The organism is Mycobacterium sp. P7213, from assembly GCF_900604305.1.
Classification (GTDB): Bacteria; Actinomycetota; Actinomycetes; order Mycobacteriales; family Mycobacteriaceae; genus Mycobacterium.
Window position 1 is genome coordinate 1 of sequence record NZ_UWOA01000034.1, and the last position, 50,997, is coordinate 50,997.

Below are 50,997 nucleotides of genomic sequence, written 5' to 3' on the forward strand. Positions count from 1 at the left end.
CAATGGTGGTGGTACCAACCCTTCCAACCCCAAGCACCACCGGCACCTAACTAGGTGGTGCCGTCAAACGCTCGACAGCCGCAGTGTGGTTTTGCCACGCGCTTAAATAGAGCCTATGCGGTCACACACTCTGACGGTGGTGCTCTGCGCGGTCCTGCTGCTGGCCCCTCCGGCCCGGGCCGAGGGTGCGTCCCCGTTGTCCGACCTGGTGGACGCGGCGGCCCAGCGGCTCCAGGTCGCCGACGACGTGGCGGCGATCAAATGGCAGACCGGCGGTGCCATCGAGGACCCGGCCCGGGTCGACCAGCAACTGGTGAAGCTGGCGACCGAGGCCGCCGGGAAAGACCTCGACCCCGACTATGTGCGGCGGATCTTCGCCGACCAGATCGCCGCGACCGAGGCCGCCGAGCACTACCGGTTCGCCCAGTGGAAGCTGGACCCGGCGGAGGCCCCGTCCACCGCTCCCGAGCTGGCGGCCTCACGGGCACGCATCGACGGCTTCAACCAGATCATGCTGGCCCAGATCGGCCGCCGATGGGAGCTGCTGCACTCACCCGATTGCGCCGGCCAACTCGACGAGGCAACCCGAACCGTCAGCGACGCACGACGGCTCGACGAGTTCTACCGGCGGGCGTTGTCCTCGGCGACACAGGGCTACTGCGCCCGCTAGTCGCCGGCGCTACCGGCCAGGCTTGCGTAGCCGCAACCGGGCCATCGACTGCCCACTGGGTCGACGGATGCCGCGCCGCACCCCCGGGCGACGGCCCGGCTGTGCCCGGCGAATCGCCCGCCGCGCGGCCCTGCGCTCCCGGGGCGCGTCCTCCCAGGCCTCCGGGTGTGCGGCGACCCAGCGCTGACTGCGGACCGAGAATGGGATGGTGCACAGGTACAGCCCGATCAGCACCAGCACCAGCACGTAGGGGAACAGGAAAGCCGCCGCGGCCACCAGCGCCAGCACCGCCAGCAGGACCGCGGCCAGGTGCGGCGGCACCGACACGGCGTGCATCTTGCGCATCGGGATTCGGCTGACCAGCAGCATCGAGGTGCCCACCACCCAGATGCAGGTGAACCACTGTGACGTCCACCAGCCGTCGCCGAACTGCAGCTTGGCGGCCAGCAGGCCCATCAGGGTGATGGCACCGGCCGGTGCGGGCATCCCGACGAAGAACTCCCGGGTGTAGGCCGGCAGGGTGGCGTCGTCGAGCAGCGTGTTGAACCGGGCCAGCCGCAGCACCACGCACACCGCATACAGCAGCACCACGATCCAGCCCGCCGGCTGTGTCGACAGCAGCGTCACATAGATCACCACCGCGGGCGCCACCCCGAAATCGACGGCGTCAGCAAGGGAGTCGATCTCGGCACCCATCCGCGACTCGGCGTCCAGGATGCGTGCCACCCGGCCGTCCAGACCGTCGAGGATGGCGGCGGCGGCGATCAGCGCCATCGCGAGATGCGGTTGGCCGTCCAGCGCGTACTTGATCGAGGTCAGGCCGGCGCAGATCGCCAGCACCGTCATGGAGCTGGGCAGGATGTGCAGACCCACCGTGCCCCGGCTGCGGGCCTGCTGGGCGGGAGTCGTCATGACAGGTCGGCTAGGACGGTCTCGCCGGCGACCATGCGCTGGCCGACGCCGACCAGCGGTCGCGTTCCGACCGGCAGGTAGACGTCGAGTCGCGAGCCGAAGCGGATCAGGCCGTAGGTATCGCCGATCGCCAGATGGTCACCGGGCCGGGCGTTGCACAGAATGCGCCGGGCGACCAGCCCGGCGACCTGCACGGCGATCACCTCGGCACCTTCGGCGGTACGGATCCGCACGCTGTTGCGCTCGTTGTCCTCGGCGGCTTCTGGGCGGTCCGCGGACCCGAACCGGCCGGCCCGGTGCACCACCTCGATGACCTCACCGCCGATCGGAGCCCGTTGCACATGGGCGTCGAAGACCGACATGAAGATGCTGACCCGCGGCAGCGGGGTGTCCGGCAGATCCAGCTCCGGTGGCGGGGGTGCCGAGTCGACCAGGCAGACCATGCCGTCGGCCGGGGCCACCACCACACCGGGGCGAGTCGGTGGCACCCGATGCGGATGCCGGAAGAACCCGGCGCAGGCTCCTGCGGCCAGCAACCCGGCGCCGCGCAGCCACCGCTGGTTGCGCCCCAGCAGCGCCACACCCAGCGCACTGCCGATGAACGGCAGCCCGGCGCTGTGCATCGGCGGCACCGTCGAGCGCACCAGCTCGATCAGGTGCCGAAGACCGCCGGGATCATCTGCTGCGCGGGGGCGTCTGGCCATTGGGACATCTTAGAAGCTGCGGGATCTATGCGGCGGTCCCAGCTTCGGCTCTCCTTCGTCGAGCCTCGCTGAACCGCCGGGATCTCTGCGGCGGTCCCAGCGTCGGCTCTCCTTCGTCGAGCCTCGCTGAACCGCCGGGATCTATGCGGCGGTCCCAGCGTCGGCTCTCCTGCCGGGCATCAGCCGGTCAGGTCCCAGACTTCCACCTCGGTGCCCACCGGCAGCTCGGTCACCTCGTCAGCGATGTCCAGGAGGCAGTTGGCCGACGCCAGGTAGCGCAGATGGTGCGAGGCCGGCGGCCCGTAGTTGGTGACGGTCCCGGTTTCGTAGTCGAGCAGCCCGCGCCGGAACTGCCGCTTGCCGGCTGGCGAGACCAGCTTCTCGCTCAGTACCGCGGTGCGGCGCGGGCGATCCGGCTTGGGCAGGTCCATCGCCCGGCGCAGCGCGGGCCGGACGAAGACCTCGAAGGACACCTGGGCGCTGACCGGGTTGCCCGGCAGCGTGATGATGGCCGCGGCGCCGACGCGGCCGATGCCCTGCGGCATCCCGGGCTGCATCGCCACCTTGACGAAGTGCACGCCCTGATCGCCGTCGCGCCCGAAGACGTCCTTGACCACCTCGTAGGCTCCCGCGCTGACCCCGCCGCTGGTGATCACCAGATCCACCGCCCCGTCACGTACGCCGTAGCGGTCGAGGACTTCGGTGAACGCTGCGGTGTCGTCGGCGACCGTCACGGCGGCCACCACCTCGGCGCCGGCGTCACGTACCGCGGCCGCCAGCATCACCCCGTTGGATTCATAGATCTGACCGGGCTCCAGCGGCGTGCCGGGTTCGATCAGTTCAGAACCGGTGGAGATCACCAGCACTCGCTGCCGGGGCCGCACCGTCAACTCGGCCAGACCCAGCGCCGAGGCCAGGCCGGCCGCCGGAGCACTGACGAGTTGGCCCGCCCAGAGCACGGTGGCGCCCTCGGCGACATCGCCGCCGGCCCGGCGGATGTGGCGGCCCTTGGCGGTGGCGGCGTTGATCTGGACCACGTCGGTGCCGCCGTCGGTGGCCTCGACCGGGATCACCCCGTCGGCGCCGCAGGGGATCGGTGCCCCGGTCATGATGCGGTGCGCGGTTCCCGGGGTGATCGTGGGGATATCGGTGCGTCCGGCCGGAATGTCCTCGGTGACGGGCAATCTCACCGGCGTTTCAGGTGTCGCCGTGGCGATGTCGTCGGCGAGCACGGCGTAGCCGTCCATCCCGGAGTTGTCGAAGACCGGCAGCGGGATCGGTGCGATCACGTCCGCGGCCAGTACCAGTCCTTCGGCGTCGGCCAGTGCGACCGTGACCGGTGGTCGGGCCTGGATCAGGTCGGTGACGGCCCGCTGGTGCTCTTCGACGGATCGCATCCCGACAGTCTGACTCAGACCGGGAAGGTGATTCCTGTCAGCTCCTGCGACACCGCCCACAACCGCTGCTGCAACTCGACGTCGTGCGCCTGCTTGCTGGCGTCCACCAGCTTGGGATATCCGCGCTGTTCACCGATGCCGCTCGGACCGAAGTACTGTCCGCCGGTCACCCCGGGGTCGGTGGCGGCACGCAGCGTGGGCAGCGCGCCTATCGCGGCGCTTTGCACGACCAGGGGCGTCAGTAAGCGGTCCGCGGGACGTAGCAACGGCGGCAGGTGCCGGGTCAGTTCGGTGTTGGCGGTGCCGGGGTGCGCGGCGACGGCGATGGTCGAGCGGCGTTTGGCGCCCAGGCGGCGCTGCAGTTCGTAGGTGAACATCAGATTGGCCAGCTTGGACTGCCCGTAGGCGGCGATCCGGTTGTAGCCGTGCTCCCACTGCAGGTCGTCGAAGGGGATCGCGGCCATGATCCGGTGCGCCATACTGCTGACGGTCACCACGCGGGACCCCTTCACCCGCAGCATCCGCGGCAGCAACAGGCCGGTCAGGGCGAAGTGCCCCAGATGGTTGACGCCGAACTGCAGCTCGAAGCCGTCGACGGTGCGCTGTTTGGGCGTGTACATGACGCCGGCGTTGTTGATCAGCAGATCGATGCGGGGGTGGGCGGTGCCCAAGGCCTCGGCGGCTTCGCGGACCGACGCCAGCGAACTGAGATCGAGTTCTTGGACCTCGACGCTTGCCTGCGGGTGCGCGTTGCGGATCCGTTTCGCCGCCGCGCTGCCCTTCTCGAGGTCGCGCACCGCCAGCACCACCAGCGCGCCGTGCCCGGCGAGTATCTCCGCGGTGTGATAGCCGATTCCCGTGTTGGAGCCGGTAATTACCGCGACACGGCCGGTTTGATCCGGCACATCTTCCGCAGCCCATCGGTCCCGGCTACTCATGCGACAACGATACTCAGGTGACGCATCGTGCGCCGGGTGGAATTTCGCCGGTCGTACGGTCGACGGTGCGGCGCAGCCTGCGTCCTGACATCCTCTCCTACATGGCGCAGCACGCAGACGGGTCTCCGGAGATCAGCCTGGTCGATCCCACCAATCCGCCCAGCTCCCGAGCGCCGTTGGTCTGGGCGCTGGTCGGCGCGGTGCCCTGGCTGTTTCTGGCGCTGCTGCAGGTGGGTTGGGCGATAGCCGACGAGCGGCTGGCCTGGCTGCACGGCGCCGCTATCGGGGTCACCGCCGTGGGGTTTCTGGTCTCGGCGGTGATCGCCCCGCTGTGGCGCTACCAAGTGCACCGGTGGGACGTCAGTGACCAGGCGGTCTACACCCGCACCGGGTGGTTGGTGCAGGAGCGCCGGATCGCGCCGATCTCGCGGGTGCAGACCGTCGACACCTACCGGGGTCCGCTGGACCGTCTGCTGGGGCTGGCCAATGTGCGGGTGACCACCGCGTCGTCGGCGGGCGCGGTGCACATCGTGGCGCTGGATGCCGCCGTGGCCGACCGGATCGTGGCGCAACTGACCGACATCGCTGCGCTGGGTGCCGAGGACGCCACGTAAGTAGTCGGCTACGCATCCGGGGTAGCTACGACGATCAAGCGGTCAGACCAGCACGCCATCGGGCGATCACCTGGCCGGCGAACTCAAGCATCTGGTCAAGGGTGGGGAACATGGCGAAGGCATCCACGATCGCCTCGTCAGCGCCGGACCCGGCGAGGCGCTCGAGCTTGCCGGCAACAGTCTCAACCGACGTGCCCGGTTCGAGGTTGATCCGCATGGCCGTCTTCAGCGCGTCCGGATCGCGGCCGGCTTCCTTGGCCGCACGGCGCGCAATCGACCACAGGTGGTCGGTGACCTCGTCTTGTAGTCCTTCGACCCCGAGCCAGCCGGTCCCGCTGCGGCCGACGCGTCGCATCGCGGCCTCGCTGGCCCCTCCGATCCAGATGGGCGGACCGCCGACTTGCACCGGGCGCAGGTCGGCATGGACCGGCGGCAGCGAGAAGAACTCGCTGTCCCACGACACCGGGGTGGTGGTCCACCACCGGTGCAGGAACGCCAGCAGGTCATCGAGCATCTGCCCGCGGCGGCGCCAGTTCGCACTGCGGGCGATGTCGTGTTCGTCCTTCATCCACCCGATGCCCACGCCCACGTCAAGGCGGCCTTCGCTGAGCACGTCCAGCGTGGTCAGCAGCCGGGCCAGGTGTGGCGGCTCGTAGTAGAACGTGCTGAGCGTGCTGGCGTTCAGCCGGATCCGACTGGTCGCCGTAGCGGCGACGGTCCACAGCAGCACCGGATCGAGGTAGCGGGTCATCTGCGGTGGGTACGGCTGCTCTTTACCGGGATAGGTGCTCTGCATAGCGACCGGGGTGACTAGGCGATCGCCGACCCACAGCGTGTCGTAGCCAAGGTCCTCGAGTCCGCGGCAGAACGCACTCAGACCAGCGGCGCTGCTGATAGCGGGCCCGACGATGGGAAGTGCAAAACCAAGTTTCATCGCGATTCCTTTCGGTGATCCATCAACCATTGCGGGGGCGCGGATCACCCGGCGCAATCCTCGCGTGGACGAGTGGCGCTGGGCTCAGGCGGCAGCGGTGGCGCCGAGGGCGAAGTCGAAGTTGCCCACTCCGTGACGGGCGAGGCCCATCATGACCAGGCCCGTTCCTTCCAGCCAGTGCGCCATGTTCAACCCGCCGACGTCCAGCGGGCGCAGCTTGAGGCTGGCGATGAACTCCGCCACGGCCGCCTTGGCGCGCGTGTCGTCGCCCGCGAGGAAGACGTCGAGCGGCCGGCCCTGGGCCAGCACCACACCGAAGATGGTGTTGAACGCCTTCACCACGCTGGCACTGGCCGGGGCGGCCTTGGCCACATCTTCCGCGACCGAGGTGCCCTCGGGGATGGCCAACCCGTCCGCCGCGGGGTTGAAGGGGTTGCTGATGTCGACGATGACCTTGCCTGCGAGGGCATCTCCGTACTGGGTGACGACCGGGACGACGTGGGCGTACAACAGGGCCACGATGACGATGTCACCGGCCGGTACGGCGCCGAAGTCTCCGGTCGTGGTGCCGCCGCCGAGAGTCCGGGCCAGGTCGGCGGCTTTGGTCTGGTCACGGCCGATGATCTCGACGGTGTTGCCGCCCGCTACCGCCAGCGTGCCGATGGCACGGGCCATGTTTCCGGTGCCGATGATGCTGATGCTGCTCATGAGGTGTCCCGTCTATACTGAGGCTCAAAAGGTTGACTATTCAACCTTAGGCTGGTTTGGATGATGCGTCAACAAATTGAGGAGGTGTGGAGGCCGATGGAACCGAACTGGCTGAACCCGCGCGAAGACCGCGCCTGGCGGGCCTTCGTGCACGCGCACCAACAGATCGAGGCCCACCTCAACCGGCGCCTGCAGAAGTCAGGCCTGTCCGGGGCCGACTACGAAGTTCTGGCGGTGCTTTCGGCTCTCGACGAGGACCGCATGCCTGCCCACGCACTGTGTAAAGCACTGAGCTGGGAGAAGAGTCGCCTCTCCCATCAGGTGCGTCGCATGCAGAAAGACGGGCTGATCAGCCGGGAACCCAACCCGGACGACGCTCGCAGCACCATGGTCTGCCTGTTGCCGGCCGGCCGCGACGCCATCGAGAAAGCGGCGCCCGGACACGTGGAGGATGTGCGCCGCAACTTCGTCGACCTGTTCACCGCGGCGGAACTCGACATGCTCGCCGCCCTCAACGAACGAGTCCTGCACCACTTGGCAGAAGGCGACACCGCCGACGACGGCGAGCTCTCCTAGCGATTCGCCCCGCCTGGCGGTCACTGGGCAACGCGTGCGGATACGGTTCCATGCAAGGCGCGGCGAGATGCCGTCGCGCAGGCGCATTTTGCCCAGGCACGGAGAAGGCTGATGAACAGCACACAGCGCGCTGGACAATGGCAACGGCTGAGCCCGCGGATGCTGCTGGTGCATCCGCTGCACGAAGTGCTGCGCGAACTGCCCCTGCTGATCGCGGTGGTGGTGTTCGGCTCAGCGACCGACAACCGCCCCTGGGTGCTGGCGGTGGTGTCGGTGATCGCCGTGGTGGGCGTGACGCGGTGGTTCACCACCACCTACCGCATCGAACCCGACCCCGACGCCGGCCGGGTCGAGCTGCGCTCCGGTCTGTTGCGCCGCAAGGTGCTTTCGGTGCCCCGCAACCGGATTCGCTCGGTGGAGACCGACGCCCGGCTGTTGCACCGCATGCTGGGCCTGACGGTGTTGCGGGTCAGTACGGGTCAGCATGCCGCCGCGGACGGCGCCTTCGAACTGAACGCGGTCGAGAGCAGCGAGGTTCCCCGGCTGCGCGCGACGTTGCTGTCCCACACCGGGCAAACCGGCGAAACGGCGACCGCATCGGTGCGGGCCCCGGCGACGGTGCTGGCGCGGTGGCGGCCGTCGTGGTTGCGCTACAGCCCGCTGAGTCTGTCCGGGCTGGTGATGGTCGGGGCCGCGGTGGGTGCGCTCTATCAGAGCGGAGTCTGGGCGGCGCTGGAGGATTCGCCGGTGAGCCGGTCCTGGCTTCAGGCTGCTGAACAGTTCGGCGTCCAGCAGAGCCTGACGCTGATCGCCGCCCTGCTGGTGGTGGTCTCCATGCTGTTGGCGGTGCTGCGCTCGCTGGTGACCTACGGAGGCCTGGTGTTGTCCCGTAGTTCCGGCGCCGGCGGGGACATCTTGGCGCTGAGCTATGGCCTGCTGCGGGTGCGCGAACACAGCTACGACATGCGCCGGTTGCGCGGTGGAACGCTGCGGCGCCCCCTGCTGGTGCGTCTGTTCGGCGGCGCGCGGCTGGATGCGGCGATGACCGGGGTCAACGGGGAAGGCGAGTCGTCGATCCTGCTGCCGCCCTGCCCGCGGGTTACCGCCGAAGAGGTCCTGACCGGGTTGGTCGCCGACCCACTCGTGGTCACCGGCCCGTTGCGCAAGCACGGCGCGGCGGCGACTCGCCGGCGCTGGACGCGGGCGCTGCTGTTGCCGGTGGCCGCCGGGGCCGGGCTGGGGATTGCGACGGCGTTCATTGCGCTGCCCCAGTGGTGCTGGCCGGCCTGGGGGGCGATGACGCTGGGCGCCGCATTGCTGGCCGTCGACCGAGTGCGCGCCTTGGGGCATCGCGTCGACGCGCACTGGCTCTCGGCGCGCACCGGCAGTTGGGAGCAGCGCCGCTACTGCATCGAAACCGCGGGCATTGTCGGCTGGACGGTGCATCAGAGCTGGTTTCAGCGCCGCGCCGGAGTAGCCACCCTGATCGCGGCCACCGCCGCGGGCGTCAAGGCCTATCGGGTGATCGACGTGCCGCAGGAGTGGGCGTGGTCGGTGGCCGCGCAGGCATCGCCCTGGGTTGCGCACAGCGCCTGGACTCGCTGAATCTCCGGCGCCGGCTACCCCACCCGTCGCGGGCTATGACTCGCGATGGAGCTGCCGAATCGCCACGATCCGCGCCCGCAGCTGATCCGACGTCGCGGCCGCCACCGGGGGACCGCCGCAGCGCCGGCGCAGCTCGTTGTGGATCCAGCCGTGCGGCTTGCCGAGCCGATGGTGGGCCGCCGACACCAGCGCGTTGAGCTCGTGACGCAGTGCCCGCAGTTGGCCGTGCGTGGTCGTCGGCGCCGGAGCCCCACCAGCGGCGGCCACTTTCGACCGGCGGTCCAACTGCTCTTCCTGGCGCTGCCGCAGCAGGTCGCGCATCTGGTTGGCGTCCAGCAGCCCGGGGATGCCAAGGTAGTCGGCCTCCTCCTCGCTGCCGGCCGGGGTCGCGGTGCCGAACGAGGCGCCGTCGAAGATCACCTGGTCCAGCTCGGCGTCGGCACCCAACGACTCGAACTTGTTGTCCATCTCGGAGGGTTCGTCGCGCCGGCGCTGCGCGTCCTCGAACTCGTCGCGTTCGGATTCCCGATGCGGCTTGCCCAACACGTGGTTGCGCTGCTGCTCCATCTCGCTGGCCAGGCCCAGCAGCGACGGCACCGACGGCAAGAAGATGCTGGCGGTCTCGCCGGGCCGCCGTGACCGCACGAACCGGCCGATCGCCTGCGCGAAGAACAACGGGGTGGCGGCACTGGTGGCGTAGACCCCGACGGCCAGCCGCGGCACGTCGACGCCCTCGGAGACCATCCGCACCGCCACCAGCCACGAGCTGGTGGCCGCGGAGAACTGTGCGATCTTGTCCGACGCGCTGGGATCGTCGGAGAGCACCACGGTGGGTTCCTCGCCGGTGTGCCGTTTCAGCAGCACCGCATAGGCGCGCGCGGCCTTCTGATCGGTGGCGATGATCATGCCGCCGGCATCGGCCATGCCGCCCTCGCGCAGCTGGCGCAGCCGGGTGTGCGCGGCGGTGATCACCGCCGGCATCCATTCCCCGGCCGGGTCCAGCGCGGTTCGCCACGCTCGGGCGGTGTGCTCGGCGGTCAGCGGCTCGCCGAGTCGGGCCGCGTGCTCCTCACCGGCGCTGTCGCGCCAGCGGGCCTCACCCGAATAGGCCATGAACACCACCGGGCGCACCACGCCGTCGGCCAGCGCGTCGGTGTAGCCGTAGCTGTCGTCGGCCACCGAGCGTAGGTGGCCGGCGCCGTCGGGCTCGTAGCTGACGAAGGGAATGGGGCTGTCGTCGCTGCGGAAGGGCGTTCCGGTCAGCGCCAGCCGGCGGGTGGCATCGTCGAACGCCTCGCGGATGCCGTCGCCCCAGCTTTTGGCGTCGCCGCCGTGGTGGATCTCGTCGAAGATCACCAGGGTTTTCGCGGCCTCGGTACGCACCCGGTGCCGGGTGGGGTGGCTGGCGACCTGTGCGTAGGTGACGACCACGCCGTGGTACTCGGAGCTGGTCTGCGAGTCGGAGTTGGAGAACCGTGGATCCAGTGCGATGCCGTGGGAAGCGGCGGCCGATGCCCACTGCACCTTGAGATGTTCGGTGGGCACCACGATGGTGATCCGCTCGACGGTGCGGTCGGCGAGCAGCTCGGCGACGATCCGCAGCGCGAACGTCGTCTTACCGGCGCCGGGGGTGGCCACCATCAGGAAATCTCGCGGCTTGGCGGTCAGATAGCGCACCAGAGCCCGGCGTTGCCAGCCCCGCAAAGCCCGGGTGCTGGGCGCTGCTTCAGCCCGCACCCGGTCTCCTATCTGATCGAGATGCAGTCTAGGGCAAGCCGATAGGATCGCTGGCGTGTCCACCCCGCGCGAGCCGGAATCCGTCCGTGTCGAGCGGCTCCGCGACGCGCAGGACAAGGCCGTCGAACTGTTCGACGTGATCGAGCGCCGCGGCATGGTCCGCCCCGGAGTCGGCGAGCGGCAGCTCTCCGATGAGATCCGCGACCTGGCCGCGGACATGTTCGGGGTGACGCGGCACTGGCATCGGCGGGTGGTGCGGGCCGGGGAGAACAGCCTGCTGCCGTTTCACGCCGACCCGCCCGACCGCGTCATGGCCGACGACGACATCGCCTACCTGGATCTGGGGCCGATCTTCGAAGAGTGGGAGGCCGACTTCGGTCGCACCTTCGTGCTCGGTGAGGATCCGGACAAGCTCGCGCTGCGTGACGCGCTGCCACGGGTGTGGAGCGCGGGTCGCGCCTTCTTCGACGCGCACGCCGACATCACGGGCGCGCAGCTGTTCGAACACGTCGTCGGCCTGGCCCAGGACGAGGGCTTCGAGTTCGGCGCCCCCATCGCCGGGCACCTGCTCGGGGAGTTTCCGCACAAGAAGATCTCCGGTGACGACGCGCGGTTCTACGTCGCGCCCGGATCCGACGAGCCGATGCGCCGGACCGACCCCACCGGCCGGGTCTGCCACTGGATCCTGGAGGTGCACCTGGTGAACCGGGCCCGCGGCTTCGGCGGCTTCTATGAGCAGCTGCTCGATCTCTAGCAACCTTGCACTCTCCATAGGCGAGTGCTAAAAATGACGTTGGCACTCGCGACCGGTGAGTGCTAGGTCGGGACGGTGAGGCACGGGGCCGCACCTGCGGAGCACACCCACAGCCGTCCGTCGCGGGCACTGCACCCGACCGACAAGACGTGCACCCCCTAACCGGAGGAATCACTTCGCAATGGCTAAGCAAATTGCGTATGACGAAGAGGCCCGTCGGGGCCTCGAGCGGGGCCTGAACGCCCTCGCCGACGCGGTCAAGGTGACGCTGGGCCCCAAGGGCCGCAACGTCGTCCTGGAGAAGAAGTGGGGCGCCCCCACGATCACCAACGATGGTGTGTCCATCGCCAAGGAGATCGAGCTGGAGGACCCCTACGAGAAGATCGGCGCCGAGCTCGTCAAAGAGGTCGCCAAGAAGACCGACGACGTCGCGGGTGACGGCACCACCACCGCCACCGTGCTGGCCCAGGCCCTGGTTAAGGAAGGCCTGCGCAACGTGGCCGCCGGCGCCAACCCGCTGGGTCTGAAGCGCGGCATCGAGAAGGCCGTCGAGAAGATCACCGAAGGTCTGCTCGCAACGGCCAAAGAGGTCGAGACCAAGGAGCAGATCGCGGCCACGGCCGGCATCTCCGCGGGCGACCAGACCATCGGTGACCTGATCGCCGAGGCCATGGACAAGGTCGGCAACGAGGGTGTCATCACCGTCGAGGAGTCCAACACCTTCGGCCTGCAGCTCGAGCTCACCGAGGGTATGCGCTTCGACAAGGGCTACATCTCGGGCTACTTCGTCACCGACGCCGAGCGTCAGGAAGCCGTCCTGGAGGACCCCTACATCCTGCTGGTCAGCTCCAAGATCTCGACCGTCAAGGACCTGCTGCCCTTGCTGGAGAAGGTCATCCAGTCCGGCAAGCCGTTGCTGATCATCGCCGAGGACGTCGAGGGCGAGGCCCTGTCCACCCTGGTGGTCAACAAGATCCGCGGCACCTTCAAGTCCGTTGCCGTCAAGGCCCCGGGCTTCGGTGACCGCCGCAAGGCGATGCTGCAGGACATGGCGATCCTCACCGGTGGCCAGGTCATCAGCGAAGAGGTCGGCCTGTCGCTGGAGACCGCCGACATCGCCCTGCTGGGCACCGCCCGCAAGGTCGTCATCACCAAGGACGAGACCACCATCGTCGAGGGCTCGGGTGACTCCGACGCCATCGCCGGCCGGGTGGCCCAGATCCGCGCCGAGATCGAGAACAGCGACTCCGACTACGACCGCGAGAAGCTGCAGGAGCGCCTGGCCAAGTTGGCCGGCGGTGTTGCGGTGATCAAGGCCGGGGCCGCCACCGAGGTGGAGCTCAAGGAGCGCAAGCACCGCATCGAGGACGCTGTGCGTAACGCCAAGGCCGCCGTGGAGGAGGGCATCGTCGCCGGTGGTGGCGTGGCCCTGCTGCAGGCCGCTCCGTCGCTCGACGAGCTCAAGCTCGACGGTGACGAGGCGACCGGTGCCAACATCGTGCGTGTCGCGCTGTCGGCTCCGCTGAAGCAGATCGCCTTCAACGCGGGCCTGGAGCCCGGCGTTGTCGCCGAGAAGGTCACCAACTCGCCGTCGGGCACCGGCCTCAACGCCGCCTCTGGCGAGTACGAGGACCTGCTCAAGGCCGGCGTTGCCGACCCGGTGAAGGTGACCCGCTCGGCGCTGCAGAACGCGGCTTCCATCGCGGCCCTGTTCCTGACCACCGAGGCCGTTGTCGCCGACAAGCCGGAGAAGGCGGCCGCACCCGCGGGCGACCCGACCGGTGGCATGGGCGGCATGGACTTCTAAGTCTGGTTGCACGAGAGGCCCGGCCTCCCTTCGGGGGCCGGGCCTTCGTCGTTTACGTTGACTCTGCTGCTACGGCGGGAAAGCGCCAGTGGGGCGCGCTCTGGGCGCGAAGTCAACGGCGGGAGGTGCCATGGAAGTCCTGCTGCTGGGCACCGGCAGCGCCGACGGCTGGCCCAACCCGTTCTGCCGCTGCGCCTCCTGCGCGACGGCGGCACACGTGCGCGGCCAGACCGCCGCACTGATCGATGACGTGCTGCTGCTGGACTGCGGCCCGGAAGCGCCGCGTGCCGCGCTGCGCCTGCGGCGCTCACTGGCGAAGGTCCGCCACATCCTTTTCACCCACGGCCACCCGGACCACGTCGGCCCGGCTGCCCTGCTGATGAGGCACTGGACCGGGGCCGTCGAACCACTGGACGTGGTCGGCCCACCCAGCGCCCTGCAGCAATGCGAGCACTGGGTGGGGCCCGACGATCCGGTGCGATTCATCACCGTGCAGCCCGGTGACCGGATCCGGCTCGGCGACTACGACGTGCGAGTTCTGGCTGCCGCCCACGGCGCCGACATCGGCAGCGACGCAGTGCTCTATGACCTGGAATCGGTTGGCGGCCGGATCTTCTGGGCCACCGATACCGGGCCGCTGCCCGAGGGGACGCACACTGCGGTGGCCGAGGCCGGCTACGACGCGGTGTTTTTGGAGGAGACGTTCGGGACCTACACCGGACACGGCACCGAGCACCACGACCTGTCGGCGTTCGCTGCGACCATCTCGCGGCTGCGCCGGTCGGGGGCCGTCACCGACAGCACCGATGTCGTCGCGGTACACCTGAGCCACCACAATCCTTCCGAGCCGGAATTGACTGCCGTACTGTCAGATTCAGGCGCCCGGCCGGGGCGTGACGGTGAGGTGGTGCGAGTGGGCGCAGCAGGCGGTCGCAGCACCCGCACGCTGGTGCTGGGCGGAGCACGCTCCGGCAAGTCGGCGCACGCCGAGGCGCTGCTGGCCGACGAGCCGGCGGTGACCTACCTGGCCACCGGCGGTGTGCGCGAAGGTGACCCGGAATGGGCCGAGCGGGTGCGGCTACACCGGTCGCGGCGGCCCGGTTGCTGGCGCACCGTCGAGACCACGGACGTCGCCGAGGAACTGCGGTCGGCCCCCAACGCGGTGCTGCTGGACTGCCTGGGCACCTGGCTCACCGCGAGGATGGACCTGCACCACGTGTGGGACGGCGGCGCGCTGGACGGTGTGCACGCCGATATGGACGAGCTGGTGGCGGCCTGGCAGGCCTGCCCGGCGCCGGTGGTGGCGGTGAGCAACGAGGTGGGCAGCGGGGTAGTGCCGGCCACCGCGTCGGGTCGGCTGTTCCGCGACCTGCTGGGAGTGCTCAACGCGCGGATCGCCGCGGCCTCCGACGAGGTCGTGCTGATGGTGGCCGGACGACCGCTCAGGCTCCCCGCGGACTGACTTTAAGGTCGACGCAATCGCTGTAACAGGGTGTCTCGCCCGGTGATTCGGGCGTGGCGACTCGGATCAGGACGGCACGGCTGGGCGAGATCGTCACGCTGGCCAGCTCACCGGCATCGGACACCTGGGCGGTGCCGTCGACGATGACGGTGTAGCCGCCCGGAACCGGCGGTGGCCACATCACGGTCACATCCGCGGTGCGCGCCAGGTTCGCCCGGCTGCGCCGCCCGCCCAGCGCACCGATGTGCACGGTGTCGCCCCGCAGTACCGGCATCACCGGCACCGGGTGCGGACGATTCTCGGCATCGACGGTGATCAGGTAGGCGTAGTCGCGGCCCGCGAGCTTCTCGGCGAGTCGATCGAAATCCACGGTAGCGCTCATGAATTCGAGCCTAAACCCCCAGGCTGTCAATCTGCCTTGAGTTGCACGCAGTCATGGGCGGTGCCGATCGCCTGCTGGGTTCCGGGTTCGAACACCGGCCGGTGCAGCAGGGCTTTGGTCGGCGTCACCAGCACCGGGGCGGCCGGATCCTCGGGAAGTTCGGCCTGGCCGTCGACGAGCAACGAGTATTCGCCGACGTCGCGGGCGGGCCAGACCAGGCTGACGGCGGTGCGGCTCGACAGGTTCGCCCGGCCGTGCGACCCCACCGGCCCGATGTTCAGCCGGGTGCCCTCGAAGGTGGGGGTGATCGCGGTGGTGCGGACGCGGTAGTCATCACCGACGGTGACCAAAAATGCGAACCGATAATCACGCAGCAGCTCGGCCAGGCGTGCGAGGTCGACGGGACGGGCCATGGCGTCCAGGATAGTGATCGCCGCACGAGACACGTCCCAGTGTCGTGGGCCAAGATGGTTCCTATGGAATTTCGCTACCTGGGCAACTCCGGCCTGCAGATCTCCGAGATCACCTACGGCAACTGGCTCACCCACGGTTCGCAGGTCGAGAACGACGTCGCCACCGCGTGCGTTCACGCCGCGCTGGATGCCGGCATCACCACCTTCGACACCGCCGATGTCTACGCGAACGGGCGAGCCGAGGAGGTGCTGGGCGCCGCGCTGAAGGGACGGCGGCGGGAATCGCTGGAGATCTTCAGCAAGGTCTACTGGCCGGTCGGCCAAGCTCCACTGGGCAAAAACGACACCGGCCTGTCCCGCAAGCACATGATGGAGGCCATCGACGGGTCGCTGCGCCGGCTGGGCACCGACTACGTCGACCTGTACCAAGCGCACCGGTATGACTCGTTCACCCCGCTGGAGGAGACCATGCAGGCCTTCGCCGACATCGTGCGGGCGGGCAAGGCGCTCTACATCGGGGTCAGCGAGTGGACCGCCGACCAGATTCGCCAGGCCCACGGGCTCGCCCGCCAGCTCGGCATCTCGCTGATCTCCAGCCAGCCGCAGTATTCGATGCTGTGGCGGATCATCGAGCCCGAGGTGGTCCCGGCCTGCCGGGAACTGGGCTTGAGCCAGATCGTCTGGTCGCCGATGGCCCAGGGCGTGCTGTCCGGCAAGTACCTGCCCGGTCAGCCGCCGCCGGCCGGCTCGCGTGCCACCGACGAGAAGGGCGGCGCGAACTTCATCAAACGCTTCATGACCGACGACGTGTTGACCCGGGTCCAGCAGTTGACGCCGATTGCCGCGGAGCTGGAGCTGACGACAGCGCAGTTGGCGATCGCCTGGGTGCTGCAGAACGACAACGTCGCCGCCGCGCTGGTCGGGGCGTCGCGCCCGGAACAGGTCACCGAGAACGTCAAGGCGTCCGGCGTGCGGATCCCCGATGAGCTGTTGGCCCGCATCGATGAGGTGCTGGGCGACGCGGTCACCAGTGACGCCGAACTGGTCGCTAAATCCACCCCGCCGAAACGCTTGCTCTAAGCCGTCATACCCGGCACAGGAGCTGGCTGTGCAGCAGTGCCAGCCAGCCGTCGGGGTGAGCGGCCCAGCTCCGCCATGCCTGCGAAATCGCCTGCAGCTTGGCCTGATCGGCGGCACCGCTGACCAGCAGTTGCTCGGCGATAGCCGACTGCAGGATCCGGTCGGCCCACATGCCGCCCCAGTGCTCCCGCTCGGCGGGTGTGCCGTAACACGTCGCGCTGGTTGTCGGGGTGATGTCGGTGAACCCGGCCGCGTGCGCCCAGGCCAGCAGATGCCGGCCCGCGTCGGGCTCGCCGCCGTTGGCTCGCGCGGCGTCACGGTACAGACGCAGCCAGTCGTCCAACTCTGCCGACGCCGGATACCAGGTGAACGCCGCGTAGTCACTGTCGCGCACGGCCACCACCCCGCCGGGCTTACACACCCGGCGCATCTCGGTCAACGCGGTCACCGGGTCGGCAACGTGCTGGAGCACCTGATGGGCGTGCACCACGTCAAAACTGTTGTCGCCGAACTGCAATGCATGCACGTCGGCCACCACAAAGTCGATATTGTGCCGATCTCGCTCGCGTGCGCAGTCGCGGGCCAGATCCAGTGCCTCGGGGACCGGCTCAATGGCGGTCACTCGGCCCGGTGCGACGAGGGCGGCCAGGTCCACGGTGATGGTTCCCGGCCCGCAGCCGACGTCGAGTAACTGCAAGCCCGGCGCCAGCGATCCCACCAGATAAGCCGCGGAGTTCTGTGCGGTACGGGAGCGGTGGGCACGCAATACCGATTCGTGGTGGCCGTGGGTGTATTTGGGCTCGGGAGGCTCGGTCACACCGTCAAACGGTACGCCCAGTGAGCTCCGCGGATGGTTGGGACGGCGCGGGCTGGCGACCGCGCACCAGCCTGCCGGGCCGGGCCGCGGTGGGCTTGCCGTTCTCGGCGATGATCTCGCCGGAGACGATCGTCGCGACGTAGCCGACGGCGGTCTGATCCAATCGACGTCCCCCGGCGGGGAGGTCATAGGTGACCACCGGCTTGTGCAGTCGCAGGTTCTGGTGGTCGATGACATTGAGATCGGCCTTGTAGCCCACCGCGATGCGGCCCCGGTCCTCGAGTCCGGCGATCCTTGCCGGTGTGGACGTCAGTTCGCGGATCGCCGCTTCGACGCTCAGTCGGCCCGTCGCGCGGTCCCGGGCCCAATGGGTCAGCACATAGGTGGGAAAACTGGAGTCGCAGATCATTCCGTAGTGCGCGCCGCCGTCTCCCAGGCCCAGCACGACGTCGTCGCGGCGCATCAGGGCGTTGACGGTGTCCAGCGAGTTATTTTCGAAATTGGCCAGCGCGTCGAGCAGGATCGCCTGCCCGTCGTCGTCGAGCAGCCGGTCATATGCCTCCTCGGCCGGGGAGACGCCGCGCGCTCTGGCTCGTGCCGCAATGCTCTTCGACGGATCTGGCTCGTAGTCCGGGTCATCGTCGAGCGGGAACGTCCAATCCCAGGATTGGGCCAAGTAGGCCAGCGGATTGGTCGGGACGATCGTGGGGTGGTCGGACAGAATCTGTTGCCGTACTTCGGGTTTGCGCATCTCAGCAACCCGCTCAGGCAGCGGTAGATCAGCGATTTTCTGGTAACTGGGGTAGAGCACGAAGGGGTGGATGCTCAGGTCCAGTCCGACCATCAGCCCGATCGGGCGGGGGAATATCTGCGCGGTGATTGCGGCGCCGGATCTATTGGCCTTCTCCACCATGGCCATGGCATCGCGCCAGAGCGGTGCGCCGGCGTTGCCGATCAGCAAACTGAACGTGACGGGCAGGCCCGCTTCGGTAGCCGCATCGAAAACCTGTTGCAGCACAGGCTGGTAGGTGCCTTCGGGGAGATCCGGGACGAACTGGATCAAACCGCCTCCGCCGTCGGCCAGGCCGCGGCTGATCGCGAGGATCTCGGCGTGGGAGGCGTCGTAACTGGGGATCTGGGTGCCGGTCGTAGTGCGGTGGGTCATCAGCCGTGAGGACGAGAAACCCAGTGCGCCAGCCTCGGCGGCCTCTTGGGCCAGCCGGCGCATCTGCGCCAGATCTTCGGGCGTAGCCGGTTCGCGGTCGACGCCGCGCTGGCCCATCACGTAGACCCGCAGCGGTGAATGCGGCAGAAAAGCGGCGACATCGATATCGCGACGGCGCCTGTCGACGGCATCCATGAACTGCGGGAAGGTCTCCCAGGTCCACGGCAGCCCATCGGTCATCACCACACCGGGAATGTCTTCGACGCCGGCCATCAGATCCACCAGCACGTCGTGGTCTTCGGTCCGGCACGGTGCGAAGCCCACCCCGCAGTTGCCCATCAGCGCGGTGGTCACGCCATGTGCCGAGGAAGGATTGAGTCGGTCCGACCAGATGGACTGCCCGTCGTAGTGCGTATGTAGGTCGACGAAACCCGGTGTGACCAGCAGTCCGGTCGCATCGATCACGCGATGCGCGTCCCCGGATACCTCGCCGATCTCGGTGATGACGCCGTCACGAATCCCAACGTCGCCGACGTAGGGGTGGCCGCCCAGTCCATCGACAATCGTGCCGTTGCGGACCACGACGTCGAGGCTCATCTAGTTAATCTACGACCCGGCGGTTCCACATGCCAGGATGTATTCCGTGATCGACCATGTGGGCATCAACTGCAGCGACTACGCCAGATCGCAGGAGTTTTACGACGCGGTGCTCGACGTGCTCGGCTACAGCCGGAAGATGGATGTCGGCGTGGCCATCGGCTACGGCAGTGGCGACTGCGCCCCCGACTTCTGGATTGCCGACGCCAACGCGGGCGACGCTTCCGGCCCCAACCGCGAGGTCCACCTCGCATTCAGCGCCGCCGACCGCGACCAAGTCCAGGCGTTCTACGACACCGCCGTGCGATTGGGTGCCGAACCCCTGCATGCGCCGCGGCTCTGGCCCGAGTACCACCCCGGCTATTTCGGCGCCTTCGTCCGCGATCCGGACGGTAACAACGTCGAGGCGGTCTGCCACCAGGCGTAGCGTCGGGCGGTATGACGGAGAACGATACAACCGCCGCTCTGCAAGTGCTGCTCCGCGACGCATTCACCGGCTGATCGAGCACGCCGACGAACTCACTGACGGCCTCACCGATGAGGTGGCCGACTATCGGCCCACGGCGCAGGCCAACAGCATCGCGTGGCTGCTCTGGCACAGCGCGCGGGTGCAGGACATTCAGATCGCCCAGGTCGCCGGCGTCGAGCAGGTGTGGACCCGCGACGGCTGGGTGGACCGGTTCGGCCTGGACCTGCCGCGTGATGACAGTGGCTACGGGCACAGCCCCGCCGAGGTCGCCAAGGTCCACGCCCCGGCAGACCTGCTGGCCGGCTATTACCGCGAGGTGCACCAGTTGACCCTGGGGTACCTCGACACCGTCACCGCAGACGAGCTGGCTCGGGTCGTCGACACCCATTGGGATCCGCCGGTGACGGCGGGGGTCCGGCTGGTCAGCATCATCGATGACTGTGCTCAGCATCTGGGGCAGGCCGCGTACCTGCGGGGCTTAAAAGAACAAGCTCATCAGACTTGACACGTGTCGAGGCCCGGTGCGATCCGGGTCACAACTCGGACTAGCATGGCGCCATGACCGCCACCAACTCAGTCGCCGCCTTCACCGGCACCGGAACCGTGTCCAACCCCGCTACCGGGCAGGCTGCCGGCGAGGTGCAGTGGACCAACCCTGCTGACGTCGAAGCGATCGCCGCCGGGCTGCGCACCGCACAGCGCGAGTGGGAGCACCGCGGCGCCAAGGGCCGGGCCAAGGCGCTGGCCCGCTTCGCGTTGTGGCTCGGCGACAACCGGGACGAGATCGAGAAGCTGCTGATCGCCGAGACCGGCAAGTCTGGCACCGACGCCGCCCAGGAAGTCCCCCTGCTGATCATGATCCTGTCCTACGTGATCATGGTGATGGAGAAGGCGGTGGCCCCCGAGACCCGGCCGGCGTCGACCCCGGTGCTCAAGGTCAAAAAGATCACCATCCACTACCGGCCCCGGCCCGTAGTCGGCGTCATCGCGCCGTGGAACTACCCGGTGGCCAACGCCTTGATGGACGCGATCGGCGCGCTGGCGGCCGGGTGCGCGGTGCTGCTCAAGCCGTCCGAGCAGACCCCGCTGACCGCCGAACTGCTTCGCAAAGGCTGGCTGGCCTCCGGGGCGCCGGATGTGTTCGCGGTGGTGCAGGGTGCGCGCGAGGTCGCCGAAGCGGTGATCGACAACTCCGACTACGTGCAGTTCACCGGCTCCACCGCCACCGGGCGCAAGGTCGCCGAGCGGGCCGGCGGCCGGCTGGTGCCGGTCAGCCTCGAGCTGGGCGGAAAAGACCCGATGATCGTTTGCGAGGACGCCGACATCGACCTGGCTGCGCACGCCGCGGTCTGGGGCGCGATGTTCAACGCCGGCCAGACCTGCGTATCGGTCGAGCGGGTGTACGTGCTCGAACCCGTCTACGACAAGTTCGTCGCCGCGGTGGTCCGCGACGTCGAGGCGCTGCAGGTGGGCACCGGCGAGGGCAAGCACTTCGGGGCGCTGATCAGCGACCAGCAACTGTCCGTCACCGAGCGGCACGTCAAGGAAGCCGTGGCCGCCGGGGCGCGCGCGCTGACCGGCGGGGAACGCGCTACCGGACCCGGCAGCTTCTACCCGCCCACCGTGCTGGTCGACGTCGACCACTCGATGGCCTGCATGACCGAAGAGACCTTCGGACCGACCCTGCCGATCATGAAGGTCAAAAGCGTGCAGGAGGCGATCCGGCTCGCCAACGACAGCCCGTACGGGCTGAGCGCGTCGGTGTTCTCCAAAGACGTCGCACGGGCGAAGGACATTGCGCTGCAGCTGGACTGCGGCGCGGTCAACGTCAACGACGTGATCTCCAACCTGATGTGCACAACGGCACCGATGGGCGGGTGGAAGACCTCGGGTATCGGGGCGCGCTTCGGCGGCGAAGACGGCATCCGCAAGTTCTGCCGGCAGGAGACCGTCGTTGTGCCGCGCACCAACGTCGGCGCGGGTGGTAACTACTACCACAACTCGCTGGCCACGCTGGCTCGTACCAACCGGTTGCTCACCCGGATCGTGTTGGCCCGTCCGCGCCGTACCGCGAAATAGTGCGGCTCTTCTCGGCGGCGCTGTTCTGGTTGCTGGCCACCGCAACCCTTGCGGTGGCGCTACCGACCGCGTGGGCGCAGTACAACCTCATCGATGCCGACGGTTACGCTCGACTGGCGGCCCGGGCCGCGGCCGTACCCGCCCTCCAAGATGCGGTTGCGGCTGAACTCAGCGCCCAGACAGTGCAGCTGATCCGGGGGAGCGGCTTGCCCATCGATCCCGCAGAGGCCCGCGCGGCGGCTCGCGAATACACTGCGGGGCCGGCGTTTCCGGCTCAGTTCGTTCAGGTCAACCGGGACGGGCATGCCTGGTTGCTCAACGTCGGCGACCCCGGCCCGTGGGAGATCGACGTGATGCCGATGCTGCGCAGCGACGCGTTCGCCCAACTGCTGGCCGACTACCCCGTCACGCTGCCGGCCTCGTTGACGGTGCCGTTGACATCGACCTCTACCGAGGTGATGCGCCCGGCCGGGCTGCACCGGCTCGCGGTGTGGGGCCCGTTGCTCACCGTTGTACTGGGTGCCATGGCCGGGTTGTGTGCGGTTCTGACGGTGGTCGCGGCACGCCACCGCGGTCGGGCCTTGGCGAGCCTGGGTGTTTCGGCGCTGCTGGTGGGCGCAGTCGGCTGGTCGGGTGTCGAAGTGGCGCGACGCCTCCTCAACCAGGTGCTCAGCCAGGCGACCGGCGACATTCGCCGGATCACCGATGCCCTTGCCGATGTGGCCGAAGGGAGCCTGCACCTCTGGCTCAACCTGACCCTGGCCACTGGTGCGGTATTGGTGCTGGTGGGGGTGGGTATCGCGTTGGCCGGCGGGCTGCGCAAGGCCTGAATGTCGCGCGAGCGGTCGGTCGACTTGAGTCTGGCCGGTTGCCATGCTTTGGTGAACAACGTGCGAACGACGGGTGGCGGTTCGGCGAACGAACCTGGGTGGGTTCGATTCGACCTGCGGCCCCACCACGCGATGCATGCGCTGGCCGGGCTGTGGATCGTGCTGGCGATCTTGACCTGGCCGGGGGTCCCCTGCTGGGGTGTGGCTGCCTGCTACGGGTGGGCGGGTTGGTACACCCGGACGCGCCGGGCCTGCTGGCCCGCCGACGTCGAGGAATTCCTGGCGAGGCGAGGGTGGGCGCTACCGCGCAACCGGCCCGGTGTCATCGACCGCCACCCGCCGATCCCGTTTCGTCCCATGACCATTGCCGAGCTGTACCGCGGGGCGGTCAAGATCGTGCTGCGGAACTGGCCGACCCTGGTCGGAGTCCCGGCAGTCATACACACCGGGTTCGTGGTGGCGCTCGCCGTAATCCTGTATGCCGCCGGAAAGGTCATGGGGTCGCCGCAGATCGTGGACCTGCTGCTGGCCGGTGACGGTTATCTTCGGCCCGGCGCGATCGCGCTGATCCTGGTGGCGCTCACGGCGTTTGGAGCGGTGCTCTTTCCCGGCGATGGGCTGCTGATCAGCGTGGGTGCACAGGCCGCCGACAAAGCAGTGCGCGGCGAGAGGATCCGATTCGATGAAGTGTTCTGGGGGGCGACGGAACGCAAGTATGCGGTAGGCCGGCTGATCATCGCCTACTGCCTGATCGGGGCGGCGGGGCTGCTGGTTCAGGTCAGCGCGTTTTTCACGGGTTTTTACGCCGCATTGCTACCCATCGTGGTGGTGTGCGCCATCGCATGGGCGATCATCTCGATCCTGTTGAGTTTGGCGCCGGTCATCCTGGTTCTCGAACAGCGAGCGGTGATCGACTCGTTCCGGCGTTCGATCGAGCTGGGCAAACACGCCGTCGGCAGGATTCTCGCCATCAATCTGGTGTGGATCACCGGACTGATACCGGTGGTGATGCTATGCAAGGTCAGCTGGGCGGTGGCCGTCATCGCCTCCCCGGTCGTGTGCGGAGTGGTCCGTTGTGCGCAGATGTTGGCCTACGCCGACCTGCGCATGCGCCAGGACGGCTACGCGCAGGAGTTGCGCACTGACTGGGTCCGCAACATGGGCCGGGAAGGGCTGGCCAACGGGTAGGTCAGCTCTGCTCGCCCAGCATCCGCCACAGGAACGAAAAGCTCAGCGCCGACTTGAACGCCGCCTGGGCGTTGTCGGCCGCACCGCCGTGCCCGCCCTCGATGTTCTCGTAATACCAGACCCGATGCCCGGCGTCCCGCAATGCCGCTGTCATCTTGCGGGCATGCCCGGGATGCACCCGGTCGTCGCGGGTGGAGGTGGTGATCAACACCGGCGGGTAGTCGGCATCGGCTGAAATGTTCTGGTAGGGCGAGTATTCACCGATGAACTCCCACTCGGCGGGGTCGTCAGGGTCGCCGTACTCGGCAACCCAGGACGCACCGGCGAGCAGCAGGTGGTAGCGGCGCATGTCCAGCAGCGGGACCTGACATACCAGCGCGCCGAACAGGTGCGGGTAGGCGGTGAGCATGATGCCCATCAGCAGCCCACCATTGCTGCCGCCCACGGCGCCGAGCTGCTCGACACGGGTGATACCGCGGTCCACCAGATCCGTTGCCACCGCGGCGAAATCCTCGGCCACCAGGTGCCGTCCGGCACGCATCGCCTGGGTGTGCCAGCCCGGCCCGTACTCACCGCCGCCCCGGATGTTGGCCAGCACGTAGGTACCGCCGCGCTCCAGCCACAGCCGGCCCAGCACGCCGTCATAACCCGGAGTGCGTGCCACCTCGAAACCGCCATAGCCGCCCAGCAGCGTCGCGCCGGTCGCATTCGCCGGGCGCACCACGAAGTACGGAATCGCGGTGCCGTCTTTCGAGGTGGCGAAGTACTGGCTGACGTCGAGCCCGTCGGCATCGAAAAACGCCGGAGCAGACTTGATCTCGGTCAGCGTTCCGTCCACGGGGCCGTGCAACAGTCGCGACGGGCGGTCGAACCCGCTTGAGTCCAAGAAGATCTCGTCGCCGGTATCGTCGGCGGCCGCGATCACGGTGTTGGTGTTGGCCGGGACCTCGGCAACCGGTCGCCGCTGCCAGTCTCCGCGTGACGATCGCAAGCGCGGCGAAGCCGGGCGCAGCGGGTCGTCACAGTTGGGAGGCGTGACCACTTCCACTCGGCTGGCCACGTCGTGCAAGGTGACCAGGATCAGGCGATCGCGGGTCCACGCGTAGTGATGCAGCGCGGTGTGGGCGTCGGGTTCGAAGACGACGCTGCACTGCGCTGTGCCGGCGAGGAATTCGTCGTAGTCCGCGGCCAGCAACGAACCGGCCCGATACGACGCCGTGCCGGTATCCCAGTCGGTGCGCAGATCGATCAGCAGCCACTGCCGATGTACCGACACCGAGGCGTCGGTAGGCGCGTCGATGCGGATCAGCTCGCCCTCGCGCAGTTCATAGACCTCGTCGTTGAAGAAGTCGATCGCCCGCGACACCAGGGTTCGTTCGAATCCCGGTGTGCGGTCGCGGCCCGCGGCGACCACCACATCGGTGGCCGACCCGGTGAACACCGTCTCGGCCTGCGCCAGCTCCTGGCCACGGCGCCATCGCTTCACCATCCGCGGGTAGCCGGAGTCGGTCAGCGAGTCGGCGCCGAAATCGGTGCCCACCAGGACGGTGTCGTCGTCCTCCCATCCGATTCGCGTCTTAGCCTCGGGAAGCTCGAAGCCCTGGCCGTCCGTTCCTACGAATTCCCTTGTCGCCATGTCGAATTCACGCACCACCACGGCGTCCGATCCGCCCCGGGACAGCGATATCAGGGCCCGGGTGTGGTGGGGTTCGATCACGTTCGCGCCGCCCCAAACCCAGTTCTCGTCGTCGGCGCGGGCCAGCTCGTCGAGATCGATGACCACATCCCATTCCGGGCTGTCGGTGCGGTAGCTGTCCAAGGTGGTGCGTCGCCACAACCCGCGCGGGTTGGCGGCATCGCGCCAGAAGTTGTAGAGGTACTCGCCACGACGTCGCACGTAGGGGATACGCGCGTCGGTGTCGAGCACCTCGCGCGCGGCGGCGCGCATCGCTTCGAAGGCGTCGCCGGCGAACTCCTCGACGGTCGGATCACTGTGGGCGCGCACCCAGTCCAGTGACTGCTCGCCGGTGACGTCCTCCAGCCACAGGTACGGGTCGTCAAAGTCCTCAGCAGGCCGGGTAGACATAGCAGCCATTGTGACCACGACGGTAATGTGAGGTGAGCAACACCCACGGCTAAGGAGCAGCATCGATGACCGTTTTCGCACGTCCGGGTTCTGCAGGCGCGCTGATGAACTACGAATCCCGCTACGGGAACTTCATCGGGGGGCAGTGGGTGGCGCCGGTCGGCGGTGGCTACTTCGAGAACACCACACCGGTCACCGGTCAGCCGTTCTGCGAGATCCCCCGCTCCACGGCGGCCGACATCGACCTGGCGCTCGACGCCGCGCACGCCGCCGCGCCGGCGTGGGGCAAGGCGTCCCCGGCCGAACGGGCGGACGTTCTGACCAAGATCGCCGACCGGATCGACCAACACCGCGAGGAGCTGGCGGTCGCCGAGGTGTGGGACAACGGCAAGCCGGTGCGGGAGACCCTGGCCGCCGACATCCCGCTGGCCGCCGATCACTTCCGCTACTTCGCCGCGGCGATCCGCACCCAGGAGGGTGCGCTGAGCCAGCTCGACAACGACACCGTCGCCTACCACTTCCACGAGCCGCTGGGCGTCGTCGGCCAGATCATCCCGTGGAACTTCCCGCTGTTGATGGCCGCCTGGAAGCTGGCGCCGGCCCTGGCCGCCGGCAACGCGGTGGTGCTCAAGCCGGCCGAGCAGACCCCCGCCTCGATTTTGTTCCTGATGAGCCTGATCGGCGACCTGCTGCCGCCGGGAGTCGTCAACGTGGTCAACGGCTTCGGTGTCGAGGCGGGCAAGCCGCTGGCGACCAGCAACCGGATCGCCAAGATCGGCTTCACCGGCGAGACCACCACCGGCCGGCTGATCATGCAGTACGCCAGCCAGAACATCATTCCGGTGACCCTGGAACTGGGCGGCAAGAGTCCCAACATCTTCTTCTCCGATGTGCTCGCCGCCAACGACGACTTCCAGGACAAGGCGCTGGAAGGCTTCGCCGGGTTCGCCCTCAACCAGGGCGAGGTGTGCACCTGCCCGTCGCGGTCTTTGGTCCAGGCCCCCATCTACGACGAGTTCCTGGAACTGGCCGCGATCCGCACCAAGGCGATCCGCCAGGGCGATCCGCTCGACATCTCCACGATGATCGGGGCGCAGGCCTCCAACGATCAGCTGGAGAAGATCCTGTCCTACATCGCCATCGGCAAGGATGAGGGCGCCACCACCGTCACCGGCGGCGAACGCGCCGAGCTGGGCGGTGACCTGTCCGGCGGCTATTACGTGCAGCCGACGATCTTCGCCGGGCACAACAAGATGCGCATCTTCCAGGAGGAGATCTTCGGCCCGGTGGTCTCGGTGACGTCTTTCACCGACTACGACGACGCGATCGCGATCGCCAACGACACCATCTACGGGCTGGCCGCCGGGGTATGGAGCCGCGATGGCAACACCGCCTACCGGGCCGGCCGCGACATCCAGGCCGGACGGGTGTGGGTCAACTGCTACCACGCCTATCCCGCGCACGCGGCGTTCGGCGGCTACAAGCAGTCCGGCATCGGCCGGGAGAACCACAAGATGGTCCTCGACCACTACCAGCAGACCAAGAACCTGCTGGTGTCCTACTCGCAGACGGCACAGGGTCTTTTTTGATGGGCATGCTCTGATGGACGCACCGGACCGGGTGCTGGTCACCGATGCCGCCGCCGAACTGCTGGCGCGGCTGGTGGCACGCCACGGTCCGGTGATGTTTCACCAGTCCGGTGGCTGTTGCGACGGGTCGGCGCCGATGTGCTACCCCGACGGCGACTTCATCGTCGGTGACCACGATGTGCTGCTCGGTGTACTTGACCTGGAAAACGGGGGAGCCGGCATCGAAGTGCCGGTCTGGATCTCCGGCCCGCAGTTCGCCGCGTGGAAGCACACTCAGCTGATCATCGACGTGGTCCCGGGCCGCGGGGCCGGGTTCAGCCTGGAGGCGCCGGAGGGCATGCGGTTTCTGACGCGCAGCCGGGCCTTTACCGGCGACGAGAACACGCTGCTGGAAACAGTCCCGGTGATCACCGGGTCGCTACCACGCTGACCGGCGCGAACGCCGTAAAATCTGTCGGTGTGATTCCGCTGCCACGGCCTTGGTTGTTGAGCAGCGCCATGCTGGTCGGCGTAGCGGTCGGCATCTTGGCCGGGATCGGCTTGAGCCTGGTCATCACCACGCCGCTGCGTCCGGACGTCGCGATCACGCTGGTGCTCGGCGCCCCCAGCATCGCGGGCCTGGTGCTGGTGTTCGTCTCCTCGCGCCGGTGGGTAGTCGCCCTGGGTGCGTTTCTGCTCGCGATGGCGGTCGGGTGGTTCGGCGCGCTGGCTGCGATTCAGGTGGTGTCGGGTGTCTGAGACCACCGACACGGGCTCGCTGCCGATGACCGAGCCGCATATGGCGCCGATCTTCGACACCGGGCCGCACCCGGTACCGCTGCCCGGGCCGGCTGAGGCGCCGGACGAACCGCACACCGGTGCCGAGCCGATTCCGTGGGCCGACCCGGAAAGCGCTACGCCGCCGTCCGCGCTGCCGGCGGCCAAACCACCCAAACCGGTGGTCCTCACCGGTCAGTATCAATACCTGAAGTGGTGGCAGCTGGCCCTGGTGCTGTTGGCGGTGTGGATTCCGGCAGCCGGGATCGGCCTGGGCCTTTTCGCCTGGTGGTACAGCCTGGCCGACAAGACGCCGGCCGTCTTTGTTGTGCTGATCTATGTCGCGGTGTGCGTGGTCGCCGGGGTGATCGCGGCGATGGTGGGGGAGAAACCGCTGATGTCGGCGGTGGCAATCGCGTTGATGTCGGCGGTGTTCGCCGCCGCGCTCGCCGCTGCGCCGCTCTACGGGCACTACTACTGCCAGCATGTGAGTCGCTGCGTCGCCGGGGTTCTGCCGTACTGAGCTGACGGGCAGCTCATCCCGAATGCCTACTTCGCCAAGGTGAATTGGTTGACATCGACCTGGCGTTGCCGGAACATCTTCGCGCAGCCCGTCAGGTACTTCATGTAGCGGTCGTAGACCTCTTGCGACTGGATCGCAATGGCCTGCTCGCGATGCGATTCCAGCGCTTCCGACCAGCAGTCCAAGGTCCTGGCGTAGTGCGGTTGCAAGGACTGCACCCGGGTGACGGTGAAGGCGGCCTCGGCGGCGCGCTCCTCGACCATCGAGACCGACGGCAGCCTGCCGCCCGGGAAGATCTCGGTCATGATGAATTTGATGAAGCGAGCCAACTCGAACGTCAACGGAATGCCTAGTTCCTTGGCGTACTTGGGGTTCATGCCACAGATGGTGTGCAGCAGCATCACGCCGTCGGAGGGAAGTGCGTCGTAGGCCATCGAGAAGAACGCGGGATAGCGGTCGTGGCCGAAGTGCTCGAAGGCCCCGATCGAGACGATCCGGTCTACGGACTCGTCGAACTGTTCCCACCCCTGCAGCAACACCCTTCGGTCACGGGGACTGTTCATCGCGTCGAAAGTCCGCTGCACATAGGCGGCTTGGTTCTTTGACAGGGTCAGGCCGATGACGTTGACGTCGTAGCGTTCGATCGCCCGAGACATGGTGGCGCCCCAGCCGCAGCCGACATCGAGCAGCGTCATTCCCGGTTGCAGGTCGAGCTTGCCCAACGCCAGGTCGATCTTGGCCAGCTGGGCCTCTTCGAGCGTCATGTCATTGCGTTCGAAGTAGGCGCAACTGTAGGTCTGCGACGGGTCCAGAAACAAACGGAAGAAGTCGTCGGACAGGTCGTAATGTGCCTGGACGTCCTCAAAATGTGGTGTCAGTTCTTTGGCCATGGCGGCCTCGCCTTTCGGTGGATCAGGCGCTCGCCCCGGCGGTACCGACCGATCCGCAGGCTGCGGCGAAACGGGTCGTGCGGCGTTTGCCGAAACGTCGCTAGGCGCCTTCGGCTTGAGGTACGTCACAAGGCTGACGTCGAGCATCTCGTCGGCGAAGTAGTGTTCGCACCCGCGCAGGTATTTCATATAGCGCTGGTAGACCTCTTCGGAAGTGAGCTGCACGGCGATGTCCTTGTTGGCTTCCAGTGCGTCGCCCCAGATCTTCAGTGTCTTGATGTAGTGCGGACGTAGCGAGAGCGGTTCGGGCACAACGAAATGCGCTTTCTCGCCGCGCTGCACCATCATGTCGGTGGACGGCAGCCGGCCACCCGGGAAGATCTCGGTGACCATGAACTTGATGAACCGCGCCGTCTCGAAACTGAGCTTCTTGCCGCGGGCATTGAGGTCGTAAGGGTGGTAGCTGACGCTGCTCTGGATCGTCATCCGCCCGTCATCGGGCAGGATCTTGAAGCAGTTGCCGAAGAAGTCGTCGTATCGCTCAAAGCCGAAGTGCTCGAACGCCTCGATCGACACGATCCGGTCCACCGGCTCGTGGAATTCCTCCCAGCCGTGCAACAGCACCCGTCGTGAGCGCTCGCTGTCCAGCTGGTCGAGGAGCTGGCGGGTATAGGCGAGTTGGTTCTTCGACAGCGTCAACCCGATGACGTTGACGTCATACTTCTCGACCGCACGTCGCATGGTGGCGCCCCAGCCGCAGCCGATGTCGAGCACCGTCATGCCCGGCCGCAGTTCCAGCTTGTTCAGGTTCAGATCGATCTTGGCGATCTGGGCCTCGCCGAGCGTGAGCTCCGGAGGTTCGAAATAGGCGCAGCTGTAGGTGCGGCTGGCGTCCTGGAACAGACCGAAGAAGTCGTCGGAGAGATCGTAATGCGCCTGGATGTCCTCGAAATGGGGGCGCATGGGTCTATTGCGAATCGATTCCTCAACCATGGTCCGGTTTCCTTTCGAAATGCCGCGAACGCGCCGTGGGCTATTTCTGGCAGGTGAACTGGCAGACATCGGTGTTGCCGTTTCGAAACAGTTCGGCGCAGCCGGTGAGGTATTTCATGTAGCGCTCGTAGACCTCGGCGGACTGGATCGCGATCGCCTCGTCCCGGTGGGCTGCCAACGCCGCCGCCCAGTGGTCCAGCGTGCGCGCGTAGTGCAGTCGCAGCGGCTGAACCCGGGTGACGTGGAAGCCGGCTGCGGTCGCGTGCCGGTCCACCTGGGACACCTGTGGCAGCCGACCCCCCGGGAAGATCTCTTCCATGATGAACTTCACGAATCGCAGCAACTCCATCGTGATCTTCAGCCCGCGTTCTTGGAACTCTGCGCTTCCGGCCGCCACGATCGTGTGCAGCAGCATCACCCCGTCGGCCGGCAGCGCGCGGTAGGCGAATTCGAAGAAGTCGTCGTAGCGGTCATAACCGAAGTGCTCGAAAGCTCCGATCGACACGATCCTGTCGACCGGCTCGTCGAACTCTTCCCAGCCCTGCAGGAGCACGCGGCTGCTGCGCGGGCTGTCCATCGCGTCGAAGGCCGCCGCGACGTGAACGGCCTGGTTCTTGCTCAAGGTCAGCCCGATCACGTTGACGTCGTAACGCTGCACGGCCCGGCGCATGGTGGCCCCCCAGCCACAGCCGACGTCAAGCAGTGTCATCCCGGGCTGCAGCCCCAGCTTGCCCAGCGCCAGGTCGATTTTCGCGAGCTGAGCTTCCTCCAGGCTCATATCTTCGCGTTCGAAATACGCGCAGCTATAGGTCTGCGTCGGATCCAGAAACAGTTGATAAAACTCGTCGGACAGGTCGTAATGCGACTGCACATCCTCGAAATGCGGCCGCAGTGAGCTCATCATGAAATTTTTCCCCCTCAAATTGTTTACGCGGTCCGTCAGATGACCGGCCGCGCCTTCCCCCTGGCTCGGCGGCGCCGAGCTATCTGTTCTGCATGTCAACCCCACAGCAGGTGTTCGGAGCTGCTATCGGGTTACACGAACGCGGCTGCGGCAAAGTTCGGCGGCGGGATACCCGTAGACCGCGGCCGGGAAACAGCGGGCCGGTGTGCGCGAGCCCGGGCGGCGCGCAGCCCCTTCCCGCTAGGGTGGGTCCGTGACCCACTATGACGTCGTCGTTCTTGGAGCAGGTCCCGGCGGATATGTCGCGGCCATTCGTGCCGCCCAGCTGGGCTTGAACACCGCCATCATCGAGCCGAAGTACTGGGGCGGGGTCTGCCTCAATGTCGGCTGCATTCCGTCCAAAGCGCTGCTGCGCAACGCGGAGCTGGCGCACATCGTCACCAAGGAGGCCCAGACCTTCGGGATCAGCGGCACGGCCACCTTCGACTACGGCGCCGCGTTCGACCGCAGCCGCAAGGTCGCCGAGGGCCGGGTGGCCGGCGTGCACTTCTTGATGAAGAAGAACAAGATCACCGAGATCCACGGCTACGGCACTTTCACCGACCCGAACACACTGTCGGTGGCGCTCAACGACGGTGGTAGCGAGACGGTTACGTTCACCAACGCGATCATTGCCACCGGGTCGAGCACCCGGCTGGTGCCGGGCACCTCGCTGTCGGACAACGTCGTCACCTACGAGCAACTGATCCTGAGCCGGGAGCTGCCGAGCTCGATCATCATCGCCGGCGCCGGAGCGATCGGTATGGAGTTCTCCTACGTGCTGGCCAACTACGGCGTGGACGTCACCGTGGTGGAGTTCTTGCCCCGGGCGCTGCCGAACGAGGACGCCGATGTGTCCAAAGAGATCGAGAAGCAGTTCAAGAAACTGGGCGTCAAGATCCGGACCGGAACCAAGGTCGAGTCCATTGTGGACAGCGGCGCCGGTGGCCAGGTTACGGTCACGGTCAGCAAGGACGGTCAGACCGAGGAACTCAAGGCCGACAAGGTGTTGCAGGCCATCGGTTTTGCCCCCAACGTCGACGGCTACGGGCTGGAGGCGGCGGGCGTCGCGCTGACCGAGCGTCGCGCCATCGGTGTCGGCGAATACCTGCAGACCTCGGTGCCGCATATCTATGCCATCGGTGACGTCACCGGGCTGCTGCAGCTGGCGCACGTCGCCGAGGCGCAGGGCGTGGTGGCCGCCGAGACCATCGGCGGGGCTGAAACCATGTCGCTGGGCGATTACCGGATGATGCCGCGGGCCACCTTCTGTCAGCCGCAGGTAGCCAGCTTCGGGCTCACCGAGGAGCAGGCCAAGGCCGAGGGCTACGACGTCAAAGTGGTCAAGTTCCCGTTCACCGCCAACGGCAAAGCGCACGGCGTAGGCGACCCCAGCGGGTTCGTGAAGTTGATCGCCGATGCCCGCTACGGTGAGCTGATCGGCGGTCATCTGGTCGGCCACGACGTGTCGGAGCTGCTGCCCGAACTGACCCTGGCACAGAAGTGGGATCTGACGGCAAACGAATTGGCCCGCAACGTGCACACCCACCCGACCATGTCGGAGGCGCTGCAGGAATGCTTCCACGGGCTGACGGGACACATGATCAACTTCTGATTCCTCGAGTCGGTGCGCTCGGCGCGGCTGTCAGCCTTTGGCCAGCGTGAACTGGGCGACATAGCTGACATTTCGTTGAAAGAAGTCTGCGCAGCCCAGCAGGTACTTCAGGTACCGCTCGTAGACCTCTGGCGAGGTCACTGCGATCGCTTGCTCGCGGGCCGCTTGCAGTCGCGTCGCCCAGGTGTCCAGCGTGCGCACGTAGTGCGGCGTCAGATCCTGGCGGTCGGCGATGGAGAGCCCTGCAGCGCAAGCGAATTCGACGACGTCCTCGTCGCACGGTACCGAGCCGCCGGGGAAGATCTCCTTCGCGATGAAGCGCATGAACCGCAGGTCCGTCATCGTGATCGGGATGCCCATTTCCGGCCAGCGCTTGAGGGGGTGGCCCATGATGGTCTGCAGGACCATCCGGCCCTCGTCAGGCATCAGCCGGTGGCACAACCCGAAGAACGCGGCGTAGCGCTCCTTGGGGAAGGCTTCGAAGGCTTCGATGCTGACGATTCGGTCGACCGGTTGGTCGAATTCCTCCCACCCGCGCAGCAGGATCTGGCGTGAGCGTTCGCTGTCGACGTCGTCGAGCAGTCGCTGGCCGAGGCTGCACTGGTTTCTGCTCAACGTCAACCCCACCGCGTTGACGTCATAGGTTTCGATTGCCCGCTGCATCGCCGACCCCCACCCGCACCCGACATCGAGCAGCGTCATCCCCGGGGCGAGATCCAACTTGGACAGGGCGAGATCGATTTTGGCGAGTTGCGCCTCTTGTAGCGACATGTCCTCGCGCTCGAAGTAGGCGCAGCTATAGGTCCGGGTGGGGTCCTGGAACAAGCCGAAGAAGTCGTTCGAGATGTCGTAGTGGGCCTGCACATCGGCGTAGGCCACCGCCATCGTCGGTGCACCGCGCGTGCTGTCGCCCATCTGCCCCGCCACTTACCCGCCGCCCCGATCCGGCCGGCGGATTCGGGCAAACCCGGTCATGCGGGCGCCTTCTCGCAGGTGAACTGGACGACGTCGGTATAGCCCGTCTCGAACAGTTCGGCGCAGCCGGTGAGGTACTTGTGGAACCGCTCGTAGACGACTTCCGACGTGATGGCGACGGCCTCGTCCTTGTTGGCCTCGAGGTTGGCCGCCCATGTGCTCAAGGTGCGAACGTAGTGCGGCTGCAGGTGCTGCTCGCGAGTCACGGTGTAGCCGGCGTTGGCCGCATGGTCGGTTACCTGCGCGGCCAAGGGAAGGCGTCCGCCAGGGTAGATCTCGTCCATGATGAACTTGATGAACCGCAGCCGCGACATCGTCAGCGGCAGCTTCTTGGCCTTGATCTCCTCGTCGCTGGGGATGACGATGCTGTGCAGCAGCATCACCCCATCGTCGGGCATCCAACTGAACGTCTTCTTGAAGTAGTCGTCGTACTTGCTGAAGCCGAAATGCTCGAACGCGCCGATGGACACGATTCTGTCGACCTGCCCGTCGAACTCCTCCCAGGGCTGCAGCCGCACTTCCATGTGGCGCGTGCTGGTGGAGTTCGCGAGCACGTTGTCCTCGATGTGCTGCTTCTGGTTCTCCGAGAGGGTCAGGCCGATGACATTGACGTCGTAGCGCTCGGCGGCCCGCCGAATCGTCGAACCCCAGCCGCAGCCGATGTCGAGCAACGTCATCCCGGGTTCTAGGCCCAGCTTTCCCAGCGACAGGTCGACCTTGGCCAGCTGCGCTTCTTGCAGCGTCATGTCGTCGCGCTCGAAATATGCGCAGCTGTAGGTCTGCGACGGGTCCTGCCACAGCTTGAAGAAGTCGTTGGAGATGTCGTAGTGGAACTGCACCTCGCCTTTGTCTGATCCGCGAGTCTGTGCTGCGGACTGCGACAGCCATTGGGACTTGGCTTGGGGTGCGCGTGTGGGAGGAGCCACCGTTGGTCCTCTCGGGAGAGACCTATGTCAGGGAAATGACGTGCTGGTGGCTCAACACTGGGGCCGACACTACGCCCCCCAAGATAGGAGCGCGCTGTGAGTTTTTGGCACTTAACGGGTGCCACGTTCAGGTAGCCGGTGCCGAGTGCCCGAGCGTGCAGATATACCGCAGATGCTGCGCGGGAGCGGCACACCCGGCCAAGCTCGAAGATTCGCCGGGTCAGCCCCCGAAAACCGCGAAAACCCCGAACCCCACGACCATGCCGGCCACGTTCGCGCAGGCGTTGACCGCGTCGTTGCCCATCCAACGCCAGCCGGTCGACGCCGTTGTCGGCGCGCCGCAGTGCAGGCCGTCTTCCACGGTCGCACCGCACGACGCGCAGACGAAGCGGGCCTGCACGGTAGCGCCGATCAGGGTGTCGACCAGGGAGCCAGCGACGCCGGCCGCCAGGCCCACCGGCACCATCGCGAGCCCGCCGAACAGGGCGCCGAAGGCGCCGACGGCCAGTGCGCCCAGCACCGTCGCAGCCGAACCCAACGGGGATACCGCTCCCGAGGTGCCCTTGGGCACCCGCGTCCGGGTGCGCAGCGACAGCGGCTCTCGGGACGAGAAGCGGCCGATCTCCGAAGCCCAGGAGTCGGCGATACCGGCCGCGATGCCGCCGATCGACACGGCGTACCAGAGCGGGTCCCCGGTGAACGCATAGCCGATCACCGGAATCAGCACCGGCAGGCCGGCGTTCACCGCGACCTGGCTCATGGTGCGCATGCCCCCGGACCGGACGGGGCGGCGATACGCGGTCAGCAGGCTGGTCAGCGAGAAGAACAGTGCGGCCGGGATGATCCAGCCCCACCCGCCGAGGCCGACGGCGACCCCGGCGATCAGGCCGCCGCTGAGCGCGCCCGGCATATCCAGCCACCGCATCCGCAGCATGAACGGCACGATGGCGCAACCGAATACCACCGCGGCCAGCCATCGCAGCGCGTCGTCGGTCGAGAGCTCCCGCGCCAGGTGCAGCAGCAGGGCAACCCACGGCGTGATCAGCAGGTTGTCCGCCGCGGGCAGCACCAAAAGTTCCACCGCGGCGGTGGTCATCGCGACGAACAGCGAAACCGACACCGCCATAAACGTATTCAGTTCAAGACCGACCCGGCAGAACACCCAGGACACGGCGAACGCGATGGCCACGAAGGCCACCGACCCCTCCAGCGAGCGCACCCCGCCACCGGCTTCGACCCGGTGTCTGCCGTAGCGGTCCCCGATCAGCGCCGCACCGGCGTCGGCCAGCCCGAGCACCACCACACCCGCGGCGATGGCGACCCGGTCCGGCCAGAACGCCAGCACCGCGACCAACGCCCCGGCGGCGAAGCCCACCAGTCCATAGTCGCGCGACCGGGTGCCGTCGAACACGCCGGGAACCGGGATCAGACCGCGCTCCACGATGACCGTCAAGGCCACCGTCGCCGTCGCCAGCACCCCGGCAACCACCACCCCATGCGAGAGCTGGAAGGCCGCCAGGGCGGCGAACAACCCGCACAGCGCGTGCGGGATCTTGCGGGTGACCAAAGGGCTGGCCCCGCGTCGTGCCAGTGCGCGTCCCACCACGATCAGGACCGCAGCGATCAGCAGCACCCCGCCCCCGGCGACGGCCAGGTCGTGGCTCACGGTAGCCGTCACGCAGGACTACTCATCGAAGTCCAGCGGCACCCGCAGTGCGCTCAAGGTGGCGGCCAGTGCGTCGTATTGGCTGGTCAGCATGACGAATTCGATCAGCCGGGGGCGGTCCAGGTGTTCGGCCAGCTGTGCCCAGGTGGCATCGGAGAGGGTGCGGGTCTGAACCAGTTCATCGACCCCGGTCAGCAATGCCCGCTGCCGGTCGGTGAGCCCGTCGGCGCTGGGGCCTTCGAAGATCCGCGTCTGGGTGGCGTCGTCGATACCGACCGCGCGGGCCATCCGGCGATGGTGTTGCAGTTCGTACTGGCTGTCGCGCAGGTGCCCGACCCGCAGGATCACCAACTCGGTGTCGCGGGCCGAGAACTTGCCGCCCCGCATGAGCACGCCGCCGAACGGCAGCCAGGCCCACATCAGCCGCTTGTGCTGGCCGAGGGTGGTGAACAGGTGCGCCCGGGGGACGTGCTGGCGTAGGGCGATGACCTTGCAGACCAGCCAGTTGGCGAGACCGAGGTCGCGCAGGCCGGGAGATTCGGGGATACGAGAAGTCACCGCTGTTGCTTTACCAGATACGGCGAGACACTGCTGCGATGTTCGTTGAGATCCAGGTCACGGCCCAGCGCGGGGAAGGCCCGCTGCGGGCAGTTGTCGTGATCGCAGACCCGGCAACCCACTCCGATCGGTGTGGCCGGCACATCATGGCCGGCCGCCAGGTCCAGGCCTTCGGAGTAGACCAGTCGGTGGGCGTGGCGCAGTTCGCAACCGAGCCCGATCGCGAACGTCTTGTCCGGCTGGCCCCAGCGGGAGGCACGGCGTTCGACGGTGCGCGCCACCCACATGTACTTGCGGCCGTCGGGCATCTCGGCGATCTGCACCAGGATCTTTCCCGGGTTGCCGAATGTCTCGTAGACGTTCCACAGCGGGCAGGTGCCGCCACTGGAGGAGAAGTGAAAACCGGTGGCTGACTGCCGTTTTGACATGTTGCCGGCCCGATCGACCCGGACGAAGGAGAACGGCACGCCCCGCATCGACGGCCGCTGCAGGGTGGACAGCCGGTGGGCGATGGTCTCGTAGCTGACTCGGTAGAAGGCCGACAGCCGTTCGATGTCGTAGCGGAACGTCTCGGCGCTGTCGTGGAACTGCCCGTAGGGCAACACGATCGCCGCCGCGAAATAGTTGGCCAACCCGAGCCGGGCCAGAGTGCGGGAATCCTTTGAGGTGAACTTTCCCTCTTCGACCATGGCCGAGATCTGGTCGTCGAATTCCAGGTAGGCCAGCTCGGCGGCCATCTTGAAGACGCGCTGTCCCCAGGACAGATGGTTGGAGATGTCCAGAGTGCGGGTTTCGGCGTCGTAGCGGTGCAGCACCGTCTCGCCCAGATCAATGCGGCGGTTGATGTGCACTCCGTGCACCTCGGTGAGTCGATTGGCCAGCTCGACGGCCAATTCGCCCTGGTGCCTGCGCATCCGGGTGGCCAGATCTTCGGCGGCGGTGTCGAGTTCGTGCAGGTAGTTCTGGCGTTGGTAGAAGTAGTCGCGGACCTCCTCGTGCGGCATGGTGATCGCGCCGGTGCCGCTGCCGTCGGAGAAGCGCTCCTCGGTGGCCGCGGCGAGTTGGGCCGTCGTGATGCGGTAGCGGCGGTGCAGGTTGACCATCGCATGGGCCAATTTGGGGTGGGCGCTGACCAATTCGGCCACCTCGGCCAGGTCCACGTCGATGTCGAGATCGCGGTCCATGGCGACCTCGCGCAACTCGGCGACCAGCCGGGTGTCGTCCTGGGAGGCGAAGAAGCTGGCGTCCACCCCGAAGACCTCGGCGATCCGCAGCAGCACCGCGACGGTCAGCGGACGAACGTCATGTTCGATCTGGTTGAGGTAGCTCGGGGAGATCTCCAGCATCTGGGCCAATGCAGCCTGACTGAACCCGCGTTCGCTGCGCAGCTGGCGCACCCGGGCGCCGACATACGTCTTGGCCACCTGATCGACCCTACCTGCTGTGAAGGCCGCATTCGCATTGTTGGCATGGCATGATCCGCTCAGGGAAGACCACGGGAGCACCGATGCAGCAGACGCAGGAGCCGACCGGCCTGGCCAAGGTTTTGATGCCGGTGCCGGACCCACATCCCGACGTGTTCGACCGGCAGTGGCCGCTGCGGGTCGCCGACATCGACCGGCTGGGCCGCCTGCGGATGGACGCGGCTGCCCGCCACATCCAGGACATCGGCCAGGATCAGCTGCGCGAGGGCGGATATCAGGAGACGCACCCGCTGTGGATCGTTCGGCGCACCATGATGGACCTGATTCGTCCGATCGAGTTCCAGGACATGCTGCGGATGCGCCGGTGGTGTTCGGGCACCTCCAACCGCTGGTGTGAGATGCGGGTCCGCATCGATGGCCGCAAGGGCGGGCTGATCGAATCCGAGGCGTTCTGGATCAACATCAACCGTGAGACGCAGGGGCCGGCGCGGATCTCCGAGGACTTCCTGGCTGGGCTCAAGCGCACCACCACCGTCGATCGGTTGCGCTGGAAGGCCTACTTGAAGGCCGGGGGTCGGGAGGACGCGGACGAGATCCACGAGTACCCGATCCGGTTCACCGACATCGACCTGTTCGACCACATGAACAACTCGGTGTACTGGAGCGTGGTCGAGGACTACCTGTCGAGCTATCCCGAACTGCTCGCGGCGCCGCTGCGGGTCAACCTGGAACACGAGGCGCCGGTCGCCCTGGGGGACAAACTAGAGATCGTCTCCCATGTCCACCCGGCCGGATCGACCGATCAGTTCGGCCCCGGACTGGCCGATCGCACTGTTAGAACGCTCACATACCTGGTGGGCGAAGAGGTCAAGGCCCTCGCCGCGATCTTCCCGCTGTAACACGTTCTAGTCAGTACGGGCGTACTGCTAAAACGGGCGTTGACCTGTGCGGATATGTTACCGGCCGGTAGCTTTCCGGCGGATTTCGTGACGGGCTTTCCCGATGGTTCTTCGCAAACTTTGCAATTTGGCCGTGATGCATGGCGGAAATTGGCAAGGGAAACGGCTGGACCAGGGCAGATGTCCTGTGCCAAGGTCGCGTTAACACACCAGTGAATTGATCGGGGTGTTAGCAAAGCCGAGAAGCAATTCTCGGCTCCGGCGACCCCGACCGATCGAGAACGCAAAGGAGCACATCCTATGTCGACCGTTGGCACGCCGAAGAGCCCCGAGCAGATCCAGCACGACTGGGACCACAACCCGCGGTGGAAGGGTGTCACCCGCACCTACTCCGCGGAGGATGTCGTCGCGCTCCAGGGCCATGTCGTCGAGGAGCACACCCTGGCCCGTCGTGGCGCCGAGGTGCTGTGGGAGCAGCTGCACGACCTGGACTACATCAACGCCCTGGGCGCGCTGACCGGCAACATGGCCGTCCAGCAGGTTCGGGCCGGCCTGAAGGCCATCTACCTGTCCGGGTGGCAGGTCGCCGGGGACGCCAACCTGTCCGGCCACACCTACCCCGACCAGAGCCTCTACCCCGCCAACTCGGTGCCGCAGGTGGTGCGCCGGATCAACAACGCGCTGCTGCGTGCCGACGAGATCGCCAAGGTCGAGGGCGACACCTCGGTGGACAACTGGCTGGCCCCGATCGTGGCCGACGGCGAGGCCGGCTTCGGTGGCGCGCTCAATGTCTACGAGCTGCAGAAGGCGATGATCGCCGCCGGTGTCGCGGGTTCGCACTGGGAGGACCAGCTGGCCTCGGAGAAGAAGTGTGGCCACCTCGGCGGCAAGGTGCTGATCCCCACCCAGCAGCACATCCGCACCCTGACCTCGGCTCGTCTGGCCGCTGACGTCGCCGACGTGCCGACCGTGGTGATCGCCCGGACCGACGCCGAGGCCGCCACGCTGATCACCTCCGACGTCGACGAGCGCGACCGGCCGTTCATCACCGGTGAGCGGACCGCGGAGGGCTTCTACTACACCAAGAACGGTCTGGAGCCGTGCATCGCGCGTGCCAAGGCCTACGCGCCCTACGCCGACCTGATCTGGATGGAGACCGGTACCCCGGACCTGGAGCTGGCCCGCAAGTTCGCTGAGGGCGTCAAGTCGGAGTTCCCGGACCAGATGCTGGCCTACAACTGCTCGCCGTCGTTCAACTGGAAGCAGCACCTGGACGACGCGACCATCGCGAAGTTCCAGAACGAGCTGGGCGCCATGGGCTTCAAGTTCCAGTTCATCACGCTGGCCGGCTTCCACGCCCTGAACTACTCGATGTTCGATCTGGCCCACGGCTACGCCCGCAAGCAGATGAGCGCCTATGTCGAGTTGCAGGAGCGCGAGTTCGCCGCCGAGGAGCGCGGCTACACCGCGACCAAGCACCAGCGCGAGGTCGGTGCCGGCTACTTCGACCGGATCGCCACCACCGTGGACCCGACCTCGTCGACCACGGCGCTGGCCGGTTCCACTGAAGAGGGCCAGTTCCACTAGGCCACTTACTTGCCGCGAGCGTGCGCAGCTGTACGCCCTGACACGGCGTGTCGACGTACAGACACGCACGCTCGCGCCGGGGAAGAGATTTCCCGCGGTGGAAGTCGGATTGCACCGCGGGGGAGTTGACAGCGCAGGCCCCGTCCAGCCAGCCTGGGCGGGGCCTGTTGCTGCTGTTGACTGAAAGGGAGATCGTGTCGATCCAACGTGTAGGTGTTATCGGAGCCGGGCAGATGGGCGCCGGAATCGCCGAGGTGTCGGCGCGTGCCGGCGTCGAGGTGAAGATCTTCGAGACCACCGACGCACTGGTCACCGCGGGCCGCAACCGAATCGTCAAGTCGCTGGAGCGCGGCGTGAGCGCCGGCAAGATCACCGAGCGTGAGCGCGATGACGCCGTCGGCAACCTGACCTTCACCACCGACCTCGGTGACTTGGCGGACCGTCAGCTGGTCATCGAGGCCGTCATCGAAGACGACACGGTCAAGTCGAAGATCTTCGCCGAGCTGGACCGGGTGATCACCGACCCCGACGCCGTGCTCGCGTCGAACACCTCGTCCATCCCGATCATGAAGATCGCCGCTGCCACGCAGAACCCGCAGCGGGTGTTGGGCCTGCACTTCTTCAACCCGGTTCCGGTGCTGCCGCTGGTCGAGCTGGTCAGCACGCTGGTCACCGACCCCGCCGCCGCGGACCGCACCGAGGACTTCGCCAGTGCGGTTCTGGGCAAACAGGTGGTGCGCTGCTCGGACCGCTCCGGCTTCGTGGTGAACGCCCTGCTGGTGCCCTACCTGCTGTCGGCGGTGCGCATGCTCGAGTCGGGTTTTGCCACCGTCGAGGACATCGACAAGGCGATCGTCGCCGGCCTGTCGCACCCGATGGGCCCGCTGCGGCTGTCCGACCTGGTCGGCCTGGACACGCTGAAGCTGATCGCGGACAAGATGTACGAGGAGTTCAAGGAGCCGCTCTACGCCGCGCCGCCGCTGCTGCTGCGCATGGTCGAGGCCGGCCAGCTGGGCAAGAAGTCCGGCCGGGGCTTCTACACCTACTGATCCGCTAGTGCGTGGGGGTCACGCCGAAGACGAACCAGCACGGCTTGCCCTCCATGGGAGAGTCGAACGGCGTTGCGGTGCGGGACAAGCCCTCCGGCGGTATCAGGGTTGGGGCCCCGTTGAAGACGACGCACTTCGTGCTGGTGATCAGGTCCTGCGGCGGACGGTCCCCGGGCGGGGTGTTCTGACCGTTCTGGCCGGCGGCGCGCGCTGCCTGGTCGGCGGCTTTCTGCGCCTCGCCAATGGCGCGATTGGCGATACCGGCACCGCATGCCTGCGGATCCTGCGGTTGCTGGCTTTGGTCGCCGCTTGCGCAGGCGTCCTGCCCTTGCCCGCCMGGCTGATCCGGGTCGTCCGCGCCGGCCAGTGACGCACCGCTGAGGAATGCTCCGGCAGCGATCAGCGCCGACACGAACGTCTTGGCGGCCTGCCGGTAGCCCGTTGTGGCCATGGTGAGGCACCTGCCTTCCGTCGATGGGACTGCGCGTCACAACAGGTCGGTTCTGACGTCCCGTTTGCGACGGTAGGAGATTGCGCCGTCGAGAGATACAGGGATTTCCCTGGTAATCGGCAGTGTCCGATGGGGGAGGCCAGGTCAGTGCGCGGACCGCGCCGATGCGTCGGCGGTGCGCGCCTGCACGCTGGCCGCCCGCCGCCACGGCAATATCGGTGACGGGTGCGGCCCGGCGTTGAACTTTTCCAGCGATCCGCCCACCTCGACGATCCCGCACAGCGCGTTCCAGGTCATCATCGTCAGGTAGTCGATCAGGTCGTCGGCGCTCATCCGCGGGTCCAGCAGCCACGAGTGAGTGGCCAGCTGCACTCCGCCGACGGTCATGTACGCCCACGGCTCCACCCCGCGGGTGTCCATCCCGACCGCGTTCATGCGGCGGCGCAGCATTACCGCGAGCATCCTGGCGATGATGCGCTCGGAGTCGGCGATCACCTTGCTCTTGCTGGCCGAGCTGTTGGCCATCACGAACCGGTAGGGCTCGGGTTCGTTGGCGACGGTCTGCACGTATACCCGGATGATCTCGCGAACCAGGTCGAATCCGTCCAGGTTCGCCGACAACGCCGACGCCATGTTCGGGATCAAGGTGGTCTGCGCGAAGCGCATCATCACCGCGGTGGTGAGGTCGTTCTTGTCGACGAAATACCGGTACAGGACCGTCTTGGACACGCCGATCTCTGCGGCGATCTCGTCCATGCTCACATAGCGGCCGCGGCGCCGGATCGCCTCGATCGTTCCGTCGATGAGGTCGTTGCGGCGGTCGACCTTGTGCTGGTGCCAACGCCGCTTACGACCGTCTGTCTTGGCGGTGCCGGCTTGGAGCTGCTCTGCCACTATCGCGGATTCCCATTCCCTAGACGCAATAGATAATACGGGCTGGTGCAGCAAACTCTGTGGTCCGGTAACAGTTACCGGCGGTTTGGCGAGGCTCGCCGGAGGCGAGGCGAACCTGGAGCTGCCGCATATACCCGGCGGTTTGGCGAGGCTCGCCGGAGGTGAGGCGAAGTTGAAACTGCCGCATATGCCCAGCCGCGTAGTTGGCGGATGATGGTGGTGTGGTGCATCCAGAGAACCAGTCGAGTTGGCCGGGCGCCGCGCGAACCGTGCAGTCGTTGGCGGAGTCGTTCGCGGGCGCTGATCCGGACGCGGACGCGGTCCGATTGCGTGATCTGCGCCGGATGAAAGTGGTGGCGCTGAGCTTCCTGCTCGGCGCCACTGTGGTCTTCCTGCTGTGTCGGTGGGCGCAGGCTGGCGGTACAGCTCCCCTCTGGGTGGGTTACGTCGGCGCCGCCGCCGAGGCCGGCATGGTCGGCGCGCTTGCGGACTGGTTTGCGGTCACCGCACTGTTCAAGCATCCGCTGGGAATACCCATCCCGCACACCGCGATCATCAAGCGCAAGAAAGACCAGCTCGGGGAGGGGCTGGGCACTTTCGTGCGGGAGAACTTCCTGTCACCGCCGGTGATCGAGACCAAGCTGCGCGACGCGCAGATCGCCGGCCGGGTGGGCAAATGGCTGTCGGAGCCGACGCATGCCGAGCGGGTGGCCGCCGAAACCTCGACCGTGCTGCGGGTCCTGATCGAGATGCTGCGCGACGACGATGTCCAGGATTTGATCGACCGGATGATCGTGCAACGCATCGCCGAGCCGCACTGGGGCCCGCCGGTCGGCCGGGTGCTGGGTTCCCTGCTGGCAGAGAACCGGCAGGAGGCGCTGATCCAGCTGTTGGCCGACCGGGCCTTCCAGTGGTCGCTCAATGCCGGCGAAGTCATCCAGCGGGTCGTCGAGCGTGACTCGCCGACCTGGTCGCCGCGATTCGTCGACCACCTGGTCGGCGACCGCATCCACCGTGAACTGATGGATTTCACCGACAAGGTGCGACGTAATCCTGATCACGAACTGCGGCGCAGCGCGACCCGATTCCTGTTCGAATTCGCCGATGATCTGCAGCACGACCAAGCGACCATCGCGAAGGCCGACGCGGTCAAAGAGCAGCTGATGGCCCGCGAGGAAGTCGCCAAGGCTGCGGAGACGGCCTGGCGGACGCTCAAGCGACTGGTGCTCGAAGGCGTCGACGACCCGTCCAGCGCGCTGCGGACGCGGGTGGCCGCGACCGTGGTCCAGGTCGGAGAATCGTTGCGTGACAAGGCCGAACTGCGCGACAAGGTCGACAACTGGATCGTGCGGGGAGCCCAGCATCTGGTGGGTCGCTACGGGGTGGAGATCACCGCAATCATCACCGAGACCATCGAGCGCTGGGATGCCGCCGAAGCGAGCCGGCGAATCGAACTGCACGTCGGGCGTGACTTGCAGTTCATCCGGATCAACGGCACGGTAGTCGGCTCGCTGGCCGGCCTGGCGATCTACGCCATAGCTCAACTTATGTTCTGACCTGCGCTAGCAAGTGCTTGCAAAAGTTAGCACTAGGCCGTATCGTGGCACGTGCCAGCAATCGCAAGTCCACGAAAGGGGTCACCGGTGTCGCAGGATGACAAGCTCGCCGCGGTGGTCTCCACGGCAGCGGCGGATATCGGTAGCTTCATCCGGTCCCAGCGCGAAGCCGCGCAGGTGTCCATGCGTCAGCTGGCCGACAAGGCCGGCGTCAGCAACCCGTATCTGAGTCAGATCGAACGTGGACTGCGTAAACCTTCCGCTGACGTCCTCAACCAGATCGCCAAGGCCCTCAGGGTTTCCGCCGAGGTGCTCTACATCCGGGCGGGAATTTTGGAGCCGAGCGTGAAGAGCGAGGTCCGTGACGCCGTAATTGCCGATGCAGCGATCACGGAACGGCAAAAGCAGGTTCTGCTCGACATCTACACGTCTTTCGTCCAGCAGAACGAAGCCGACGGTGAGGAGATGCCACCTGACTGATCCTCTGTCGTTCTCCTGACCGAATTACCTACGCACGATTTCAACCTGAAAGGAACCCGACATGGCCGAGAACCCGACCATCGATGAACTGAAGGCCCCGCTGCTCGCCGCGCTCGGCGCCGCCGACCTGGCGCTGGCCACCGTGAACGACCTCGTCGCCAACCTGCGCGATCGCGCCGGCGAAGCGCGCGAGGACGCCAGCACCCGGGTTGAGGAGAGCCGCGCTCGCCTGAACAAGCTGCAGGAGGAACTGCCCGAGCAGCTCGCCGAGCTGCGGGAGCGCTTCACCAGCGAGGAGCTGCGCAAGGCCGCCGAGGGCTACGTGGAGGCGGCCAGCGAGCGGTACAACGACCTGGTGGCGCGCGGTGAGGCCGCCCTGGTGCGGCTGCGCAGCCAGTCCGGTCTGGACGACGCCTCGGCGCAGGTGGAGGGCTATGTCGACCAGGCCGTCGAGTTGACCCAGGAGGTGCTGGGCAACGTCGCGTCGCAGACCCGTGAGGTCGGCGAGCGCGCCGCCAAGCTGGTCGGCATCGAGCTGCCCAAGAAGGACGAGCCGGCGCCGGCCCCCGCCAAGAAGGCTCCGGCTGCCAAGAAGGCTGCTCCGGCTGCCAAGAAGGCTCCGGCCAAGAAGGCCGCCGCCAAGAAGGCTCCGGCCAAGAAGGTCACCCAGAAGTAGTCGCAGTTCGACGCCCGGGACGGTGCCCGCCTAGGCTTGCAGCGTGATCGCTGCGAACCTGGTGGGTACCGTCCTTGGCGTTTTGCAGATAGCTGTCTTCGCGACGTCGGTGTACGCCTTTGTGCACGCCGCGATGCAACGCTCCGACGCCTACCCCGCCGCTGACAAGCTCACCAAGCCGGTCTGGCTGGTGATCCTCGGGGTGTGCGGGCTGCTGGCATTGCTGTTGCAGGTGATGGGGATGGCGATCGCGGCCTGCGCGGCAGGGGTCTACCTGGTGGACGTGCGGCCCCGACTCCTTGAGGTCCAAGGCAAGTCCCGCTAGCCCCATGCTGCGTGCGTTCGTCCTTGCGGCCTCGGGTGCCACAGCCGCGGTGTTGGGCGCGGCGCCGGCCACCGCTGACACCACGTTGTCCGGCTATGTCGACCACACCGAGTGGGTCAGCTACGACGGCCAGTCGAGTCTGCGGGTGTACCCGACCCCCTCCGCGCGGGCGGCGGCGCTGCGGCTCGACACCGACGGGGCGGGGGAACAGGCTTGGCGCGAGGTGCTCGCCAGCACCCCCGAGGCCGATACGCCCGGCATGCGCGACCAATTCCTCTGCCACTGGAGCTACGCCGAGTTCGCCCGACCCGGCAAGACCAGCTGGAACCTTGAGCCGTGGCGCCCCGTCGTCGACGGCGTGACCATGCTCGAATCCGGGTGCAATCCCGGCGCCGCCGAGGAGGCCTTCTGATGTCCGTGACTGCCGCCGGCCGCTGGGGCCGTGACCAGGTGGCGCGACTGGTCGATCACACGCTGCTCAAACCTGAAGCCACCGCGCAGCAGGTGGTGGCCGTCGTCGCCGAAGCCGCCGAACTCGGTGTGGCCGCGGTGTGCGTATCGCCGTCGATGGTGGCGATTGCGGCTGAGGCCAACCCCTCCGGCGTCCCGATCGCGGCGGTCGCGGGCTTCCCGTCCGGCAAGCATCTGTCGGTGGTCAAAGCACAGGAGGCGGCACTGGCCGCCGCCGACGGGGCGGCCGAGATCGACATGGTCATCGACGTCGGCGCGGCACTGGCCGGTGATTTCGCCGCGGTGGGCGCCGACATCGCCACCGTGCGGGCCGCGGTACCCCAGGTGGTGCTCAAGGTGATCGTCGAATCCGCCGCGCTGCTGGAGTTCGCCGGCGACGCCGCCCTGATCGCTGTCTGCCGGGCCGCTGAAGATGCCGGCGCCGACTTCGTCAAGACCTCCACCGGATTTCACCCATCCGGCGGCGCGAGTGTGCACGCGGTGGCGCTGATGGCCGCCACGGTCGATGGCCGGCTGGGAGTCAAAGCCAGCGGCGGTATCCGCAGTGCGGAGGATGCGCTGGCCATGCTCGAGGCAGGAGCGACGCGATTGGGGCTGTCCGGCACCCGCGGGGTGCTCGACGGATTGGGGTAGCCCGCCTGGGTGACTACCCAAGTCCGCAGACCGCCGATAGCCTTTGCGGCTATGCCCGATGTGCGTGGTGCATTCGCCGACGCCGCGCGTGCGCGCGAGCAGGATTTGGTGCAGCGCCTCGCGACGGCCGCCGAGGTGGACCGCGCGTTCGCCGAGGCGCTGCGGGGGGCATGTCGAAAGGTGGCGTGGGGCCGCGGGCGCCTTGATGCCATTGAGGGCGAGATCAGCGACGTCGTTGCCCGGCAAGGCCTGCTCGGCCTCGACACCCCGGCCGGCGCTCGGCAGTTCCAGGCGTTCCTTGCCGCCAAGGCCAGGGGGATCCACCGGGTGGTCGGCGAGGTCTCCACTGACAGCACCAGCAGGACGGGGATGCTGCAGTCGCTGCGGTATCCGATGGGCGTCGGCGCGCCCCTGTCTCCCGCGATCGGCGCGGGCGCCGGCGAGCGCCGGTGGACCGACAACGATCTCTACCCGCATGATCCGACCGCCGCAGACGTGAAACAGGACAGCGTCGGGGACTGCTATCTGGATGCCACCATGGGGGCCATCGCCAACGCCAACCCGCAGTGGATCAAAGATCGCATTCATTTCGACGACGGCACAGGCAATTTCGATGTCACCCTCTGGGACGGGCATGCGTGGAAACACGTGGACGTCACGCAGGACGACATCGACACCGACATCAAACACAACGGCGCAAGTTGGCTCGACAATGGCCGCCCCGACGCCGCGCTGTGGCCGGCGGTGCTGGAGTCGGCGTACGCGAAACTCAAATACCCGGGAACGGATCTCGCCGATGCCCTTGGCAACGAAGTGGGGATCGGGCAGGGCGGCTATGCCAAGGACGCGATGGAGGCGCTGACCGGCAATCGCGGCACCGTGATCAACCCGCAGAGCGTCTGGTTCACCAATCAGCATATCGACCAAGCGATTTCCGGGGCCCTGACCAATCATCAGCCGGTGACGATCTCAACTTCTCCGGAAGGAGCACCCTTGACGCAAAGTCATGTGTATGTGGTCGAAGGCATCAGCGGTACCGGCAGTGACGCCATGGTGACGCTGCGCAATCCCTGGGAGAACAATACCGGCACGCCGATCGACACCCCCGATGCGCTGGTCACCGTTCGGCTCGGCGACCTTATCGGGTCCGGGCTGCCCGGCCCCCTCGGCACGCATCCGATGTCGGGCGTCAACATCGGTTCACTCGGATGAAGGCAAGCAAGGCGATGGCAATAAGCGCAGCAGTGGTGATGGGGCTCGTCATAGCCCTTGCCGGATATGTCTTCTGGCAATACCGAAGCGCTGCACCACCCGCGCTGGGGGACATTCGGGCGTATGCCCAGAGCACTGATGTCCCCGTCACGTCGGTGCCCGATCACGCCGGAGCCGAGCAGCAGCTACGGCAATTCGCCGACGGCATACAACCCGGCTACCGGGTCGCTGAGGAGCGGTTTCTCGCTTCCGGTGCCCCGCTGGTCTGGGATGCGTTGCGGCACTTCGTTGGGCCCTGCCTCGCGCCCTCCGGCTATGAGCTGACGGCGGACGGCTTCTCGAGCGACTTCGCCGTCGAATACAGCGTGTACGGACACAGCGGCGGGCTTCGGGGTTGGTTCAACGACGACCTGATCCTGGTCGCCGGGTTCAACCCCGCTGGGGTGTCGGGAGCGGCACACCCGGCCGCTTATCTGTACGGGTACTTCCGGCTGGTCCGGGTCTGACGCCTTACAGCGAGTCGAAGCAGTGACTCGACGAGGTCCCCTGCTGGATGGCGGCATTCTGGGTTGAGAACTTAACCACCACACCGGAATCGGTGACTTCCACACTGTCGAGGTGGATGCCCAGCGGAAGGTCGTCGGTCACCTTCGCGGTGAGCTCGTCGAGATTGCGCTGCACACTGTCGCGGTCCAGATCACGGCCCAGCAGTTCCAGCTCGGTCACCTGCAGCGACAACCCGTTGTTCACCAGCTGCGGTTTGACCGTCGCCTTGTTGAGCAGGCCCTTGAGCTGCACGGTGCCGGCGTCGGGATCGGCGGTGACACTGCCGGTGACGATGCTGCCGATCACCGGGACGACTTCTTGGATGGACTCCTTGATGCCCTCGGCCGGCCAGGTGATGGTGCCGTCCAGTGACCCGATAGTGCCCTTGGAGTCCGAGGCACCAGCGTCCTGGTTCAGCCGGACGTTGCGGATGTCCAGATCGAGGCGCATGCCCTTGGCCTGCCGGATCTGATTGCCCGCGGTCTTGACCGAGATGTGGGAGTACTCATCGTTGAAGTACTGCGCCAGTACCGGGGGAGTGGTCCCGAAGGACACGGTGGCACTGTCCTGCGCCTCGCATTTGACGGCTTCGGCGACCAAGGTGTTCGCCCGGTGGCGCGCGTAAAGCTCACCGCCGAGCATCCCGACCAGTGCTATTGCGAGCACCGCGGTCAGGGCCAGCATGATCGCCGGCAGGCCGGAAAACCGATGGGTGGGTCCGGGTGCGCTCATTGTGCAAGGTTACAGATGAGCGAAGCAGGGGTCATCCGACCGTGGAATGGAGGCGTTGCTGGTGGAGAACCGCGCCACCACACCGGTATCGGTGACCTCGATGCTGTCGGCGCGCAGACCGAGCGGATAACGCTTGGTCAACTCCGAGGCGAACCGGTCCAACTCGGGCTGCAGGGACTCTCGCGGCAGGGTCAGAGTGCCCAGGCCGGTCAGCTTCTGCACCTGCAGGGACAGGCCCCCGTTGACGACTGCGGGCTTGACCACAACGGTGGCCAGACCGAACGCACCGCGCAGTTCGACGGTGCCGTCCTGCGCATTGGTCTTGAGGTCTGAGACCAGGTTGCCCAGAATCGGCACCATGTTCTGAACGGTCTCTTTGATCCCGGCTGACGGCCAGGTCAGCGTCGCCTGCAGCGAACCGATAGTGCCACGCGAGTCGCCGGTGCCGTGCAGATCGACATCGGAGATGCTCAGGTCGGCCGTCATCTGTTTGGCGTCTTTGACCTGGTTGCCCGCGGTGTGGATGGAGATGTTGGTGTAGTTGCCGGTGATGTGCTGCCACAGGAACGGTGGCGTCACCCCGAACGAGGCACTGGCCTTGTCGTTCACCACGCACTCGGTCGCCTTGGCCACCTTGCTGTCGCCGATACGGCGGGCGATCAGTTCGGCCCCGATCAACCCGGCCAGCGCCAGCGCGATCACCG

Annotated in this window: 51 protein-coding genes and 2 pseudogenes; 29 read left to right on the plus strand and 24 right to left on the minus strand. The window is 67.1% G+C overall.

Annotated elements, in window-relative coordinates:
* Window positions 1-115 precede the first annotated feature (115 nt).
* On the plus strand, window positions 116-670 hold the full coding sequence (locus tag EJK91_RS14090; RefSeq protein ID WP_125079240.1) for a chorismate mutase: 555 nt from the start codon (window positions 116-118) through the stop codon (window positions 668-670).
* Between the two features lie 9 nt (window positions 671-679).
* Here EJK91_RS14090 and pssA read toward each other — a convergent pair whose 3' ends face one another.
* The 4 genes from pssA to EJK91_RS14115 all read right to left on the minus strand — a co-directional run bounded on the left by pssA (window position 680) and on the right by EJK91_RS14115 (window position 4,621).
* Entirely contained in the window at window positions 680-1,582 is a 903-nt protein-coding gene (gene pssA, locus EJK91_RS14095) for a CDP-diacylglycerol--serine O-phosphatidyltransferase (protein ID WP_024440106.1), read from the minus strand.
* Window positions 1,579-2,286: a phosphatidylserine decarboxylase gene (locus EJK91_RS14100; protein WP_024440105.1), complete on the minus strand. Its 708-nt coding sequence runs from the start codon at window positions 2,284-2,286 to the stop codon at window positions 1,579-1,581. The genes pssA and EJK91_RS14100 overlap by 4 nt, the downstream gene beginning before the upstream one ends.
* 179 nt (window positions 2,287-2,465) lie before the next feature.
* The gene (moeA, locus tag EJK91_RS14110; protein ID WP_125079241.1) at window positions 2,466-3,683 is read right to left on the minus strand and encodes a molybdopterin molybdotransferase MoeA; all 1,218 of its coding nucleotides are present in this window, start codon (window positions 3,681-3,683) and stop codon (window positions 2,466-2,468) included.
* Window positions 3,684-3,697: 14 nt separating this feature from the next.
* Entirely contained in the window at window positions 3,698-4,621 is a 924-nt protein-coding gene (locus EJK91_RS14115; protein ID WP_125079242.1) for an SDR family NAD(P)-dependent oxidoreductase, read from the minus strand.
* Between the two features lie 101 nt (window positions 4,622-4,722).
* On the opposite strand from EJK91_RS14115, the gene EJK91_RS14120 reads away from it, so the two are divergent.
* Window positions 4,723-5,235: a PH domain-containing protein gene (locus tag EJK91_RS14120; protein ID WP_125079243.1), complete on the plus strand. Its 513-nt coding sequence runs from the start codon at window positions 4,723-4,725 to the stop codon at window positions 5,233-5,235.
* A 34-nt stretch (window positions 5,236-5,269) separates the two neighbouring features.
* Here EJK91_RS14120 and EJK91_RS14125 read toward each other — a convergent pair whose 3' ends face one another.
* Window positions 5,270-6,169 (minus strand): TIGR03619 family F420-dependent LLM class oxidoreductase, encoded by a 900-nt coding sequence (locus tag EJK91_RS14125; RefSeq protein WP_024440101.1) that lies wholly within the window; start codon window positions 6,167-6,169, stop codon window positions 5,270-5,272.
* An 84-nt stretch (window positions 6,170-6,253) separates the two neighbouring features.
* Entirely contained in the window at window positions 6,254-6,877 is a 624-nt protein-coding gene (locus tag EJK91_RS14130; protein WP_046301135.1) for an NADPH-dependent F420 reductase, read from the minus strand.
* 96 nt (window positions 6,878-6,973) lie between these two features.
* Here EJK91_RS14130 and EJK91_RS14135 point away from each other — a divergent pair, with 96 nt between their 5' ends.
* Together EJK91_RS14135 and EJK91_RS14140 are read left to right on the plus strand one after the other, a co-directional pair.
* On the plus strand, window positions 6,974-7,453 hold the full coding sequence (locus tag EJK91_RS14135) for a MarR family transcriptional regulator (protein ID WP_046301136.1): 480 nt from the start codon (window positions 6,974-6,976) through the stop codon (window positions 7,451-7,453).
* 111 nt (window positions 7,454-7,564) lie between these two features.
* Window positions 7,565-9,058, plus strand: a complete 1,494-nt coding sequence (locus EJK91_RS14140) for a PH domain-containing protein (protein WP_125079244.1) — start codon at window positions 7,565-7,567, stop codon at window positions 9,056-9,058.
* Between the two features lie 33 nt (window positions 9,059-9,091).
* Here EJK91_RS14140 and EJK91_RS14145 read toward each other — a convergent pair whose 3' ends face one another.
* A complete protein-coding gene (locus EJK91_RS14145) occupies window positions 9,092-10,795 on the minus strand; it encodes a DEAD/DEAH box helicase (RefSeq protein WP_046301138.1) in 1,704 nt (567 codons plus the stop codon).
* Between the two features lie 55 nt (window positions 10,796-10,850).
* Here EJK91_RS14145 and EJK91_RS14150 point away from each other — a divergent pair, with 55 nt between their 5' ends.
* The 3 genes from EJK91_RS14150 (at window position 10,851) to cobU (ending at window position 14,818) form a co-directional block, all read left to right on the plus strand.
* The gene (locus EJK91_RS14150; RefSeq protein WP_024440096.1) at window positions 10,851-11,549 is read left to right on the plus strand and encodes a M24 family metallopeptidase; all 699 of its coding nucleotides are present in this window, start codon (window positions 10,851-10,853) and stop codon (window positions 11,547-11,549) included.
* Between the two features lie 181 nt (window positions 11,550-11,730).
* Window positions 11,731-13,356 (plus strand): chaperonin GroEL, encoded by a 1,626-nt coding sequence (gene groL, locus EJK91_RS14155; RefSeq protein ID WP_046301139.1) that lies wholly within the window; start codon window positions 11,731-11,733, stop codon window positions 13,354-13,356.
* Between the two features lie 130 nt (window positions 13,357-13,486).
* Window positions 13,487-14,818, plus strand: a complete 1,332-nt coding sequence (gene cobU / locus EJK91_RS14160) for a bifunctional adenosylcobinamide kinase/adenosylcobinamide-phosphate guanylyltransferase (RefSeq protein ID WP_125079245.1) — start codon at window positions 13,487-13,489, stop codon at window positions 14,816-14,818.
* Here cobU and EJK91_RS14165 read toward each other — a convergent pair.
* Both EJK91_RS14165 and EJK91_RS14170 read right to left on the minus strand, forming a co-directional pair.
* On the minus strand, window positions 14,799-15,200 hold the full coding sequence (locus tag EJK91_RS14165) for a pyridoxamine 5'-phosphate oxidase family protein (RefSeq protein ID WP_125079246.1): 402 nt from the start codon (window positions 15,198-15,200) through the stop codon (window positions 14,799-14,801). The two genes, cobU and EJK91_RS14165, sit on opposite strands and share 20 nt — an antisense overlap.
* Window positions 15,201-15,226: 26 nt before the next feature.
* Entirely contained in the window at window positions 15,227-15,613 is a 387-nt protein-coding gene (locus tag EJK91_RS14170) for a hypothetical protein (RefSeq protein WP_125079247.1), read from the minus strand.
* A gap of 63 nt (window positions 15,614-15,676) precedes the next feature.
* Between EJK91_RS14170 and EJK91_RS14175 the strand changes: the two genes are divergently transcribed.
* A complete protein-coding gene (locus tag EJK91_RS14175) occupies window positions 15,677-16,693 on the plus strand; it encodes an aldo/keto reductase family protein (RefSeq protein ID WP_125079248.1) in 1,017 nt (338 codons plus the stop codon).
* 4 nt (window positions 16,694-16,697) lie between these two features.
* On the opposite strand, the gene EJK91_RS14180 is transcribed toward EJK91_RS14175, so the two are convergent.
* Both EJK91_RS14180 and EJK91_RS14185 read right to left on the minus strand, forming a co-directional pair.
* Window positions 16,698-17,510 carry a class I SAM-dependent methyltransferase gene (locus tag EJK91_RS14180; RefSeq protein WP_125079249.1) on the minus strand — a complete coding sequence of 271 codons (813 nt, stop codon included), beginning with the start codon at window positions 17,508-17,510 and terminating at the stop codon, window positions 16,698-16,700.
* 4 nt (window positions 17,511-17,514) lie between these two features.
* Window positions 17,515-19,272, minus strand: coding sequence for an N-acyl-D-amino-acid deacylase family protein (locus tag EJK91_RS14185; protein ID WP_125079250.1), 1,758 nt, complete (start codon window positions 19,270-19,272; stop codon window positions 17,515-17,517).
* Between the two features lie 46 nt (window positions 19,273-19,318).
* Here EJK91_RS14185 and EJK91_RS14190 point away from each other — a divergent pair, with 46 nt between their 5' ends.
* The 5 genes and pseudogenes from EJK91_RS14190 to EJK91_RS14210 all read left to right on the plus strand — a co-directional run bounded on the left by EJK91_RS14190 (window position 19,319) and on the right by EJK91_RS14210 (window position 23,838).
* Complete coding sequence (locus EJK91_RS14190; RefSeq protein ID WP_024440088.1) at window positions 19,319-19,699, plus strand: VOC family protein; 381 nt, start codon at window positions 19,319-19,321, stop codon at window positions 19,697-19,699.
* A gap of 11 nt (window positions 19,700-19,710) precedes the next feature.
* A pseudogene (locus tag EJK91_RS14195) lies at window positions 19,711-20,246 on the plus strand (mycothiol transferase).
* A 53-nt stretch (window positions 20,247-20,299) separates the two neighbouring features.
* Window positions 20,300-21,820, plus strand: coding sequence for an aldehyde dehydrogenase family protein (locus tag EJK91_RS14200; RefSeq protein ID WP_125079251.1), 1,521 nt, complete (start codon window positions 20,300-20,302; stop codon window positions 21,818-21,820).
* Window positions 21,820-22,650 (plus strand): hypothetical protein, encoded by an 831-nt coding sequence (locus tag EJK91_RS14205; RefSeq protein ID WP_024440085.1) that lies wholly within the window; start codon window positions 21,820-21,822, stop codon window positions 22,648-22,650. The genes EJK91_RS14200 and EJK91_RS14205 overlap by 1 nt, the downstream gene beginning before the upstream one ends.
* A 51-nt stretch (window positions 22,651-22,701) precedes the next feature.
* Entirely contained in the window at window positions 22,702-23,838 is a 1,137-nt protein-coding gene (locus tag EJK91_RS14210; RefSeq protein ID WP_125079252.1) for a hypothetical protein, read from the plus strand.
* 1 nt (window position 23,839) lies between these two features.
* Here the strand turns inward: EJK91_RS14210 and EJK91_RS14215 are convergent, their stop codons facing one another.
* Complete coding sequence (locus tag EJK91_RS14215; protein WP_164517968.1) at window positions 23,840-25,924, minus strand: prolyl oligopeptidase family serine peptidase; 2,085 nt, start codon at window positions 25,922-25,924, stop codon at window positions 23,840-23,842.
* Window positions 25,925-25,989: 65 nt separating this feature from the next.
* On the opposite strand from EJK91_RS14215, the gene exaC reads away from it, so the two are divergent.
* Genes exaC through EJK91_RS14235 form a run of 4 tightly spaced genes read left to right on the plus strand, consistent with a single transcriptional unit; the run spans window position 25,990 to window position 28,792 of the window.
* Entirely contained in the window at window positions 25,990-27,513 is a 1,524-nt protein-coding gene (exaC, locus tag EJK91_RS14220; RefSeq protein WP_046300662.1) for an acetaldehyde dehydrogenase ExaC, read from the plus strand.
* Window positions 27,514-27,526: 13 nt separating this feature from the next.
* A complete protein-coding gene (locus EJK91_RS14225; protein ID WP_046300663.1) occupies window positions 27,527-27,943 on the plus strand; it encodes a DUF779 domain-containing protein in 417 nt (138 codons plus the stop codon).
* 29 nt (window positions 27,944-27,972) lie between these two features.
* Window positions 27,973-28,251, plus strand: coding sequence for a putative holin (locus tag EJK91_RS14230; RefSeq protein ID WP_081654652.1), 279 nt, complete (start codon window positions 27,973-27,975; stop codon window positions 28,249-28,251).
* Window positions 28,244-28,792 carry a hypothetical protein gene (locus tag EJK91_RS14235; protein WP_024444022.1) on the plus strand — a complete coding sequence of 183 codons (549 nt, stop codon included), beginning with the start codon at window positions 28,244-28,246 and terminating at the stop codon, window positions 28,790-28,792. The genes EJK91_RS14230 and EJK91_RS14235 overlap by 8 nt, the downstream gene beginning before the upstream one ends.
* Window positions 28,793-28,818: 26 nt before the next feature.
* Here the strand turns inward: EJK91_RS14235 and EJK91_RS14240 are convergent, their stop codons facing one another.
* The 3 genes and pseudogenes from EJK91_RS14240 to EJK91_RS14250 form a co-directional block, all read right to left on the minus strand.
* Window positions 28,819-29,682 (minus strand): cyclopropane mycolic acid synthase family methyltransferase, encoded by an 864-nt coding sequence (locus tag EJK91_RS14240; RefSeq protein ID WP_125079262.1) that lies wholly within the window; start codon window positions 29,680-29,682, stop codon window positions 28,819-28,821.
* A 105-nt stretch (window positions 29,683-29,787) separates the two neighbouring features.
* Window positions 29,788-30,675 (minus strand): annotated as a pseudogene (locus EJK91_RS14245) (cyclopropane mycolic acid synthase family methyltransferase); the annotation flags it as partial.
* A 40-nt stretch (window positions 30,676-30,715) separates the two neighbouring features.
* The gene (locus tag EJK91_RS14250) at window positions 30,716-31,579 is read right to left on the minus strand and encodes a cyclopropane mycolic acid synthase family methyltransferase (RefSeq protein ID WP_046300664.1); all 864 of its coding nucleotides are present in this window, start codon (window positions 31,577-31,579) and stop codon (window positions 30,716-30,718) included.
* Window positions 31,580-31,832: 253 nt separating this feature from the next.
* Here EJK91_RS14250 and lpdA point away from each other — a divergent pair, with 253 nt between their 5' ends.
* Entirely contained in the window at window positions 31,833-33,233 is a 1,401-nt protein-coding gene (gene lpdA / locus EJK91_RS14255) for a dihydrolipoyl dehydrogenase (RefSeq protein ID WP_024444020.1), read from the plus strand.
* A gap of 30 nt (window positions 33,234-33,263) precedes the next feature.
* Here lpdA and EJK91_RS14260 read toward each other — a convergent pair whose 3' ends face one another.
* The 5 genes from EJK91_RS14260 to ramB all read right to left on the minus strand — a co-directional run bounded on the left by EJK91_RS14260 (window position 33,264) and on the right by ramB (window position 38,782).
* Window positions 33,264-34,148 carry a cyclopropane mycolic acid synthase family methyltransferase gene (locus EJK91_RS14260; protein WP_024444019.1) on the minus strand — a complete coding sequence of 295 codons (885 nt, stop codon included), beginning with the start codon at window positions 34,146-34,148 and terminating at the stop codon, window positions 33,264-33,266.
* 56 nt (window positions 34,149-34,204) lie between these two features.
* On the minus strand, window positions 34,205-35,134 hold the full coding sequence (locus tag EJK91_RS14265) for a cyclopropane mycolic acid synthase family methyltransferase (RefSeq protein ID WP_125079253.1): 930 nt from the start codon (window positions 35,132-35,134) through the stop codon (window positions 34,205-34,207).
* A gap of 220 nt (window positions 35,135-35,354) precedes the next feature.
* Window positions 35,355-36,812, minus strand: a complete 1,458-nt coding sequence (locus tag EJK91_RS14270; RefSeq protein ID WP_239651162.1) for a DUF92 domain-containing protein — start codon at window positions 36,810-36,812, stop codon at window positions 35,355-35,357.
* 6 nt (window positions 36,813-36,818) lie between these two features.
* Window positions 36,819-37,358: a carboxymuconolactone decarboxylase family protein gene (locus EJK91_RS14275; protein WP_024444016.1), complete on the minus strand. Its 540-nt coding sequence runs from the start codon at window positions 37,356-37,358 to the stop codon at window positions 36,819-36,821.
* Window positions 37,355-38,782 carry an acetate metabolism transcriptional regulator RamB gene (gene ramB, locus EJK91_RS14280; RefSeq protein WP_024444015.1) on the minus strand — a complete coding sequence of 476 codons (1,428 nt, stop codon included), beginning with the start codon at window positions 38,780-38,782 and terminating at the stop codon, window positions 37,355-37,357. Before ramB ends, EJK91_RS14275 begins: the two co-directional genes overlap by 4 nt.
* Window positions 38,783-38,865: 83 nt before the next feature.
* Between ramB and EJK91_RS14285 the strand changes: the two genes are divergently transcribed.
* The 3 genes from EJK91_RS14285 (at window position 38,866) to EJK91_RS14300 (ending at window position 42,317) form a co-directional block, all read left to right on the plus strand.
* Entirely contained in the window at window positions 38,866-39,681 is an 816-nt protein-coding gene (locus EJK91_RS14285; RefSeq protein ID WP_125079254.1) for an acyl-[acyl-carrier-protein] thioesterase, read from the plus strand.
* 300 nt (window positions 39,682-39,981) lie between these two features.
* Entirely contained in the window at window positions 39,982-41,268 is a 1,287-nt protein-coding gene (gene aceA / locus EJK91_RS14295) for an isocitrate lyase (protein ID WP_024443424.1), read from the plus strand.
* 194 nt (window positions 41,269-41,462) lie between these two features.
* The gene (locus tag EJK91_RS14300; RefSeq protein ID WP_125079256.1) at window positions 41,463-42,317 is read left to right on the plus strand and encodes a 3-hydroxybutyryl-CoA dehydrogenase; all 855 of its coding nucleotides are present in this window, start codon (window positions 41,463-41,465) and stop codon (window positions 42,315-42,317) included.
* Window positions 42,318-42,321: 4 nt separating this feature from the next.
* On the opposite strand, the gene EJK91_RS14305 is transcribed toward EJK91_RS14300, so the two are convergent.
* Together EJK91_RS14305 and EJK91_RS14310 are read right to left on the minus strand one after the other, a co-directional pair.
* The gene (locus EJK91_RS14305) at window positions 42,322-42,768 is read right to left on the minus strand and encodes a hypothetical protein (protein WP_125079257.1); all 447 of its coding nucleotides are present in this window, start codon (window positions 42,766-42,768) and stop codon (window positions 42,322-42,324) included.
* A gap of 144 nt (window positions 42,769-42,912) precedes the next feature.
* Entirely contained in the window at window positions 42,913-43,662 is a 750-nt protein-coding gene (locus tag EJK91_RS14310) for a TetR/AcrR family transcriptional regulator (protein ID WP_046300670.1), read from the minus strand.
* A 203-nt stretch (window positions 43,663-43,865) separates the two neighbouring features.
* Here EJK91_RS14310 and EJK91_RS14315 point away from each other — a divergent pair, with 203 nt between their 5' ends.
* The 8 genes from EJK91_RS14315 (at window position 43,866) to EJK91_RS14350 (ending at window position 49,521) form a co-directional block, all read left to right on the plus strand.
* Window positions 43,866-45,218: a DUF445 domain-containing protein gene (locus EJK91_RS14315; RefSeq protein WP_206430420.1), complete on the plus strand. Its 1,353-nt coding sequence runs from the start codon at window positions 43,866-43,868 to the stop codon at window positions 45,216-45,218.
* Window positions 45,219-45,305: 87 nt separating this feature from the next.
* Window positions 45,306-45,698, plus strand: coding sequence for a helix-turn-helix domain-containing protein (locus EJK91_RS14320; RefSeq protein ID WP_125079258.1), 393 nt, complete (start codon window positions 45,306-45,308; stop codon window positions 45,696-45,698).
* Window positions 45,699-45,759: 61 nt separating this feature from the next.
* Entirely contained in the window at window positions 45,760-46,374 is a 615-nt protein-coding gene (locus EJK91_RS14325) for a hypothetical protein (RefSeq protein WP_024443430.1), read from the plus strand.
* Between the two features lie 61 nt (window positions 46,375-46,435).
* The gene (locus EJK91_RS14330) at window positions 46,436-46,699 is read left to right on the plus strand and encodes a DUF2516 family protein (RefSeq protein WP_192830924.1); all 264 of its coding nucleotides are present in this window, start codon (window positions 46,436-46,438) and stop codon (window positions 46,697-46,699) included.
* 4 nt (window positions 46,700-46,703) lie between these two features.
* Window positions 46,704-47,111, plus strand: a complete 408-nt coding sequence (locus EJK91_RS14335) for a DUF2599 domain-containing protein (protein WP_036458442.1) — start codon at window positions 46,704-46,706, stop codon at window positions 47,109-47,111.
* Window positions 47,111-47,803 carry a deoxyribose-phosphate aldolase gene (deoC, locus tag EJK91_RS14340; protein WP_024443433.1) on the plus strand — a complete coding sequence of 231 codons (693 nt, stop codon included), beginning with the start codon at window positions 47,111-47,113 and terminating at the stop codon, window positions 47,801-47,803. The genes EJK91_RS14335 and deoC overlap by 1 nt, the downstream gene beginning before the upstream one ends.
* Window positions 47,804-47,854: 51 nt before the next feature.
* Entirely contained in the window at window positions 47,855-49,015 is a 1,161-nt protein-coding gene (locus tag EJK91_RS14345) for a DUF4226 domain-containing protein (RefSeq protein WP_125079259.1), read from the plus strand.
* A complete protein-coding gene (locus EJK91_RS14350; RefSeq protein ID WP_125079260.1) occupies window positions 49,012-49,521 on the plus strand; it encodes a hypothetical protein in 510 nt (169 codons plus the stop codon). Before EJK91_RS14345 ends, EJK91_RS14350 begins: the two co-directional genes overlap by 4 nt.
* Window positions 49,522-49,525: 4 nt before the next feature.
* Here EJK91_RS14350 and EJK91_RS14355 read toward each other — a convergent pair whose 3' ends face one another.
* Window positions 49,526-50,293, minus strand: coding sequence for an LmeA family phospholipid-binding protein (locus tag EJK91_RS14355; protein ID WP_125079261.1), 768 nt, complete (start codon window positions 50,291-50,293; stop codon window positions 49,526-49,528).
* Window positions 50,294-50,302: 9 nt separating this feature from the next.
* Window positions 50,303-50,997, minus strand: a 695-nt coding sequence (locus tag EJK91_RS14360) for an LmeA family phospholipid-binding protein (RefSeq protein WP_164517971.1), incomplete at its 5' end; no start/stop codon positions are given.

What these genes read in the sequence shown, in the direction of transcription:
- EJK91_RS14090 (WP_125079240.1), top strand. Translation starts at nt 116, where the DNA reads ATGCGGTCACACACTCTGACGGTGGTGCTCTGCGCGGTCCTGCTGCTG.
- pssA (WP_024440106.1), bottom strand. Translation starts at nt 1,582, where the DNA reads ATGACGACTCCCGCCCAGCAGGCCCGCAGCCGGGGCACGGTGGGTCTG.
- EJK91_RS14100 (WP_024440105.1), bottom strand. Translation starts at nt 2,286, where the DNA reads ATGGCCAGACGCCCCCGCGCAGCAGATGATCCCGGCGGTCTTCGGCAC.
- moeA (WP_125079241.1), bottom strand. Translation starts at nt 3,683, where the DNA reads ATGCGATCCGTCGAAGAGCACCAGCGGGCCGTCACCGACCTGATCCAG.
- EJK91_RS14115 (WP_125079242.1), bottom strand. Translation starts at nt 4,621, where the DNA reads ATGAGTAGCCGGGACCGATGGGCTGCGGAAGATGTGCCGGATCAAACC.
- EJK91_RS14120 (WP_125079243.1), top strand. Translation starts at nt 4,723, where the DNA reads ATGGCGCAGCACGCAGACGGGTCTCCGGAGATCAGCCTGGTCGATCCC.
- EJK91_RS14125 (WP_024440101.1), bottom strand. Translation starts at nt 6,169, where the DNA reads ATGAAACTTGGTTTTGCACTTCCCATCGTCGGGCCCGCTATCAGCAGC.
- EJK91_RS14130 (WP_046301135.1), bottom strand. Translation starts at nt 6,877, where the DNA reads ATGAGCAGCATCAGCATCATCGGCACCGGAAACATGGCCCGTGCCATC.
- EJK91_RS14135 (WP_046301136.1), top strand. Translation starts at nt 6,974, where the DNA reads ATGGAACCGAACTGGCTGAACCCGCGCGAAGACCGCGCCTGGCGGGCC.
- EJK91_RS14140 (WP_125079244.1), top strand. Translation starts at nt 7,565, where the DNA reads ATGAACAGCACACAGCGCGCTGGACAATGGCAACGGCTGAGCCCGCGG.
- groL (WP_046301139.1), top strand. Translation starts at nt 11,731, where the DNA reads ATGGCTAAGCAAATTGCGTATGACGAAGAGGCCCGTCGGGGCCTCGAG.
- cobU (WP_125079245.1), top strand. Translation starts at nt 13,487, where the DNA reads ATGGAAGTCCTGCTGCTGGGCACCGGCAGCGCCGACGGCTGGCCCAAC.
- EJK91_RS14165 (WP_125079246.1), bottom strand. Translation starts at nt 15,200, where the DNA reads ATGAGCGCTACCGTGGATTTCGATCGACTCGCCGAGAAGCTCGCGGGC.
- EJK91_RS14170 (WP_125079247.1), bottom strand. Translation starts at nt 15,613, where the DNA reads ATGGCCCGTCCCGTCGACCTCGCACGCCTGGCCGAGCTGCTGCGTGAT.
- EJK91_RS14175 (WP_125079248.1), top strand. Translation starts at nt 15,677, where the DNA reads ATGGAATTTCGCTACCTGGGCAACTCCGGCCTGCAGATCTCCGAGATC.
- EJK91_RS14185 (WP_125079250.1), bottom strand. Translation starts at nt 19,272, where the DNA reads ATGAGCCTCGACGTCGTGGTCCGCAACGGCACGATTGTCGATGGACTG.
- EJK91_RS14200 (WP_125079251.1), top strand. Translation starts at nt 20,300, where the DNA reads ATGACCGCCACCAACTCAGTCGCCGCCTTCACCGGCACCGGAACCGTG.
- EJK91_RS14215 (WP_164517968.1), bottom strand. Translation starts at nt 25,924, where the DNA reads ATGTCTACCCGGCCTGCTGAGGACTTTGACGACCCGTACCTGTGGCTG.
- exaC (WP_046300662.1), top strand. Translation starts at nt 25,990, where the DNA reads ATGACCGTTTTCGCACGTCCGGGTTCTGCAGGCGCGCTGATGAACTAC.
- EJK91_RS14225 (WP_046300663.1), top strand. Translation starts at nt 27,527, where the DNA reads ATGGACGCACCGGACCGGGTGCTGGTCACCGATGCCGCCGCCGAACTG.
- EJK91_RS14240 (WP_125079262.1), bottom strand. Translation starts at nt 29,682, where the DNA reads ATGGCCAAAGAACTGACACCACATTTTGAGGACGTCCAGGCACATTAC.
- EJK91_RS14250 (WP_046300664.1), bottom strand. Translation starts at nt 31,579, where the DNA reads ATGATGAGCTCACTGCGGCCGCATTTCGAGGATGTGCAGTCGCATTAC.
- EJK91_RS14260 (WP_024444019.1), bottom strand. Translation starts at nt 34,148, where the DNA reads ATGGGCGACAGCACGCGCGGTGCACCGACGATGGCGGTGGCCTACGCC.
- EJK91_RS14285 (WP_125079254.1), top strand. Translation starts at nt 38,866, where the DNA reads ATGCAGCAGACGCAGGAGCCGACCGGCCTGGCCAAGGTTTTGATGCCG.
- aceA (WP_024443424.1), top strand. Translation starts at nt 39,982, where the DNA reads ATGTCGACCGTTGGCACGCCGAAGAGCCCCGAGCAGATCCAGCACGAC.
- EJK91_RS14325 (WP_024443430.1), top strand. Translation starts at nt 45,760, where the DNA reads ATGGCCGAGAACCCGACCATCGATGAACTGAAGGCCCCGCTGCTCGCC.
- EJK91_RS14335 (WP_036458442.1), top strand. Translation starts at nt 46,704, where the DNA reads ATGCTGCGTGCGTTCGTCCTTGCGGCCTCGGGTGCCACAGCCGCGGTG.
- deoC (WP_024443433.1), top strand. Translation starts at nt 47,111, where the DNA reads ATGTCCGTGACTGCCGCCGGCCGCTGGGGCCGTGACCAGGTGGCGCGA.
- EJK91_RS14345 (WP_125079259.1), top strand. Translation starts at nt 47,855, where the DNA reads ATGCCCGATGTGCGTGGTGCATTCGCCGACGCCGCGCGTGCGCGCGAG.
- EJK91_RS14350 (WP_125079260.1), top strand. Translation starts at nt 49,012, where the DNA reads ATGAAGGCAAGCAAGGCGATGGCAATAAGCGCAGCAGTGGTGATGGGG.
- EJK91_RS14355 (WP_125079261.1), bottom strand. Translation starts at nt 50,293, where the DNA reads ATGAGCGCACCCGGACCCACCCATCGGTTTTCCGGCCTGCCGGCGATC.